Annotated in this window: 41 protein-coding genes and 1 riboswitch (2 of these 42 running past the window's edge); of the genes, 9 read left to right on the forward strand and 32 right to left on the reverse strand. The window is 36.8% G+C overall.

From position 1 onward, the window contains the following. On the forward strand, positions 1-1,791 hold the 3' end of the coding sequence (locus BHE19_RS02780; protein WP_070905852.1) for an RHS repeat domain-containing protein. It extends 2,547 nt beyond the left edge of the window; the window shows 1,791 of its 4,338 coding nt (coding positions 2,548-4,338); its start codon lies off the left edge, out of view; its stop codon occupies positions 1,789-1,791. A 1,167-nt stretch (positions 1,792-2,958) separates the two neighbouring features. Here the strand turns inward: BHE19_RS02780 and gldD are convergent. Genes gldD through mutY form a run of 4 tightly spaced genes read right to left on the reverse strand, consistent with a single transcriptional unit; the run spans position 2,959 to position 6,365 of the window. Next, entirely contained in the window at positions 2,959-3,519 is a 561-nt protein-coding gene (gldD, locus tag BHE19_RS02790; RefSeq protein ID WP_017497249.1) for a gliding motility lipoprotein GldD, read from the reverse strand. Between the two features lie 2 nt (positions 3,520-3,521). Next, a complete protein-coding gene (locus tag BHE19_RS02795; RefSeq protein WP_070905854.1) occupies positions 3,522-4,817 on the reverse strand; it encodes a gliding motility-associated protein GldE in 1,296 nt (431 codons plus the stop codon). A gap of 23 nt (positions 4,818-4,840) precedes the next feature. Next, positions 4,841-5,281: a single-stranded DNA-binding protein gene (locus tag BHE19_RS02800; RefSeq protein ID WP_017497251.1), complete on the reverse strand. Its 441-nt coding sequence runs from the start codon at positions 5,279-5,281 to the stop codon at positions 4,841-4,843. 37 nt (positions 5,282-5,318) lie between these two features. Further along, positions 5,319-6,365 (reverse strand): A/G-specific adenine glycosylase, encoded by a 1,047-nt coding sequence (gene mutY / locus BHE19_RS02805; RefSeq protein WP_070905855.1) that lies wholly within the window; start codon positions 6,363-6,365, stop codon positions 5,319-5,321. 140 nt (positions 6,366-6,505) lie between these two features. Between mutY and BHE19_RS02810 the strand changes: the two genes are divergently transcribed. Next, positions 6,506-6,796, forward strand: coding sequence for an HU family DNA-binding protein (locus BHE19_RS02810; protein ID WP_007805026.1), 291 nt, complete (start codon positions 6,506-6,508; stop codon positions 6,794-6,796). A 390-nt stretch (positions 6,797-7,186) separates the two neighbouring features. Continuing rightward, positions 7,187-8,731, forward strand: a complete 1,545-nt coding sequence (locus BHE19_RS02815) for an Rne/Rng family ribonuclease (protein ID WP_017497253.1) — start codon at positions 7,187-7,189, stop codon at positions 8,729-8,731. A 177-nt stretch (positions 8,732-8,908) separates the two neighbouring features. On the opposite strand, the gene BHE19_RS02820 is transcribed toward BHE19_RS02815, so the two are convergent. The 6 genes from BHE19_RS02820 to BHE19_RS02845 all read right to left on the reverse strand — a co-directional run bounded on the left by BHE19_RS02820 (position 8,909) and on the right by BHE19_RS02845 (position 19,579). Further along, positions 8,909-9,481 (reverse strand): Crp/Fnr family transcriptional regulator, encoded by a 573-nt coding sequence (locus tag BHE19_RS02820; protein WP_070905856.1) that lies wholly within the window; start codon positions 9,479-9,481, stop codon positions 8,909-8,911. A 43-nt stretch (positions 9,482-9,524) separates the two neighbouring features. After that, positions 9,525-9,749 (reverse strand): DUF2798 domain-containing protein, encoded by a 225-nt coding sequence (locus BHE19_RS02825; protein WP_070905857.1) that lies wholly within the window; start codon positions 9,747-9,749, stop codon positions 9,525-9,527. Positions 9,750-9,863: 114 nt separating this feature from the next. Further along, positions 9,864-12,239, reverse strand: coding sequence for a penicillin-binding protein 1C (gene pbpC / locus BHE19_RS02830; protein ID WP_070905858.1), 2,376 nt, complete (start codon positions 12,237-12,239; stop codon positions 9,864-9,866). 314 nt (positions 12,240-12,553) lie between these two features. Beyond that, complete coding sequence (locus BHE19_RS02835; protein WP_070905859.1) at positions 12,554-18,223, reverse strand: alpha-2-macroglobulin family protein; 5,670 nt, start codon at positions 18,221-18,223, stop codon at positions 12,554-12,556. Between the two features lie 267 nt (positions 18,224-18,490). After that, positions 18,491-19,123, reverse strand: a complete 633-nt coding sequence (locus BHE19_RS02840; RefSeq protein WP_070905860.1) for a hypothetical protein — start codon at positions 19,121-19,123, stop codon at positions 18,491-18,493. A gap of 12 nt (positions 19,124-19,135) precedes the next feature. Beyond that, entirely contained in the window at positions 19,136-19,579 is a 444-nt protein-coding gene (locus BHE19_RS02845; RefSeq protein ID WP_017497260.1) for a nucleoside deaminase, read from the reverse strand. Positions 19,580-19,827: 248 nt separating this feature from the next. Between BHE19_RS02845 and BHE19_RS02850 the strand changes: the two genes are divergently transcribed. Further along, the gene (locus BHE19_RS02850) at positions 19,828-21,615 is read left to right on the forward strand and encodes a 1-deoxy-D-xylulose-5-phosphate synthase (protein ID WP_070905861.1); all 1,788 of its coding nucleotides are present in this window, start codon (positions 19,828-19,830) and stop codon (positions 21,613-21,615) included. Between the two features lie 31 nt (positions 21,616-21,646). Continuing rightward, positions 21,647-22,648, forward strand: coding sequence for a DUF3078 domain-containing protein (locus tag BHE19_RS02855; RefSeq protein WP_070905862.1), 1,002 nt, complete (start codon positions 21,647-21,649; stop codon positions 22,646-22,648). 94 nt (positions 22,649-22,742) lie between these two features. Here the strand turns inward: BHE19_RS02855 and BHE19_RS02860 are convergent, their stop codons facing one another. Both BHE19_RS02860 and BHE19_RS02865 read right to left on the reverse strand, forming a co-directional pair. Next, positions 22,743-24,089, reverse strand: coding sequence for a deoxyguanosinetriphosphate triphosphohydrolase (locus tag BHE19_RS02860; RefSeq protein ID WP_070905863.1), 1,347 nt, complete (start codon positions 24,087-24,089; stop codon positions 22,743-22,745). A gap of 312 nt (positions 24,090-24,401) precedes the next feature. Further along, positions 24,402-24,863: an Lrp/AsnC family transcriptional regulator gene (locus tag BHE19_RS02865; protein WP_017497264.1), complete on the reverse strand. Its 462-nt coding sequence runs from the start codon at positions 24,861-24,863 to the stop codon at positions 24,402-24,404. Positions 24,864-25,020: 157 nt separating this feature from the next. Here BHE19_RS02865 and metE point away from each other — a divergent pair, with 157 nt between their 5' ends. Further along, entirely contained in the window at positions 25,021-27,345 is a 2,325-nt protein-coding gene (gene metE, locus BHE19_RS02870; protein ID WP_070905864.1) for a 5-methyltetrahydropteroyltriglutamate--homocysteine S-methyltransferase, read from the forward strand. A 289-nt stretch (positions 27,346-27,634) separates the two neighbouring features. On the opposite strand, the gene BHE19_RS02875 is transcribed toward metE, so the two are convergent. Next, positions 27,635-28,228 carry an outer membrane beta-barrel protein gene (locus BHE19_RS02875; RefSeq protein ID WP_070905865.1) on the reverse strand — a complete coding sequence of 198 codons (594 nt, stop codon included), beginning with the start codon at positions 28,226-28,228 and terminating at the stop codon, positions 27,635-27,637. Between the two features lie 200 nt (positions 28,229-28,428). Next, positions 28,429-29,007, reverse strand: coding sequence for an outer membrane beta-barrel protein (locus tag BHE19_RS02880; RefSeq protein ID WP_017497267.1), 579 nt, complete (start codon positions 29,005-29,007; stop codon positions 28,429-28,431). A gap of 144 nt (positions 29,008-29,151) precedes the next feature. Here BHE19_RS02880 and gldA point away from each other — a divergent pair, with 144 nt between their 5' ends. Both gldA and BHE19_RS02890 read left to right on the forward strand, forming a co-directional pair. Beyond that, on the forward strand, positions 29,152-30,048 hold the full coding sequence (gldA, locus tag BHE19_RS02885; protein ID WP_070905866.1) for a gliding motility-associated ABC transporter ATP-binding subunit GldA: 897 nt from the start codon (positions 29,152-29,154) through the stop codon (positions 30,046-30,048). Positions 30,049-30,515: 467 nt separating this feature from the next. Beyond that, positions 30,516-32,639 (forward strand): outer membrane beta-barrel family protein, encoded by a 2,124-nt coding sequence (locus BHE19_RS02890; RefSeq protein ID WP_070905867.1) that lies wholly within the window; start codon positions 30,516-30,518, stop codon positions 32,637-32,639. Positions 32,640-33,213: 574 nt separating this feature from the next. Here the strand turns inward: BHE19_RS02890 and BHE19_RS02895 are convergent. From BHE19_RS02895 to BHE19_RS02980, 18 genes are all read right to left on the reverse strand, one after another. Next, positions 33,214-34,371, reverse strand: a complete 1,158-nt coding sequence (locus tag BHE19_RS02895; protein ID WP_070905868.1) for a PepSY-associated TM helix domain-containing protein — start codon at positions 34,369-34,371, stop codon at positions 33,214-33,216. Positions 34,372-34,462: 91 nt separating this feature from the next. After that, complete coding sequence (locus BHE19_RS02900; protein ID WP_070905869.1) at positions 34,463-35,707, reverse strand: DUF4374 domain-containing protein; 1,245 nt, start codon at positions 35,705-35,707, stop codon at positions 34,463-34,465. A gap of 31 nt (positions 35,708-35,738) precedes the next feature. Continuing rightward, positions 35,739-38,084, reverse strand: coding sequence for a TonB-dependent receptor (locus BHE19_RS02905; protein ID WP_070905870.1), 2,346 nt, complete (start codon positions 38,082-38,084; stop codon positions 35,739-35,741). 293 nt (positions 38,085-38,377) lie between these two features. Then, on the reverse strand, positions 38,378-39,787 hold the full coding sequence (locus BHE19_RS02910; protein ID WP_070905871.1) for a pyridoxal phosphate-dependent decarboxylase family protein: 1,410 nt from the start codon (positions 39,785-39,787) through the stop codon (positions 38,378-38,380). A 128-nt stretch (positions 39,788-39,915) separates the two neighbouring features. After that, positions 39,916-41,139 carry a dicarboxylate/amino acid:cation symporter gene (locus tag BHE19_RS02915; protein WP_070905872.1) on the reverse strand — a complete coding sequence of 408 codons (1,224 nt, stop codon included), beginning with the start codon at positions 41,137-41,139 and terminating at the stop codon, positions 39,916-39,918. A gap of 166 nt (positions 41,140-41,305) precedes the next feature. Beyond that, positions 41,306-41,965, reverse strand: a complete 660-nt coding sequence (locus BHE19_RS02920) for a class I SAM-dependent methyltransferase (protein ID WP_233431352.1) — start codon at positions 41,963-41,965, stop codon at positions 41,306-41,308. Positions 41,966-42,068: 103 nt separating this feature from the next. Continuing rightward, positions 42,069-43,025, reverse strand: a complete 957-nt coding sequence (gene metF / locus BHE19_RS02925; protein ID WP_070905874.1) for a methylenetetrahydrofolate reductase [NAD(P)H] — start codon at positions 43,023-43,025, stop codon at positions 42,069-42,071. A 161-nt stretch (positions 43,026-43,186) separates the two neighbouring features. Further along, positions 43,187-45,862 (reverse strand): methionine synthase, encoded by a 2,676-nt coding sequence (gene metH / locus BHE19_RS02930; protein WP_083342455.1) that lies wholly within the window; start codon positions 45,860-45,862, stop codon positions 43,187-43,189. 126 nt (positions 45,863-45,988) lie between these two features. Further along, entirely contained in the window at positions 45,989-46,411 is a 423-nt protein-coding gene (locus tag BHE19_RS02935; RefSeq protein ID WP_123923387.1) for a hypothetical protein, read from the reverse strand. A gap of 35 nt (positions 46,412-46,446) precedes the next feature. Beyond that, complete coding sequence (locus BHE19_RS02940) at positions 46,447-47,451, reverse strand: homocysteine S-methyltransferase family protein (protein ID WP_070905876.1); 1,005 nt, start codon at positions 47,449-47,451, stop codon at positions 46,447-46,449. 241 nt (positions 47,452-47,692) lie between these two features. Continuing rightward, positions 47,693-47,807: riboswitch (SAM riboswitch) on the reverse strand. A gap of 376 nt (positions 47,808-48,183) precedes the next feature. Next, positions 48,184-49,236: an NAD(P)/FAD-dependent oxidoreductase gene (locus BHE19_RS02945; protein ID WP_017497280.1), complete on the reverse strand. Its 1,053-nt coding sequence runs from the start codon at positions 49,234-49,236 to the stop codon at positions 48,184-48,186. A 96-nt stretch (positions 49,237-49,332) separates the two neighbouring features. Continuing rightward, positions 49,333-49,914, reverse strand: coding sequence for a precorrin-2 dehydrogenase/sirohydrochlorin ferrochelatase family protein (locus BHE19_RS02950; protein ID WP_070905877.1), 582 nt, complete (start codon positions 49,912-49,914; stop codon positions 49,333-49,335). Positions 49,915-50,044: 130 nt separating this feature from the next. Further along, on the reverse strand, positions 50,045-50,818 hold the full coding sequence (gene cobA, locus BHE19_RS02955) for a uroporphyrinogen-III C-methyltransferase (protein WP_070905878.1): 774 nt from the start codon (positions 50,816-50,818) through the stop codon (positions 50,045-50,047). Beyond that, a complete protein-coding gene (locus BHE19_RS02960) occupies positions 50,811-52,901 on the reverse strand; it encodes a HEPN domain-containing protein (RefSeq protein ID WP_070905879.1) in 2,091 nt (696 codons plus the stop codon). Before BHE19_RS02960 ends, cobA begins: the two co-directional genes overlap by 8 nt. A gap of 127 nt (positions 52,902-53,028) precedes the next feature. Beyond that, positions 53,029-54,273 (reverse strand): sulfate adenylyltransferase subunit 1, encoded by a 1,245-nt coding sequence (locus BHE19_RS02965; protein ID WP_017497284.1) that lies wholly within the window; start codon positions 54,271-54,273, stop codon positions 53,029-53,031. Between the two features lie 129 nt (positions 54,274-54,402). After that, the gene (cysD, locus tag BHE19_RS02970; RefSeq protein WP_202700681.1) at positions 54,403-55,320 is read right to left on the reverse strand and encodes a sulfate adenylyltransferase subunit CysD; all 918 of its coding nucleotides are present in this window, start codon (positions 55,318-55,320) and stop codon (positions 54,403-54,405) included. A gap of 287 nt (positions 55,321-55,607) precedes the next feature. Next, positions 55,608-56,318 (reverse strand): phosphoadenylyl-sulfate reductase, encoded by a 711-nt coding sequence (locus BHE19_RS02975; protein ID WP_070905880.1) that lies wholly within the window; start codon positions 56,316-56,318, stop codon positions 55,608-55,610. A gap of 27 nt (positions 56,319-56,345) precedes the next feature. Further along, positions 56,346-57,248 carry a sulfite exporter TauE/SafE family protein gene (locus BHE19_RS02980; protein ID WP_070905881.1) on the reverse strand — a complete coding sequence of 301 codons (903 nt, stop codon included), beginning with the start codon at positions 57,246-57,248 and terminating at the stop codon, positions 56,346-56,348. A gap of 310 nt (positions 57,249-57,558) precedes the next feature. Between BHE19_RS02980 and BHE19_RS02985 the strand changes: the two genes are divergently transcribed. Next, positions 57,559-57,671, forward strand: partial view of a sulfite exporter TauE/SafE family protein gene (locus BHE19_RS02985; protein ID WP_070905882.1) — the 5' end (the start) only. Its footprint extends 670 nt past the window's final position; 113 of the gene's 783 nt are visible here — the first part of the coding sequence; the start codon lies at positions 57,559-57,561; its stop codon lies beyond the right edge, outside the window.

The raw sequence follows: 57,671 nt of genomic DNA on the forward strand, positions 1-57,671 counted from the left end.
GCCTCAAAAGATCCTGGAAGTGATGCAAATGATGTATTCGGATTAACACTCGACTATTACAATGGAGATTATTTACGTACTGGCCGTAACATAACTTCTTCTCCTTCTGCCGGAGCAGATTATAATGGAAATATAAAAGCTGCACGTTGGGCCAATAAAGGCATTGCAGGAGACTACTCTGGAGCTACAGCCAATCAAAAAGGATACCTATACAATTATGATCGTAACAACTGGTTAACAGGAGCTGTATTTGGGAACACAAATTCGGGTACAGCTGCTATTAGTCCTATTGCAGGTTTAGCAGAAGGCGGATTAACCTATGATGCTAATGGGAATATCAAAACCTTACAAAGAACTAATGAAGCAGGGACTGTAGTAGACAATCTAACTTATAATTATACTAATATTGGCAATAATCAATTAAATAGTATTACTGAAAATGCAGCTGCCACATCATCTGACCCTAATGATATTGAAAATCAAGGAACAGGTAATTATGTTTATGATGTTATTGGGCAACTAAAACAAAATGTTTCAGAAAATTTATTTTATTTTTACAACACACAAGGATTAGTAACCGAAGTAAAAAAAGGCTCTAATACTGTTGTGAAGTTCTTTTATAATGACAGAGGACAACGTATTAAAAAAGAAAGTTATAATACAACCTCTTTTGCTTTACAGAATACTACTTTCTACCAATTTGATCTATCAGGTAATACCTTGGCAATTTATAGTTTGCCAAGTGGTGGAAGTACAACACAAACCGAATTACCTATTTACGGGCTGAACCGTCTTGGGATTTATAAAAGAGCGAGTGGAATTGCCAGTTATGAAATCAAAGATCACTTAGGAAATGTTAGGTCTGTTATAGAAAAAGAAAGTGGCAGTCCAGTCATTAAATCATTTGCTGATTATTATCCTTTTGGAGAGCAATTGCCTTCTCGCAATGCATTAAGCAATTATCGCTTTGCTTATCAGGGTCAAGAATTAGATCAGGAAACTGGAATGGAAGCTTTCCAATTGCGACTTTGGGATGGAAGAATTGGGCGATGGTTGTCTACAGACCCTTATGGACAATATCCTTCTCCTTATTTAGGGATGGGAAACAATCCTATTTCCGGAATTGACCCTGACGGAGGCTTCTGGCAAGAATTAAAAAATTGGGTATTAGGCTCTGGTTGGATTAGCAATGCCGGCAGGGATAAATTAAATTCTGAAGGAATTACAGATTACACTTCTAAATTCTCAAAAACTCCTACAGATTCTAAAGGTTTTCATACTGTATCATACTCTAAAGATGGTGAAGTTTTTTTTAGGAGTTTTAGAAATGTTGATGATTTAAGATTTGAAGATGCAATTGGTTTTAAGGTTACTATGGGGGCACAAGCCGGATTTGATATTAGTAAAACTATTTCACTCGATGTGAAACTATTCGCAGTTAAAATGTTAGAATGGGATGTATACAAGGGATGGTATAACATTTCGACTTCAAATGAAAGTAGCATGGATTTTTTAAACTTTAAAATTGCATGGATGGGGGCAAGTGCTGAAGCTGGGTTTACTGTTGCAGGTCCTAAAAATAAAGGATTAGGTGCTCAAGATTTTTCAGGAAAAGTACAAGGAGGATATACATCCCTGCTTCAAGCCGGTTATGATTTTAACACCGACGATCCTCTAAATAATGGATTTTATACTCAACATGGGGTCGCATTAGGAGGTGGTGCAATAATAGAAGTAGAATTCTACTGTCATTCTAAAATGCATCACGGATTACAAATAGAAAAAAAATGACAACAAAATACAAATTAACATCTGATCTTGGAATTATATTTACTCATGTTTGTAATATAATCGGAGTAATTATACTTTTTTTCCTTATTTATAGCATTTTAATTGTCGAGATTGGCGCAATAATTTTTTGTTTAATTCTAGAGTCATTTCTTTATTTAAAATTTTATCGATTTTTTTCTAAATTTAAAAATGTTACTTTCGATATTAATTTCTTTTATTTTGAAAATGAAGTCATACCAATTAAAAACATCACAAATCTTAAAAAAGGAAGAATTACATACACTTACAAAAATGAGACAAAAGAATTACATTACAATTATTTTTACGGAATCAATTACAATAAATTAAAAGAATTTCATAATAATTTAATTAATAGTATTTAATAACTAAATCACTCTGCACTGTCAAGTACAGAGGTTTGTTTAAAGAGGGACTGAAAGTCCCTCTTTACTATTTATTCAAGAATGAAATTTGATTGAATCATCATCATATTTTCTTCTTTGATCCTCTAGATATTCATTTACCATCTCATCTATAAGATTTCTTGCACTCAATAACCGCTTGCCCAAAAATGTTTTTACCCAATAACATGCGTGAAGTTCTGGAATCTCCATTTATAATTTCCTTGAAATACGCCCTGTGAAACTTTAAAATTGAACTCAAATTTTGCTTTAGAGTATCTAAATATACATATGAACGTAATATGCACTCACAACTCCTTTCAACATTTTTACTCCTTCCACCTTGTATATGTGTATTAAAAGCCTAATACTATACAAAATCTACCTACTTTCTCATCGTGTGATATTCCATTTGCAATAGTTTCTTATTTTTCTTTCTGAAGTATTGAAACGAGCACGAAGTCGGAGAGCTTCGTACTGTAAATGGTTCCTGAATTGTAAATAATAAAAATCGGAATCAATATCTCGAAGGTCTGCTTTTGCCTCTTCAGGGCAATACTTACCATTAATTTATTTCATAGTGCGCTGCTCTATGCTATTGCTGAGGCTCTTTCAGAGCGATGGCCTTCAATATTTACGCTTACTACTTGTCTCCTACAGGTTCTTTCGGATTGATGCAAAATTTAATTCTTTAAAAACCTTAAAAATAAAATGCCCCCAAATAGTATTTAACTTTTTGAGGGCAGTATAAAATCAAGTCTATCGTTTATTTCCACTTTAACGTTTCCATCAGTCTTTGCATATCATTTCTGATATAACTTGCGGCCGGCATAACCGAATCGAAATTAGGCTTCGCATAAAAATAAACCGATCCTGTGATAAAGTGTTTTGTACTGTCTGTAACGTAAAATTGTGAGTTTGTAGCGGCATTTCCGTCTACGCGGTAAAACATTCCATAAACCTTTTTTTGAGGGTTTAAATAGGGCTGTTCTAAAATATCATCTGCCTTAATAACATGCTCGTAGGTTAACTTCTGAGCATCTTTGAGCAATTTCACTATATCTCCCTGTACCGGCTTATAAGTAAGGTAAATTGTAGCTTTCATTTTTGGATAGGTGATTGCAAATCCGCAATTTTTCTCTCCTTTGATTACGGCCGCTTCATTCATTTCAAAAGTAAAAGGGCAATTGTTTTCAAAACCCACATATTTGGCTTCAGGATAGTCCAAACGAAGGAAACCGGCAGGTTTTGGCACTACATCATCTTTACAACTTAAAACAGTCAATGCCAGTAAAATTGTTGCTAGTGAAATGGTCTTTTTTAGCATTCTTAATCTATTGTTACTTTTATTTGTTTTACACGTTTCTTATCAACTGTTTCTATAGTAAAAACACAGTTTTCGAACGCTATTTTTTGATCTTTTTTAGGAAAATTACCCAAAATCTCTAAAATGAATCCGGCCAATGTCTCGGCTTCACCTTTATGAGATTCAAAGATTTCTTCATTAACCGCTACGATTCTGTAAAAATCTTTGAGATTAATTTTCCCTTCAAAAAGAAAATTCTTTTCATCTATCTGAGAGAAATTCAGATTCTCGTCGTCAAACTCATCACTGATATCCCCTACAATCTCCTCAATAACGTCTTCCAGAGAAACTAATCCTGACGTTCCGCCATATTCATCCACCACTATCGCCAAATGGCTTTTGAGGCTCTGAAAATCCTTCAATAAATTATCCAGCTTCTTGTTCTCCGGAACAAAAAATGCTTTTCTGATTAAAGAGGTCCAGTCAAATTCTTCCTTATCAATATGCGGCAACAAATCCTTGACAAACAAAACGCCTTCTATCTGGTCTATATTGTCGCGATACACCGGAATTCTCGAAAAACCTTTTTCTATTATTTTAGGACAAATCCCGGAAAAAGGTTCTGACATTTCTAAAGCAAAAATATCAATTCTCGGACTCATTACCTGCTTGGTATCAGTATTACCAAAAGATACGATCCCTTCCAGTATTTTTTGCTCTTCTGTTGATGTACCTTCCGAATCTGTTAATTCCAAAGCTTGTGAAAGTTGATTTACAGAGAAATTATTCTTCTGCTTCCCTAATTTATGATGCAAATATAATGTAACACTTCGCATCGGCAAACTGATTGGTGTGAGTAATTTATCTAATACAGCCAATGGATAGGCGGTACGTTTTGCAAATTTTACATTGTTACGGCTGGCATAAACTTTAGGGAGTACTTCTCCGAACAACAAAATTAGCGAAGTAACCAGAATAATCTCGAGAATAAACTTAAGAGCCGGAGACTCTATGGCTCCAAAAATATTCTGGCCTATAAAAGAAAACAGAATAACTGTTGCGATATTAAAAAGATTATTGGCAACTAATAAGGTTGCGAGAAGTTTCTTAGGCCTGTCTAAAAGTCTGGAGATAATTTTTCCTTTTGAATGATTCTCCTGCAAGGTGTCGTCGATATCTTTTTGAGACAAAGAGAAAAGTGCCACTTCGGCACCTGACACTATCGCTGATAAAAACAGCAAAATAAATATTCCGACAAAGCCAATTATCAAATTGATGTCTACTGTCGTATTAAGAAACAAACTGGGCTCCGGGTCCAAATTAAAAAGAATTAGTTATACATTCAAAAAGGCAGATCGTTTATAGGTAAGCCTTCATTTGCTGCGTCAAAGTTAGTGTTTTTTGGCGACTCACTGTCCTGATTAGGTTTATGATTTCCGGTTTCTTTTTTGGTATTCAAGAAAGTAAACTCAGTCACCTGAATTTCTGTGGTATATTTTGTAGTACCGTCTTCAGCTTGCCATTGACGTGATTTTATACGTCCTTCAATAAATATCTTGTCTCCTTTCGACAAATATTTTTCGCAAATTTCGGCCGCTTTATTGCGCACAACTAAATTATGCCATTCAGTTGAAGTAATTTTCTCATTGGTCGTTTTATTGATATAAACTTCGTTTGTAGCCAATTGAAAACGCCCGATGCAGTTTCCTCCCTCAAAATAATGCATTTTTACATCATCGCCTAAATGGCCGATTAACATCACTTTATTTAATGTTCCGTTCATAGTTTGTTAGTGGTATTTATCCCAAAGATACATTATTTTAGCAAATTATTTCCTGCTTTTCCAGAAAATTGTGAATCACAATTGGAAAAGGAAAAACATTTAATTCGCTGGCTTTCAAGCCATTTTCTATTAAACCCTCAATTTTAACCTTCCAGAACTGTATGTGCAGATGTTGGTGCGAAAGTTTATGAATAACAGTACTTTCTGGATAATCTTCTATACCTATAATTGTATACGATGTAAAAACAGTGTCTGTGACTGCTTTCGAAACTACATCAAAGTCTACGATTTTATCTGTTTCCAAAAGCGGAAACTCATACAGATTGTGCCAGATTCCTTTTGCCGTTCTTTTCTGAAGTATGGTATTTCCTAAAGCGTCTTCTACAATGAGATAATTAAAGAAACGATTGGTTACCTTAATTTTCTTAGACTTAACCGGCAAAACGGCTACCTTTTTCTTCTGTAATGCTGCACAGCTATCATTAAAGTCACAAACCGTACAATCAGGACTTTTAGGCACACATTGCAAAGCTCCGAACTCCATTATCGCCTGATTAAAAATAGCAGGATTATCCTTTGGCATTAATTCATAAGCCAGTTCCGTAAACTCTTTTTTAGTTGCAGGCGAAGCAATATCAGATTCAATATCAAAATAACGAGAAAGTACTCTGAATACATTTCCATCCACTACAGGAACAGTCTCATTATAAGAAAAGGAGGCAATTGCTGCAGCCGTGTATTCTCCAACACCCTTTAATTTTAAAAGTTCTTTATAATTAGGAGGAAAAACACCGTTGAGCTCATTGGCAACATATTGAGCTGTTTTATGCAAATTTCGGGCACGTGAATAATAGCCTAATCCCTGCCAAAGTTTCAAAACCTGTTCTTCTGAAGCATTTGCCAAATCAAATACGGTAGGAAATTCCTTCGTAAAAGCAAAAAAGTAAGGTGTTCCTTGCGCAACTCGAGTCTGTTGCAACATAATTTCTGAGAGCCAAATATGGTATGGATTGGTCGTTTTACGCCATGGCAAATCACGTTTGTTTTGTAAATACCATTTTATCAACACGTTAGAAAAATTCATTGCAAAATACTTAGAATACAAAAGTAAATGTTTATGTAATTAAAATTTAACGATTTAGCTTGATTAATTATTTTTTTAATTCTTATATTTGCAAACTCAAAAAAATAGTACACCATTTATAAAATAAAATAGGAAAGAAAATGACGAAAGCAGATATCGTAGCGAAAATTTCGGAGAAACTAGGTCTTGAAAAAGGAGATGTTCAAGCAACAGTTGAAACTTTTATGGAAGAAGTTAAAACTTCACTAGAAACTGGAGACAATGTTTACCTAAGAGGTTTTGGAAGTTTTATTGTAAAAACAAGAGCTGAAAAAACTGGTAGAAACATTTCTAAGAACACCACTATCAAAATTCCAGCACACAATATTCCTGCGTTTAAACCTGCAAAAGTTTTTGTAGAAGGAGTAAAAACAAATAACGAAGCAAAGTAATACTATTAATTAATTATAAAATCGACACGATATGCCAAGTGGTAAAAAAAGAAAGAGACATAAGGTAGCTACTCACAAACGTAAAAAAAGAGCGAGAGCTAACCGTCACAAGAAGAAAAAGTAGTTTTAAACTACTTTTTTCTTTTTAAACGTTCATTGAAATTGAAAATTAGTATTCAGTCATCAGTATTTAGTGCTCAGTCCACTGATTACTTAAAACTGCAAACTGCCAGCTAGTTTTCCCCGGGTTCAATACCTGTTAAAAATATTGTTTAATCCATCCTTACAATTAGGCCTTAAGCTATAAGCTTTAAGCTTTAAGCAATTTATTTTGCTTACTGCCTACTGCCTACTGCCTATTGCTAGAAAGTTCGGATAAAAATTTACAGTGTGAATAAAGAATTAATCATTAGATCTAGTTCTGAAGCCGTAGATTTTGCCTTATTAAAAGATGGAAAACTAATTGAATTACACAAAGAAGAAGAGAAAAGCAACTTTCAGGTTGGTGATATTTTTATTGCTAAAATCCGAAAACCAGTTGCCGGACTTAATGCTGCTTTTGTAAATGTAGGCTTCGAAAAAGACGCTTTTTTACATTATCATGACTTAGGTCCAAACTTAGCTTCCCAACTGAAATTCATAAAACTTGTAAGCGCAGGTAAAATAAAAGATTTCTCCCTAAAAACCTTTCAGTTTGAAAAAGAGATTGACAAAGATGGCATCATTACTGATATTTTAAGTGCCAATCAATCTGTTTTAGTTCAAGTTGTAAAAGAACCTATATCGACCAAAGGCCCAAGGATAAGCGCTGAGCTTTCATTGGCAGGAAGATTTATTGTTCTCGTTCCGTTTTCTGACCGTGTTTCTATTTCTCAAAAAATAGAAGATAAAAAGGAAAAGGATCGTCTAAAAAAACTTGTTCTATCGATCAAACCTAAAGGATTTGGTGTTATTGTTCGCACAGTAGCCGAAGGCAAAAACGTAGCCGAATTAGAAAAAGATTTGCAGAACCTGCTTGGCAGATGGACTGCAATGTGTAAAAAATTACCAACTGCTCATCATCCCTCAAAAGTATTAGGAGAACTCAACAGAGCTTCTTCAATATTAAGAGACGTTTTCAACGATACCTTTAGTGGTATTCAAATAGATGATGAAGAGTTGTACCATCAAACGAAGGAATATCTGCAAGAAATTGCACCTTCAAAACAATCGATTGTTAAGTTTTATCAATCAAATGACACTCCAATTTTTGAGAAATACAATATAGAGAGACAAATCAAAACTTCTTTTGGAAGAACCGTCTCCATGAGTAAAGGTGCTTATCTTATTATCGAACATACTGAAGCTCTTCACGTTATAGACGTAAATAGCGGAAATCGTTCAAATAAAGCAACCAACCAGGAAGACACTGCCATGGAAGTGAATATGATTGCCGCCGCCGAAATTGCCAGACAACTTCGTTTGCGTGATATGGGCGGAATAATCGTAGTTGATTTTATCGATATGTCTAATCCAGAAAACAGGAAGGTTTTGTTCGACTTCTTGCGAGAAGAAATGAGCGACGATAAAGCAAAGCATAAAATCTTACCGCCTAGTAAATTTGGTTTAGTTCAGATTACCAGACAACGCGTAAGACCAGAAGTTAATATTAAAACCAGAGAAGAAGATCCAAACAATGAACATGGCGAAATTGAAGCGCCAATTTTAATCATTGATAAAATCTCATCTGATTTAGATAGAATTCTAAAAACCCACAAAAAAGTCGTGCTTAATGTACATCCGTTTGTGGCTGCATACCTCAGTAAAGGTTTTCCATCATTACGTTCAAAATGGTTTTTTGAACATAAGAAATGGGTGAAAATCATACCTCGTGACGCTTACACGTACTTAGAATACCATTTCTATGATAAAAAAGGAAATGTTATTTCAGAATAAAAAAACAAAAACCGCCTTTCGAAAGACTGGCGGTTTTTTTGTGCGCTTTTTTACGTATTCCCAAAAAAAACATTTTGGATACGACAGTCAGCCTGAGCGGAGTCGAAGGCTTTCTCATTAAAGAAGGGCTTCGACTTCGCTCAGCCGGACACGTATACGCAATAATCTTGTAAAAATTTAGTAACGCTTAGATTTTAGCCTACTTAATGTTTCTTGTGAAATATTAAGGTAAGTTGCTACTATTCGATTGGATAAACGCTGAATAATTTGAGGATTTATACTCATTAGCTGTTTGTATCTTTCTGTTGCATCAAGAGTAAGGAAAGACATAAGCCTGTTAGTATTATTTACATATGCTTTTTCTAAATAATAACGATAGAACTTCTCCCAGGCCGGAATAACTTCCAATAGATAATAAAAATCGCTACTCGAAATGTATAGCAGTTCTGTTGGCTCTAACGCCTGAATAAATTCTAAAGACGGCTCGTTTGAAATAAAGCTGCACAATGCTGTTGCAAAATTATTTTCGAACGCTAAATATCGTGTTGCTTCCTGACCGTCTTCAGTAATAAAATAGATTCGCAAACAACCGGAACCAACAAAAAAACTTCGTTGGTTAGTTTGCCCATGAACCACTAATAGTTCATTCTTTTCTGCGGTTGAAGATTTAAAGTAAGAAAGAATTACAACCAGCTCTTCCTCGGTAACCGTTATAATACTTTTGATATAATTTGCGAGCTGCTCTTTCATTTCTTAATTTCTTCTAATTGTAAACCTAAAAACACACTACAGATTAGGATCCTGTAGTTGTCTTTTCTGCTAGTTTTCTGGCATTTGGAATAATGATAAAGGCTGCAATATAGGCAACCGGCAGCATCACACTCCAAGCTTTCAGAAACTTTAAAAACCAATCTTCCCCAAATCCATAATTCCGCATTAACCCTACAAATGCCATAATCAATGTCATTGGAATTACAACAAACAATGTGTTGATGTACTTAAAATACTTTTTGTTCATTTTAAAATTTATTTAATATTAATTGAACACAAAGATGTATAAACCCAAAAGTATAAAGTTTGATATAAATCAAAAAACACTTTTCAAACCAGAATTAGATTCTTTATAAAAATCTTATTCCCTCACAATCTCAATTTTCCGTCTGATTTCATTGCCGGAAGCATCTACTACTGTGATATAATGCGTTCCCGAAGTTGGCGTAACCGGTAATTCATGAAAAGTTTTTGTGGTAGCTTTATAAACGTCATCTACGTACCAAAAAAGCTCTTTCTCTCTTTCGGAATAGGCTACTTTTAAAATCACGGGCTGAACTTTGCTATTAAAATCTTTGGTTAAATAAATTTTACCGTTGGTTTTGGGATAAATAAAATCCATTGTTGTGGTTTGTGTACCCTGACAGCCTTCTTTAAAGGGAGGCAAAGGCAAGTACTCAATATGCTGGCTCTTATAATACCATGCCATAACCGGAGGTAAAACAAACCAGTTTTTTGTCACAATATTATCAATACTCTCACAACTGCTGTTTACCTGAAATTGTCCGGTTATATCGAGATGAACCGTTTTGTGATAAGGACAAACGCTAGTCGATTTCCCTTTTTTGGGAACCCATTGCTTTATTTTCGGACAGCCGTCTTTGGCCAAATAGCCGCTTAAACGACACACCTCAACTTCTGCTAAATCTTTATAAGGCGTTTGAAACCATCTTTGTCTTGGCAGTAAATTAAAAACATCAAATAAAATCGGTGCGGCACTTGTAACTCCTGTTAAAGTAGGCCTGCCCTCACCTGTTGCATTCCCAACCCAAATTCCCACTACATATCTTGAATTTGTACCAATTGCCCAAGCATCGCGATTACCAAAACTGGTTCCGGTTTTCCACGCAATTTTAAGAGAGCTGTCGTAAAACTTCCAGGCTTCATCTCCTTCCGGCCTGTTGACCTCTTCCATGGCATTGTAAGCTGCCCAAATTGATCCGGCACCTAAGATGTTCTTCTGATCACTTTCTGAGCCAAAATCGGGTTCAAAATTGCTCTTATAATTTAATTCCGTAAATTCATTCGTTCGGTATTGTGCCTGATTCTTAACATAATAATTTAATGTGGAAGACAGATTTGCATACGTTCGGCACAAATCCCACAAATTACTTTCGGCCCCTCCTAAAATAAGTGACAATCCGTAATGATCGGGTGTTTTATTGATATCCTTCAATTTAAACTTTTGCAATTCCTCATAAAATTTATTCACGCCAAACTCCTGCAGCATCAAAACCGACGGGATATTGAGAGAGCGCGACAAAGCCCGATGTGCCGGAACCGCTCCGTCAAAGGTCAGATTGAAGTTTTGGGGAGTGTAACCTGCAATCTGCGTTGGAATATCGGCAACTAAAGTATTCGGCAGTAATTCCCCATCGTCCAGCATTCCGGCATATAAAAGAGGTTTCAGAATACTACCCGTACTTCTGGGTGCATCGATAATGTCAACATCTTTTTGATGGTCTTTATCGGTTGGGGCATTCCCCACATAACTGATTACATTTCGATTGGAAACATCAATGACCAAAATCGCCAGATTGTGTACTTCATTCTGCTTGTATTGATTGTAATAGTATCTGGCAATTTGATTGACCCTGTTTTGCAGCGCATAATCAATCGTAGTTTTTACCCTTGTTCCTTCCTGATCTTTAGCAGCTCTTTGCAATAAATGAGGGGCTATCTGAGGCAAATCGTACGGTTTTTGAGGCAACGGTTCTTCAATGGCAAGTTCATACGTTTGCTGATCAATTACACCTTCTTTATGCAATTTAAGGAGAAGTCGGTTTCGCTTGTTTAATAATTTGATTTGATTTTTTCCAGGATAAATCAGACTCGGTGCATTGGGTAAAACTGCCAGTGTAGCATTTTCTGCCCATGACAATTGATTGGACTGCACGCCAAAATAACGCCACGAAGCCATTTCGAGCCCGACAACATTTCCTCCAAATGGAGCATGGGCCGCATATAACTCGAGAATTTCATCTTTAGAATATCCCAATTCCAATCGCGTGGCGAGAATCATTTCGATCAATTTTTCAAAATAGGTTCTTCCTTTTCCTTTTCGGGACAATCGGATGACTTGTTGCGTCAGTGTACTTCCGCCTCGAACTACTTTTCCAGCTTTTTGGTTTTGTTTGATGGCATTTACCATCGCAACCGGATTAAAACCGGGGTGTTTATAGAAATACTCGTCTTCAAAATAAACAATACATTTCTTGAATTTATCCGGTACACTGTCCTGTGCCGGAAAACGCCATTGTCCGTCAGGAGCGATTTTAGCTCCCAGCAGTTCTCCTTCTTTACTTTCGATAACCGTTGAGTACGGCTCTTTAAACAATGTTCGGGGAATGGAGAAATAATAAATCAGCAAGAGCACAAATGCAATTGCTGATTTTATTTTATTCTTTTTAATCCAATTTATAATGCGTTGTGAAAACGCGATAAGTTTATTTTTCAACGTAATATTTATTTAACCGCGAAGTCGCTACGTTATTCGCTAAGTCCGCAATGTTTTTTTGCTCGCAGATTCCGCAGATTTTGCAGATTTTATTTTATTTGCCTGATCTGCAAAATCTGCGTGAAACTATATTTTACTACAAATTACGTAAAGTTTATTAGCCACAGATTATACAGATTAAAAAGATTATTTTCTTTCGCTACGACTCAAGCGATAGCGAACAGGCGAAGCAATTCACGAACTGAATCAATTTAAATTCTTGAATTCGTGGCAAACAAATCTGTATTAATCTTCATAATCTGTGTCCCATATTTTTATTTCACAACCTCAACCCAGAATCCTTTTGTTCTGGCCAGGAAGGTGTTGTCGTACATCGCTTCGCACTGCAATCCCGGTAAATAATAATTCCCTAAATACGATGCATTTAACAGGATTCGGAATACTTTGGTCTCTCTGGATTTCATTCCAAAATAGAAGTTGGTTCTGTCGTCGCGAATATCAATATAGTCTGCAATATTATTTACTGCATCACCGTAGTCTGTAAAACGGGTATTAACGATTTCAAATCCTGAAGGCAAGATTTGTGACAGTGCCACATTCTGAACGCTTTCATTTCTTTGATTTCTAACCGTAACTTCTGCAACAAATTCAGTTCCCTGACTGATTTTCGAAACATTAATAACACCACCTTTTCTGTTTTTGAAAACAATATTAGCAGAAACATCACTCTGAATCGCATTTTCCTGTCCGATTGGTAATATTCCGGTATTTAAAACTCTAACGTAAACCGTGTTGTTTTTAAGATTCTTCAGGACAACACTATTGGCACCAGTCTGAACGGTTAAACTTCTGTCGGCAATTGTTTTTTGCGTATTTATAGTTTCTCCTTTTCCATTTTTACTGAATTGAAGATTAATTCCTTTAGGTCCGTTGCTCGCAGCAAATTTAGACATGGCATACAGGCAATAAGCAGTTGTTTGCGTACTCATCCATTGGTTCGTCGACATTTCTTTAGCTAGTTTAGAAGCCATAGTGAATGCTTTTTGGTTTTGTCCTAAAAGCAGCATTGTTTCTAAAGCCATCGCTCTGTTTCTCTCGCTTGATCCATAATAGTAATAATTGTACTCGCTGGACTCGTTGTCAATACTGGTGCGCAATAATAAATTTTGCCCTGCCGATTTTTGTCCGGCTAAAACATAAGCAGCAGCCAGACGAAGCCTACTTTCGTTTGAAATGCCTTTTGTTTCTCGCAATCTGTTCATCGAAGACAAATCGGCATTGCCTGCCAGCGCCAACGTATACAATCGGTAAGCCTGAGCAAGATCATTACCGTATTTAGGTTCAAAACGCCATTGTTTGGCTTCTCTTTGCTGATAAGAAATCCATTTTGATTTGAAGTTAATCGGTAAAACATACCCTTTTTTCTCTGCTTCAATCAGGAAATGCCCGGCATAAGAAGAGCCCCAATCATCGGCAGTGGTACTTCCCTGCCAATACGTTAAGCCGCCTGATGGCAATTGAAAACTTCCTAACTTGCTAATTCCGGCCGTTATATTCTTTTGAATGATTCCTTTTCGGGTATTGTCCAAATCAACAATATCGCTTAAAAATAACTGTGGAAAAACAGACGAAGTGGTTTGCTCAACACAGCCATGCGGATACTGAATGAGGTATTGCAGTCTTCCATTGAGATTGATGGTTGGCATTGAGGAAACTTCCAGTCTGGCTTTATTGCTTCCGGAAACTCCAAAAGTTTTCCAGCTAATGGTTTTGGTACTATTTGGAGGTAAAACAACATCCGTATATGTATTTGTAACCGGATTAGGATTGGTCATATCGATCTCTACATCATATACTGACTTCTCTTTTCCTGATGTCGCAATTACCTGCACTTTTCCAATTCCGGTAGCAGAACCTACTACCAAATTGAAATAGGCCATTTTTTCGTCAGGTTGGGCAAAACTCAGACTTTGTGCAGCACTTCCCATTACTTTTAATCCGCCGCTTGTTCTAAGCTGAATCGTTACCTTCTTAATATTCTTTTCGGTAGCAAAAACGGTTACCGGAATAGTTACTTTTTCTGAAGGCGATATTTTTCGAGGTAATGAAGCCAATACCATCAACGGACTTTTAACCGGTGTTGCTTTTTCGACACTTCCGTAGGCACTTGTATTGGCGTCACCAGCAACGACCATGGTACGAACCGAACCTATGTATTTAGGCAATTTCAGCTGATGTGCTTGCGTTTGACCTTTTTCTAATTTGAATGGTCCGTAGTACAACACTACTGGTTTAAATCGGTTGGCTTTTTTAGCTTTACCGCCACCTAAGTCCTGATCTCCACCAATACTGAAAATTTGATTTATTTTTCCTCCGTATGCCCCAATTACATCATCATAAATATCCCAGGTTTTAACTCCTAAGGCTTCACGAACATAAAAACTGTCCCAGGCATTTGGTGTTTTAAAACGGGTTAAGTCTAAAAGTCCTTCATCTACAACTGCAATAGTGTACGTCATTTCTTTTCCGGTTTTCTCTCCCACTTTTACGGTAAAAGTCTGCTCCGGTTTTAAAACATCCGGCATGGAGAGTGTTGGCGCCAGAATGGTATTTTTATCCACCACTTCTATCGGAACGATTCCATACATACGAATAGGTGAATCGTTTTTAGTTGAAGCATGCGGCTGCAAGAGTGTGATGTTAAAATACACGTTTGGTGCCATTGCTGCCGTAATCGGAATTTCGACTTTAGTTTCTCCCTGTTTTGTTTTGGCCCAGATGGTCTGCACCACTTTTGAACCGTTTTCGATCGAAATCAAAGCGCGGCCTCCTTCACTGGAAGGAAAAGATATCTGTGCTTTTTCGCCTACAGCATAATTTTTCTTATCGGTAGAGAATACCAGCATATTGGCTGTAGATGCATCTCTGTTGCGGGTTTTTCCAGACCAGATTGGCCAGTCAATATTTACGGTTAAAGCAGTGGCGTGTCCGTCTGTGTGATCGGCAACACGTATCAAATAGCGTCCCCATTCTTCATCGGTTAAAGAAAACTGAATACTTCCTTTTCCGTTGGAATCTGTATTGATCACAAAAGATTTATAAGAAGTGGTCGCATCCGATGAGTTGTAATTTGAAAGATTATCACTGGAAGCGTCCCACCACCAGCGCCAATCTACTTTATACACTTTTACCTCGAGATTTTTCACAGATTTTGGTCTTCCATTTTCATCGACAGTAACAATATCAAAACGGTTGTTTGTTCTGGTTTCCAGCATTCCATATTTATTAGGTTCCGGTGCTTTTATCCCAACATAAGTTTTGTAGGGTGAATAAGTCGTCGAAATAACATCCGTACTAAAATCACCTCCTTCTTCATATACTTTTGTAATGAAGGCGGCACGCAACATACCGGGAGCCTGCCCTTGTAGTTTTGGGTGGATATCCACCGATGCTTTTCCGTTCTCATTTAATTTTCCGGAGAAAACATTAATTTCCTCTGAACTGAACTGACGCACCAAATCGTCAAAATTAAATTTCTCATATCCTTTAAATGTAGTAGTCTGCTGTGAAAATTTTGCCTGCATTTCTACATTCAGATTTTTTGCAATGGCACCATGAAGCCAGGTCACTTCAAGTGTACTGGTGTTTGGATAAGAGGATGATAGTGTTTTTCTGGAGAAATTATTTTTAATTTTTAAACGATTCGGTTTAATCGTTTCGATTTTAATGCTTTTGTAAAACTTAGCACCACCCACACTTATCATTGCTTCCCAATTTCCTGTTGGCGCGTCGGCACTAGTTGGAACGATAAAACTGTAATGATTCAGGTCGTTTGTTTTCTGAATCGTCTGATAAGTTGTTTTACCATTCGGATCGTTTAATCTAAATTTAATCGGGTGTGATTTTGGAAGTTTATTCGACGCATCGTTTAAGATAAAGGACAAATACACGTTATCTCCCGGACGCCAAACACCACGCTCACCGTAGATAAATCCTTTTAAGCCTTTTTGCAAAGTTTCACCTGCAACATCAAAATTACTTACCGATAACGAATAACCGTCATCCAACTTCACATAAGTAGACTGATCTCCTAAAGTAACAATAGCAAAGTAAGCAAACTTGTTGAGCTGAAACGAAGCAATTCCTTCACTGCTTGTTGCAGCAGTTGCGATTTTTTGCTGTTGAAAGGTGTACAGATCCACTCTCGCATTTGAAACCGGCTCTGTGGTTACGATATTATTGACTGCAAAGAGATACGATTTATTTTCACCTCTTTTGGCTATAACCCCTAAATCGGTTGCTAAGATATTTGTCGCAATTCTGGCATTATAGTAGTACGATCCTGTACAAGGATCCTGACTTTCTCTCCAGTCGTAATCGTCATAATAGTAATCATCATACGAATTGCCACTGTAGTTAACATCATTTTCATCTACTTCCTCCTCCTCTTCCTCCGAACTCTCTTCGGAGGTTTCACATTTATAAAGGGAATATTTCTTTTTGTAAACAAATTCCACACGGTAAATTGCCCCTGGTTCCGGCGTAATGATTTTAGATAAATCGAGAGCAAAGGTGTTCCACTTAGCCGGATTTATCAGTTTGCTTTCGACTAAATTCAGTGTGGTTTTGGCTATGGGTTGTGCCACTTTCTTGAGATTCTGACTTCCGTTCAGTTCATTATACTGCAAAAACTGAAGAATATTGTTCTTGTAAATCTTATACACCTTTACATCAACCGCACTTAGATTGACTGCTTCAAAATTCAACTTCAGATTGTTTGAACTTGGCAGAATCGTTCCGTTTTTAACCAATCGAACGTTAGGTTTTATTTGGTCAAAATTGATTTTCTCGGTATAATTGGCGTCCATCTTTTTGCCGTACTGACTTTCAATTCCCTGAAAAACTTCGAGCAATAATTCTCCCGATAAAACTGGTTCCGGTTCCTGAGTCTCTTCCTCGTTCTGAACCACTACCACAGCACTGCTATCCGTAACAACTGCCGCAGAATCAACTACAACTGCTGACGAATCAACTGCCAACTCTGCACTTTCTTCTGCCACTGCCGGAACTTCTTTTTTCTCCGGAGCTGTATTGCTAAAATATACTTTCAGGACATTCCCCTGAGTCGAAAATTTTAAATTGTTTGTATTCTGAATAGAAACCAATCCTTTAAAATCCTGCCCTTTTTCCAAAGGTTCCGAGAAATTAATTAAAAGGGACTGATTGTTCCCTTCCGGAATATCGACTTTTACAATTTTAAATTCATTCACCCCTGTAATTGGATAATCCAATTGCCCTTTCTGCTCAATATCAAAATCACTTCCGTCGTATGCGATTTCCAGATTCGAAGCTTCTAAAAACCGCTGAATACTATCAATTTTGAAACGGAATTCTTTAGCTGTTCCCGTTTGTTTTTCAAATTTAATTTTAACCTCTTTCCCGTTCTGATTGGCTGTAACTAACTTTTTAGCTGTTTCAACATCCATATTATCAGCCGTTTTTAAAACGCAGTTCAGATACTGGTAATCTTTACTATACGATTGAATATCCTCAGTATTAATAGTAAAATCCTGTTTGATGGTTTTAACGGTAAAGTTGAACTTTGAAAGTTCCTTCTCTTTTTCCTTTGGAATGGTGATCAGCTTATCTAAGTTTAAAGTCACCTGATATTCTGTTCCTGCTTCCAGTTTTTTCTCCGGGATAAAAGCAATCGTATTGGTGGAGAGTGCTACTACTTTTCCGTGTACATTTGGCGAGATATCAAACAAATCGTCGTCTAATTCCTGATTCACTTTCCATTCTTTTTTATCAAAAGCCAAAACAACTCTAATATCAGATTCCGAAGAGACGATACCTCCCGTAAAACTAACAATGTATTCTTTGAATAATGAAAAATCGGAATTGAAATCGGCTGCTGATTTGCGGCCACAGGATTGAAAAATAAAAAACGTACAAAACACGAGAAATAGTCCTTTTACTTTCACTTTTATTTAGAATTACAGGTTTACGAATTTGGAAATTGACAGTGTACTTTAGCTTCTACCGCTATATAAATAAACTAGTGGTGTGTCAATTATATTGCATAAATATAATGTATTTTTCTAAATCTTTTAAGAGGAAAATTCTCCAAAGCAAAATATTTAAATGCTCTTAGGGGTAAAAATGATTTACAGCATTTTCAGAGACTATTTCAGATAAGTTCTTCTATTTTTCATTACTTCAGAAAGTCCTCTTTTTAAACAGTCTCCTTTTTACAATTCTGTCCCAAGTCCGGACAATACTTTGTTCAATGCAACAAAATGTTCTTTTGTGTCAGCGGCATAAAACAATTGATTCCCTGCCTGCACTATGACTACATCATCATCATAATTACCATAAAAATTTATTCCTCCAAGCCATTGTTTAAAAGAGAATCCTTTATTTCTGAAGTTTGCGCGAACAAAATTCAATTCATCTTCTTCCAATTCATAAAATGTATTACCCGGGAACTTTAAAGCAAAACCTGCCTGAAGAAAAGCCATTGCAGTAAAAAAATCACTTAACGTTTCCGTTTCCAGATTCCAGTCTTTCTCGTCTTCGCTCATGTATACTGGTGGATCAGATTTTGACAAATCCTCTTTATGAATCCCCCAAACACAAGCCTTTTGATTTTCAGAATAAAATATCAAATAATCATTGTGTTTATAATATTGAAAACGCTCCGGTACGATTAATAAATCCTGTGTATGGTTTAGATTTTGAATTTTACCCAATTCCGCATAATAGTCAACAAATACCTGCGGAAGTGTTCCGAAGATATTTTTAACTACCTCCATTTCACTATCAGCAAAACCATTAGATTCAGTGATGTGATATAGTTTTTTTATGGTTGAGAAATTGGTCATGATTTACAGCAATTATTTCCTTCTCTCTACAAAAAAGCGTTTCATTAAATCCGCAGCTTCATTGGCCATCACTCCGGAAACCACTGTTGTTTTTGGGTGTAACTGGGTTCCCATGGTCATGAAACCCCGATGTTCATCGCGAGCACCAAAAACAATTTTTGAAATCTGACTCCAATACAAAGCCCCTGCACACATTTGGCAAGGTTCAAGGGTAACATATAACGTACAGTCTTTGAGGTATTTTCCACCTAAGAAATTGGCTGCAGCGGTTATCGCCTGCATTTCTGCATGAGCCGTAACGTCATTTAATAATTCGGTTAGATTATGGCTTCTTGCAATAATTTTATCGGCAACTACAATGATTGCTCCAACAGGAATTTCGCCTTTTTCAAAAGCCATTTCAGCTTCCTGCAAAGCTTTTTTCATAAAATACTCGTCGGTGAAAGGATTTATCATAAGTGCAAAAATAGTTTTTTTTGAAATAATTTCCCCTGAGTTAACGTCAGGAAATCGCTAATCAAAACTTAGCTTTTTCTGTAGAAGTTAGTTCAATAAAATTAATCGCCTCATAAATAGCAGTTTTTTGAGGCAATTAACGTTATTAATTGCCTCGTTTCTATGAAACTCCCCTATTAAAAGTTCGTGCTAAACATTCAAAAAACAATAATTAAATTTAAAACCGTAAATTTGCTTTTTACCTTACAATGAAAAGTAACTTACTCTCCAACATATACAATCCCGCTGATTTACGCTTATTAACTGAAGCGCAGCTTTCTCAGGTTGCACAGGAATTACGCGATTTTATTATTGATGTTGTTTCGGTTAAAGAAGGGCATTTAGGCTCCAGTCTGGGTGTAATCGAATTGACCATTGCACTTCATTATGTGTTTAATACTCCTGACGATTTATTGGTTTGGGATGTTGGACATCAGGCTTACGGACATAAAATCCTAACCGAAAGAAGGGAAATTTTTCATACCAACAGACAGCTTGAAGGTATTTCCGGTTTTCCAAAAAGAAGCGAAAGTATTTACGACACCTTTGGCGTGGGACACTCGTCGACTTCTATTTCGGCGGCACTTGGAATGGCCATTGCTTCAAAACTAAAAGGCGATTTCGACAAACAGCATATAGCCGTAATTGGTGATGCGTCGATTGCTTCAGGAATGGCTTTTGAAGGTTTAAATCATGCCGGGGTTACAGATGCCAATCTTTTGGTCATTCTAAACGATAATGCTATCGGGATTGACCCAAGCGTAGGGGCTTTGAAAAAATATTTAACAGCTGTTAAAAACGGGAAAAATCCGAAACAGAATAACATCATCAAGTCGTTAAACTTCGATTATTCGGGACCAATTGACGGTCACGATCTTCCTGTCTTAATCAAAGAACTCAATCGTTTAAAGAAGATAAAAGGTCCTAAATTTCTACATATTGTAACCACAAAAGGAAAAGGTTTACAGCAGGCAGAAGAAAATCAGGTAAAATATCATGCTCCGGGAAAATTTGATGCTTCAACCGGAGAACTTTATTCTAAATCAGAAGAAAATTTACCTCCTAAATATCAGGATGTTTTTGGTCTGACGATCTTAGATTTAGCCAAAAAGAACGAAAAAATCATCGGAATCACTCCGGCAATGCCATCCGGAAGTTCTCTTAAATTTATGATGGATGAGATTCCCGAACGCGCTTTTGACGTGGGAATAGCCGAACAGCATGCGGTAACACTTGCTGCAGGAATGGTTACGCAGGGAATGACGGTCTACTGCAATATTTATTCGACTTTTTTACAGCGTGCTTACGATCAGGTCATTCACGATGTTGCACTGCAAAACTTACCCGTTATCTTTTGTCTGGATCGTGCAGGCTTGGTAGGCGAAGACGGTGCGACACATCATGGTGTTTTTGACATTGCTTATTTGCGTGCGATTCCGAACCTAATTATTTACGCTCCCCTCAACGAAATTGCCTTACAGAACATTTTATATACGGCACAATTGGGATTAAATCATCCCATCGCCATTCGATATCCAAGAGGCCGCGGCGTTATATCAAATTGGGAAGTAGAAAATTTCGGACATTATAAAAAAATTGAAATTGGCCCCGCAACCTGCTTAAAAAAGGGAACAAAAACAGCCGTTTTGTCTACCGGAACAATTGGAAATAATGTGATCGAAGCAATAAATGAATCTTACAATTCCGCAACCATTGCCCACTACGATTTTCCTTTCATTAAACCGCTAGACACCAATACCTTAATCGATATTTTTACAAGTTTTGAGAGAATAATTACGGTCGAAGACGGTACTGTAAACGGTGGTTTTGGAAGTGCTATTTTAGAGTTTGCAGCCTCACATAATTTCAAAAATACCATCGAAGTTTTGGGTATTCCGGACACGTTTATAGAGCATGGAACGGTTAACCAGTTACAACAATTGTGTAAAATTGACGTTAAAAGTTTAATAAATCTTTTTTCAAACGATACAAAATAATTATTTTGCGCTGTCAAAAAATAAAATCACAATGAAATTATTGCGTTCTACCCTTTTGCTTTTGCTGCTTTTGTGTACTTCAAATAACTTTGCTCAAATTATACAAACGACTTTGGATCCTGGCGAGTTACCTGCACCTCCATCAAACTGGACCAAAAAAAATCAACTGGGCTTTGACATTTCCGAAATTGCTTTTGTGAACTGGAGTGCGGGGGGAACAAGCTCGATCTCCGGACTTTTTAAAGGTGAATTTAACCGAACTTATATTAGAGGAAATCACAAATGGGCCAATGAGCTTATTATAAAATACGGTTTAAACCAGCAAGACGGTACTGAACTCCGAAAAACTGATGATGCTTTTCTATTCAATTCGACTTACGGCTTTAGAAAAGATACAATCTCAAATTGGTACTACTCGGCCAAATTCAATTTTAATACTCAATTTACTGACGGATACAATTATCCTAACAAAGATGTTGCGATCTCCAGACCTTTTGCACCAGCTTATGTCTTCCTTGGAGCCGGAGCTGAAAATTCAGATAAAAAGAAAAACCGAACCCTATATTTCTCTCCAATAACCTTAAAAACTACCTTGGTTCTGGATCAGGCTTTAGCCAATCAGGGAGCTTTTGGTGTGCGAAAAGCGACTTACATAGTAGATCCGATGGACCCGAATTCTAAAATTTTGCTTGAAAATGGGCAGAAAGTAAAAGCCGAATTTGGTATTCTGCTTACCGGATACATGAAAAGCGAAATTTACAAAAACATCTTCTACGAAAACCGATTGAGTTTGTATACCGATTATCTAAACAAATTCGGAAATGTCGATATCGATTATGATACCCGTCTGGATCTTGTGGTAAATGCTTATGTAAAAGCAAATATTGGTGTACATCTGGTGTATGATGATGATATCAAAACCAAAAAAGACTTTTTTGATCCTGCTACCGGAACAACTTCACAAGTCAATAACGGACCAAGAGCCCAGCTAAGACAAGTCTTAGGCGTGGGTCTCGTATATGCTTTTCAATAAAATATTAAAGATTGGAGTAATTCATTTTAACACATAGAATCCATGTATCTATGTGTTACATTTTCTTGTCAATTACACTTTACGACTTAGCGTGTTATTTGTTTTTTCTGCCATTTATAGTTTCAAACAACTCTAGTGCATTCCCGTCTGTTAGCAAAGAAACGTAATGACAGATATGCAGCAAACGTTCGTATAAATTGGTTTTCTCTAAGTGATGTTTTTCAGGCAGCATTTTCAAAAGCAATTTATCGTAGTTTGAAGCAGTTCCTTCGTATTTGTTGTTGAAAGCAGTTATAAATTTATCCAACAGGGTTTGAATAATCTGATACCCTACAATTTCTTTTTCAACTACCTCGCGGCTTTGGTAGATTTTATCGATACTTAGTTTGATAATATCATCCATCTGCGCTTTGTATTTACTCTTATCTGTTAAAGCAAAAGGAAATTTCCCGGCCAAAATAGCTTCTTCATTTTCAACAAAAACATTTACAGCATCATTTATCAATGTTCCGATAGCCAAAGCACGTAAATAACTAATTCGGTCTTCTTTTGTTGTTAAAGTCTTGTATTTGGCTACTCCGATGTTATCTTTCACCAGTTTGATTAAATATTCTAAGGCATAATCTTCTGAAACCAATCCCAGATTTATACCGTCTTCAAAGTCAATAATGGTATAGCAGATATCATCGGCTGCTTCCACCAAATAGGCCAAGGGATGTCTTTCAAAACCAATATCGTCTCCTGTTTTATTGACAATCATGCCCATATCATTAGCAACTTCTTCAAAAAAAGATTTGTCGGTCTGAAAGAAACCGTATTTTTTGTCAGCGATATTTTGGGTAGGCTTTTTAGGCAAACTTTCTTTCGGATATTTCATAAAAGCGCCAAGGGTAGCATAGGAAATTCGAAGTCCTCCCTCAATTCCCGGACGACTTGCCGTAAGCACCGAAAATCCATTGGCATTTCCTTCAAAATCAATCAGATCCTGCCACTGTTTTGGGGTTAACTGATCTTTGTATTTTAAACCGTTTCCTATCGAAAAATACTCTCCAATTGCTTTCTCTCCTGAGTGTCCAAAGGGAGGATTTCCTATATCATGCGCCAGAGAAGCTGCAGCTACTATAGCGCCAAAATCGTTCATATGATACCCGTGAACTTCTTTTAGATGAGGATATTTTTCGATGATTTTTTTTCCAACCAAACGCCCTAGTGAACGTCCGACTACCGAAACTTCTAAACTGTGTGTCAATCTGGTATGCACAAAATCGGTTTTCGAAAGCGGAATAACTTGTGTTTTATCCTGTAAAGAGCGAAATGCCGCCGAAAAGATTATTCTGTCATAATCAACTTCAAAACCCAAGCGGGTATCGTCCTGTTCTACACGTAATCTTTTGCTGGTATCGCCTTGGCGTTTGAGTGATAAAAGTTGTTCCCAGTTCATTTTCAAATTTAGATTTCTGATTTTAGATTTTAGATTTTCCGATCTAAACGTCAAAAATACGTTTTATTTTAGGATTTAATAGAATAAAAGAGGCCACAGATTAATTTGATTTAAAAGATTAAATTCTTTATTCGCCACGAATTCACGAATTAATCTAAACGAAATAATTAATGGAATCTGTGGTAAAAAATCTAACCGCAATGATTTGCGATAATTCGTAAAATTCGTGGCAAAAAGTCTAAAAATCGATTATAAAAAATCATTATAATCTGTGTAATCTGTGTAATCTGTGGCAAAACCAAACCACCAGTATCAAAACTCCAGCGCAGTACTGTGTTTGATTTCTCCCATTACAAAAATACTGTTGGTATTACCGATGTTTTCAATCGTTGACAATTTGTTCATCACAAAATCCTGGTAACTGGCCATATCCTGAACCAGAATCTTGAGCATAAAATCATAATCACCGGCGATATTATAACATTCTATAATTTCGGGAAGAGCTACAATATCTTTTACAAAATTGCTCCCTACATTTCTGGCATGTTCTTTTAAACGCACATTACAAAAAACCGTCATTCCGCGATTCATCTTTTTCTTGTCCAGCAACGCTACATATTTAGTGATATATCCGTCACGTTCCAGTCTTTTTATACGCTCATAAACGGGAGTTACGGTTAAAAATAATTTACTGGCGAGGTCTTTTGTATTGATGTTAGAATTTTCCTGAAGGTATTTCAGGATCAATAAATCGGTTTTATCTAAGTCTTCCATAGTTTTTTTTACGGCTAAAGTTATTCTTACAATAAATAATCAGTAATATAATCTTTAAAACATCCTTTTTAAAATACATTTTACTGAAATAATCTTCAAATATAAGTTATAAAAACCAATACAATACATTTGTACCGTAAAAAATACTGAATCAAAAATGAAAACAAACAATTTAGGATACCCAAGAATTGGTAGCAACAGAGAACTAAAAAAAGCCAGTGAGTTGTACTGGGCAGGGAAAATTTCTGCAGATGAATTAATCGAAACCGGAAAAGACATTCGTCGAAAAAACTGGCAGTTACAAGCTGAAGCCGGAGTAGATTTGATTCCGTCTAATGATTTTTCGTTTTATGATCAGGTTTTGGATCTAACGCTTACAGTTGGTGCAATTCCGGAACGTTACCACGAACTGGCAAAAACAAATACTTCAATCGATTTGTATTTTGCTATGGCAAGAGGTGCACAAAAAGACGGTCAGGATGTTGTAGCTATGGAAATGACCAAATGGTTCGATACCAACTACCATTATATTGTTCCTGAGTTCACAAAAAATCAAAAATTTGAATTGTTTTCGGAGAAGATTATCAATGAATTTAAGGAAGCAAATGCCTTGCAGATTGCTACAAAACCTGTACTAATCGGACCTGTTTCTTATTTGCTTTTAGGAAAAGAAAAAGAAGAAGGTTTTCACCGCATTGATCTTATCGACAAACTGCTTCCTGTATATTTTGAGATTTTCGAAAAACTACAAGAAGAAGGTGCTGAGTATATTCAGCTCGACGAACCTTTCCTGGCGTTAAACTTAACAGATAAGGAAAGAAGCACCTTCACAAAAGTATACCACGAAATCCACCAAAATTTCCCTAAAATTAAAATCGTTCTGGCGAACTATTTTGATTGTTTTGGAGAAAATCTGGCCACAGCACTAGCTCTTCCGGTGGATACTTTTCATTTGGATTTAGTGCGCTGCCCTTCTCAATTAGATGATATTTTAGAATCAGGTCAATTAGCTCCTACCGCGAATCTTTCCTTAGGTGTGATTGACGGAAGAAACATCTGGAAAAATGATTTCAGAAATTCTCTGGAACTGATCAAAAAAGCTACTGCTGCTTTGGGAGAAAACAGAATTCTGGTTGCCCCATCCTGCTCATTAATTCACAGTCCGTGTGATTTAGATTTAGAAACCAATGATGCTACACTGACTCCTGAAATCAAACAATGGCTTGCTTTTGCCAAACAAAAAATCAATGAAGTCGTTTTATTGAAACAATTCGCTTCTAATGAAATTGACATTAAAAACTCTATTGATTATGAACAAAATGTGATTGCCAACAACAACCGTAAAACATCAGCATTAATTCATAATGACGAAGTGAAAACGCGTGTTGCCGGAATTACAGCTTCGGATGACCAACGTAAAAGCACTTTTGCTGTTCGAAGAAAAAGTCAGATTGAAGCTTTAAACCTGCCTTTATTCCCGACCACCACCATTGGATCTTTTCCTCAAACTGCTGAAGTGAGAAGCTGGAGAGCGAAATTTAAAAAAGGAGAATTAACAACAGAACAATACAACGATTTAATCGAAAAAGAAACTGAAGCTACGATTCGTTTTCAGGAAGAAACAGGAATTGACGTTCTGGTTCACGGAGAATTCGAGCGTAATGACATGGTGGAATACTTTGGAGAACAATTGTCTGGTTTTACTTTTACAAAAAATGGCTGGGTACAGAGTTACGGAAGCCGTTGCGTGAAACCTCCCGTTATTTACGGCGATGTTTCAAGACCAAACCCTATGACGGTAAAATGGTCGCAATACGCACAATCTCTGACTCCAAAATGGGTAAAAGGAATGCTTACCGGACCGGTTACTATTTTGCAATGGTCTTTTGTACGTAACGATCAGCCTCGTTCCGTGACCTGTACGCAGATTGCTTTAGCCATTCGTGATGAAGTTGTTGATCTGGAAAAAGCCGGAATCAAAATCATTCAGATTGACGAGCCTGCCATTCGCGAAGGTCTTCCTTTACGAAAAGAGGAATGGGCCAATTACCTGGACTGGGCTGTAAAAGCATTCCGTATTTCTGCAAGTGGTGTTAACGACGATACGCAAATTCACACCCACATGTGTTACAGCGAATTCAACGATATTATCCAAAATATTGCCGATATGGATGCCGACGTGATCACGATTGAATGCTCGCGCTCGCAAATGGAACTTTTAGATGCTTTTGCCAACTTTAAATATCCAAACGAAATTGGACCGGGAGTTTACGACATTCACTCTCCACGTGTCCCTTCAAGTACCGAAATGGTTCATTTGTTAGAAAAAGCAGCTGCGGTTATTCCTGCGGATCAATTGTGGGTAAATCCTGATTGCGGCTTAAAAACCCGTCATTGGGACGAAACCAAAAAGGCTTTGATCGAGATGGTTAACGCAGCCCAGGAAATGAGAGCAGCAGTTGAAAACACCGCTACTTTTTAATTTTATTTGAATATATTTTGTTTTTTTAGTGCCAACCGGCGAAGCCGAAACTCTTGTAGTTATGATTTTTTTCGACTTCGCTATTGTTGGCATTTTTTTTAGCAGCAGAAGATTTTTTCTCAAAAGACCTTCAGTCCCGCTATCCGTTATATCTTTTATGGCGAACCCCGCCACAAAAGAATACCACTTCTATCGGGGCTAAACGATAAAATTTTACTTTTCATAAGCTACTAGTACAAAAAAAAGCGCTCCAATTGGAGCGCTTTCCTATTTAGATCAAGATCTAAAACTAGAAGTTTTTAGAAATTCCCATAGAAAATGCATTTCCAAAAGTAAAATTGAATCTTTTTCTACTATCACCAGCGCCGTTATTTTCATCATAATTTAAAGTGTCATACTTTAAACCTCCTATATTGAAATTCAGACCAAATCCTTTACCAATATTTATTAGCAGTGCTGGTGTTACACCAATATAAAACCCATCTCCTTTATTAACTGTAACTGTATTCGTAAAATTATTTTCATACGTTTCTTTTCGCTTTTGAAAACCTGCTCCTAAATCTGCATAAACAGAAAAAATTTCACTTAATGGTTTAGAATATCTCAAAAAACCTCCTGTAGACAGGGTTTGATCTTTGTATTCAGAATTATTATTCCCTTGTTTAGTTGCTGAAATTCCAACCTCAATACCTGCTGTCCAGTTTTCATGAAATTGATACCCTACTTTTGGCGCAAAACCAAAATAATGGTTTTTGTTATCAGACCCTAATTCTGATACAGTTTCTGAATTGTAATAGACACTTCCCATAACCAAAACAGAACCTTTTTGAGCATTTGCAAAACTAAATATCGTTAGTGCAAGAATAAGTAACATTTTTTTCATAGTTGTTATTATTTAAAATTTAATCCTATTTCACAACAACAATGCCGTTATTTTTAATCATTCTAAAATAGAAACATAAACAACTAACGTTCAATCTTTTAAATCGCTAAAAAACACACACTTTAGAATCTGCTTTTCATTAAAACAAAAAAAGCACCCGCCATGGCGGATGCTTTTCTGAAATTGAATACTATTTAAGATTAGAAGTTTTTAGAAACTCCAATGTTAAATGTTCTACCAAAATTAAAATTGAAGTTTTTAACTTCTGGTCCATTGTTATCATAGTTTAAAGTGTTGTACCCTAAACCACCAATGTTAAAGTTTAAACCAAAACCTTTTTTCATGTCGATGAAAAGAGCTGGTGTAATACCAATGTACATACCGTCAGCTTTAGCAGTTGAAGTCATTGGTCCAGTGTACGTTTTGTCTTTTGCACTTTGAAAACCTGTTCCTAATTCAGCGAAGAAAGCGAAAGTTTGGTTTAATGGCATAGTGTAACGTAAAAATGCACCTAATTTAGTAGTGTTGTTTTTCACTTCATTTACTCCTTGCTCAGTTTTGCTAGAACCAAAAGAAGCCTCACCCCCTACAGTCCAGTTGTCGTGAAATTGGTAACCTACTTTTGGAGAAAAATCAAATTCATTCGTTTTAACCTCATTGTTTCCTAAAGTTCTGGTTTGAGAAGTGTAACCAATACCACCACCAACTAAGATTGTTCCTTTTTGTGCGTTTGCAAAGCTAACCATAGCTAATGCAAGAACCACCAACATTTTTTTCATTATAAATTATTTTAAATTTGATATCCCTTTAACAAGAACGATGCCGTAACGACTGGCTTTTATATTTTTTTTATGATTTCTTTAAAAGATAAAAATGTAGTAATCGAGCGTATTTCTGTTTACTTTTGTAGCAAATAAAAAGTCATGTCGATAGCAGTAAACAACATATCAAAAAGTTACGGAACCCAAAAAGCGCTAAATGAAATTTCATTCTCTATTGAAAAAGGAGAAATCGTCGGATTTTTGGGTCCAAACGGAGCAGGAAAATCTACATTAATGAAAATTTTGACGACCTATTTACTGGCAGATAATGGCTCAGCCCTTGTAAACGGTCATGATGTCATGACGAACGCAAAGGCAGTTCAACGTTCTATTGGCTATTTACCGGAACATAATCCGTTGTATCTGGATTTGTATGTTCGTGAATATTTGGCTTTTAATGCCGATGTTTATCAGGTTCCGAAATCAAGAATTGAAGAAGTCATACAACTGACAGGACTGTCAGGTGAAAGTCATAAAAAAATAGGACAGCTCTCTAAAGGATACCGCCAGCGTGTGGGACTTGCCAATGCTTTATTGCACAATCCGGAGGTTTTAATTCTGGACGAACCCACTACCGGACTGGACCCTAATCAGTTAATGGAAATTCGAAATGTGATCAAAAATGTAGGGAAAGATAAAACCGTTTTTCTGTCTACTCATATCATGCAGGAAGTCGAAGCCATCTGCGATCGTGTCATTATTATTGACAAAGGACAAATTGTTGCCGACAAAAAATTAGACCATCTGGTATCTGAAAATGCGGAGCAAGTGATCGAAGTAGAATTTGATTATCAGGTAGAAGAACAGCTTCTGGCTAAACTTGAAAATATTACGGCCTACAAGAACACACACGATATGACCTGGGAACTAACTTTTGTTTCTGAAAAAGACATGCGTCCGGCTATTTTTGATTTTGCCAATGAAAATGGTTTAAAAACATTACAACTGAACCAGAAAAATAAAAATCTCGAAGCAGTTTTCAGAGAAATTACAAAGTAGGGATTCCAGCCTTACTTCATTTTAAAATAAAAACCAATTTGTTCTGTTATAGAATAAGTTGGTTTTTCTGCTTTTATTCCTCGCCTGTTTTTCCATTTTCTCAAACTCTGTGAAGTCTTGTTTTCACAGGCATTTTCCTCAAATTTTTAATATTTTACCAGATTTTATACTTTTCATTCAAAACAGGAACCCTTCAATATCAAGGCCTTACATTATTTGTCGTAAATTTTAACTATATTTATTTAGACTTATTATAAATAGTGTTATATTTGACAACTGAAACTTCAAATAATCACTCATGTTTTCAATACTCCTTCCTATAAAAGCCTCGATATATAAGCTCTCAAACCGATTGACACTTCTTCATAATACACTTTCTGATAAACTCGAACAACTCGTTCTACAGTAGCATACAGCTTCCGTACCCAAAATCAAAAATTACTTTACCCCCATCATTCCAAAATACCATGAAGAATATTATAACATCTATTGTACTTGCCTTTTCAGTCTACGGATATTCGCAGACGGAAAAAGGAAGAGACAGCATTGTCGAAACTTCGATTAATGCTTTAGATGAAATTGTAATCACAAAAAAGAAGGTTTTATATACGCAGAAATCAGATCGACTGGTTTTTAATGTAGAAAACAGCATTGTTTCTGAAGGCGGCACTGCTTTAGATGTTTTATCACGTGCTCCGGGCGTTGTCGTTTCTCAGGACGGCGAATTATCGATCCGCGGACAACAAGGTGTCGGAGTGATGATTAATGGCAAGTTAACACAGCTTTCGCAAAAAGAACTCGCGAATTATTTAAAGTCAACTACCTCATCCAATATCAAACAAATTGAAGTGATTACGAATCCTTCTTCTAAATATGATGCGACCGGCAAAGCCGGAATTATTAATATTATTTTAAAGAAACCTAATGCAGGCGGACTTAAAGGAACGGTGTTCACCAATTACGGAAGAGCCCGTAAGAACAGAACCAATTCAGGTGTTAACTTAAGTTACAACAAAGATAAATTTGGCGTTTACGGAAACTACAGTTACACCTTTAGAGGTGAGGAAGAACGTAAAGAATTCGATCAGATTCAATATACTGACAACACACGTCAAACTATTTCAACAAAAAACCATCAGACCTCGGTTACAGACGAACCGCTGACTTCTAATAATTTTAAAATTGGAACTACCTATGAAGTTTCTCCTAAAACGAATTTAGAAGTTTATGTTGATGCCAAACTGGGGCGTTACGAGAACATCGCTAATGGTAGAAACACATTGCTAAATACTTCAAATCAGGTACAATTTGATGCTTTGACCTTCAACGACAGTAAAGAAAAGTGGAATGATTATACGTATGGCTTTTCTGGAGTTCATAAATTTAATACCGAGGGCAAAAACATGTCTTTTGATTTGGAGTATGAAACGTCAAAATTCAGATCGAATCAGTTCCAGAGTGCAAAAAATACAGATCCTGCTATTGCTGCTAACATTAATGACCGCAGGGGTTTTATTCCGTCGCAATTGAGTGTTTTTACAGGAAAAATTGATTTCGTCAATCCGTTAAAGGAAAAGCAGTCTATCGAATGGGGCGCTAAAGCCAGCGTTAAAAACAATGACAATCCATCGGTTTACGAGTATTACGACAATAATCAGTGGATCGTTGATCCTAACTCAACCAATCATTTTGAGTACAAAGAACAAATTTATGCTGCCTATGCTAATTACAAATACCAACTGGAAAATTTAAATATTCAGGGAGGGTTAAGAACGGAATATACTGCGATTGAGATACTACAAAAAACCTTAAATGAAACCCATAAAGACGATTATTTAAAATGGTTTCCAAGTGTTTCTTTGAAATATGAGCTAAGCAACGACCATTCTTTGCACGCCTCCTACAGTAAAAGAATCAACAGACCGAGTCAGTTTGATTTGAATCCGTTTCGTTTTTACGATGATTCTTTTAATTATTCACAGGGGAATCCGAATTTGGTTCCGGAGATTACACATTCGTCAGAAATTGGATACGCCTGGAAAAGTGCTTTTATGGCTTCGTTGTATTTCAGTAAAACCAAAGATGTTTTCACAGAGGTTTACGATTACAATCCCGCCAACAACACTACTGTAACTTCCCAAATTAACGTGAGCAAATCCTTTAATTATGGTGCAAATATTACCAACACAGCCGAAATTTACAAATGGTGGTCGGTGAATACGCTATTCAACATTTTCGAAAATAAGTTCATGGGAAATGTAGTGAATACGGATAAAATTGATCCTATTGTTACTTTAAATCTAAGTGTACAGAACTCCTTTACGATCAGCGAGAGCCTAAAGGCTGAAGTTAACGCACAATATCAATCCAAATCGAATCTTGGTATTTATGAAAGAGATGCTTTTTTTGATTTTAGTATTGGAATCTCGAAACAGGTACTGGCTAAGAAAGGAAGTATCAAATTTAATATTACAGACATTTTTAATACCAATAATTTTCACATCAATTCAGTCATAGCTCAAACGAGCATCAATAAAAGATATGATCTGGACAACCGTATTGCTACTATAGCGTTTACGTACAGAATTTAATATTTGGATCTTTAGTTTCCTTGTTTTTGTTTTTTTTTTGAATGAAAGAGCCTGTTTGTAGTTAGCAGGCTCTTTTTGTTTGTGGGGTTAACCGCAAAACAAGTATAGAATTTTTGCTCGCAAAGACGCAGAGGCGCAAAGTTTAATTTTCTGGCACTTATCATCTTGTTGAGATTTTTTATCCTGCAGCACACTGCCACAACTAAAAAAATCTTGAGGTTGCGAAGTTAACCGCAAAGCAAGTATAGTATTTTTGCTCGCAAAGACGCAGAGACGCAAAGTTTAATTTTCTGGCACTTATCATCTTGTTAAGATTATTTATCCTGTAACACACCGCCACAAATAAAAAGACCTTGAAAATGATATTAAGAGCTTTGTCAGACTGAGCGAAGTCGAAGTCCCCCCAAAAAAAAGTGATCCTGCATACAAAAAATCGACTTCGCTTTGCCTGACGTGTCAGACTGAGCGAAGTCGAAGTCCCACAAAGCCAAAAAAAGTCTTTTGAGGAATTTTACTTCGCACAAAAGACTTTAAGGAAACTAACTAATACAAAACTGCTAAAATCAAATCAACACTAAGCTTTTGATTTTTGCTTTTTCTTTCTGCCCCACCAGATGTAAAATCCGGTAATTGGCAAACTGGCGCAGATTAAACTGCCGATGAAATAAATTATTTTGGTCGACAATCCTCCTATTGCCCCAATATGAAGGCTGTAATTGGATCGCATCAACCAATCTGAAAAACGTTCATTACCAATATATTTTTCTGATTTTGGAAGTAATTCAAGCGTTTTGGAGTCAAAATACAGATCTCTCCAAATGCCTTTGTACATGTCCGTACAGGCGTAAAAATCTTCTTTCGGATCATCGGGAAAATGAATGATAACTGCTTCTTTGTTTTCTTTGGCAATTTCCGTTCGAACCTTTTTCCAAATAAAATCGACAGCAGTCAGTTTGTCTAATTGCTCTTTGGACAAGGGCTCTTTTTTAACCGAAACTGTCTGCTCTTTTACCTCTGCCCATCCTCCACTAATCCAATAGGTGCTTTCCCTTAGCCAATGAAAACTCATTAACAATCCGGTAAAAGAAATCAATACTGCCAAAATGAGTACATAAAACCCCATTACATTGTGCAAATCATAATTGAGGCGTTTGAACTTAGCCTCCCACTTTATTTTAAAACTGCTGTTAATGGTTGTTTTGTTCCACTTTTTCGGAAACCACAATAGTAGTCCGCTAATCAATAAAAAGAAGAAAATAAAGGTTGCCCAGGCGGTTATCTGTGCTCCAATATCCCGCTCCAGCCAAAGATTCCGATGTCCTTCATCTATTATGTGAAAGAAATCTTCATGATCAACCATCCCGGTAATTTTACCGTTATAGGGGTTTACATAAATCAACGAATCCGATTCGATATCGACTTTAACTGATTTGTCTAAACCATTATACCAGAAACCATGAATTTCTTTGTTGGGCAGTACTTTTTGAACTGCTGCATAAATTTGAGAAGGGGGCAATAAGTGCTCAGGACTTTGAGCCTCGACATTGAGCCAGGGAGAGGTAAACTCTTTGATTTCTTGTTCAAAAACCAAAATACAACCTGTAATTGCCATGATGAATACAATTATTCCGGAAGCGAGTCCCAGCCATAAGTGCAGCCAGGCATTGATTTTACTAAAACGTGATTTTCCTTTATTGGGCGGTTTACCTGTGCGGTTTTTAATAATATTCATTAAAATAGTAATTTTAAACTAAGACAAAATTTATAAATAAAACGGCTTGAGGATTACTAAAAATCCTCAAGCCGCTTAAAAATGTGGTAATTTAGTAGGTAAGTTTACCAATTGAAGGCAAATAAAGACCTTCTTTAATAAGTGCACCCGCTTTTGCAGTACCGGTTGCAATATCAATTTGGTACACACGAGCCTGATCGCCTGTTACAAAACTTTTGTATGCTTTTCCGTTCTCTACAAACATACTTCCCAATCCGAAGAATTCATCTCCGCCATGATCCGGTAATCCTGTAACTGCTAAAATTGTTTTGGCAGATAAATCCAATATTGCCGATTTGAAAATTGTTTTTGTATTAAGGAAGCTGTACACAGAATTGGCAGCATCAACTTCAGTAGGGATATAGGAGATGAAAACTTTCTCTCCTCCTAAAGGATAAGCGGCAAGAACTTTACCTTTTAACGTACTTGACTGAAGATCGAAAAAGTACCCCGGGTCAAACTTGGCATCGCCTTTTCTAACACGTAAAACTCCTGATGAAACACCCGTAACCGGATAACCTCCTGCACGTGCATTAGACGAGAACGTATAAATATCCCCTGATTCTGTCTGAACAATTCCGGTATTGGTATAATAAAGACCAATTGCAGTTGTTCTGGCATCTTTTATGGTGCTTACATATTCTAAAGAAGGATATTTGTACACTCTCATAGTAGCATCAGATGACAATACTTTATTGGTCCCGTCGCTTACATCTTTGATATACACCGGAACAAAAAGTTTATCTCCTGAAACTGCCGCTCCTGTTGGCCAGTATAATATTTTTTTATTGGCCGGATTCACACTAAAATCATTGAACTTACGGGCATCGATAGAAACGGTAGCAGGGTTGTAAATCATCAATTCGTAATCAGATGAACTACCGTCCCAGGTAGCACCAATATTGATCAGTTTTTTATCATCTGTATAACCTACAGCATAAGATGACTCGAAAGAAATCTTATCTCCCGCTCCCAGCTTTCCGGAATTGTTCAGACGAAACGATACTGACCCTTCGTCTTCTGTACTTAAGGCAAAAAATGTATTGTTCACAGGAAAACAACTTCCTCCCTGCTCAATTCCAACTCCTTTTGCACTAATTTCTCCGGTCATTAACTGATCAGTAGAATTAAAGTCTAATATATACTGCGTATAATCGGCCAGCCAATAAGATGCTACATATTTAGTTCCGTTTACAGTTGGTGTTTCATCTTTAGAGGAATCATCACTGCTACATGAAAAGATAGAGCATGACAGAAAAGCCAATGCAAAGCATTTTGCGAATTTGTTTACAAACATGATTAATTATTATTTAGGATTATTATTTAAATTACTGTAGAAAGTATCTGAACTTCACTGAAAAAGCGCGTCCCGGTTTTTGAACCTTAAAGTAGTCGTACACCTTTATGTCGGTAATATTTCTACACTCGAAAGCCAAATTGTATTTGCCGTTTAAAAAAGAATAGGCAACCATAGCATTCTGAGTAAATTGTTCCGGAATAGCTTTTTTGGTTTCCAGACTTCCCAGTACCGGCCAGGTCAGATAAAAAGCATCTATATAATTGGCACTTACATTTAAAGAAAGTCTATCGTCCTGATGTCTGATGTTTTTAAAGTTAAAAGTCAGATCAGCGTTTCCGTAGAAGATTGGAACATTAGGCAATTGTGCATCATACAAGGCATCAGGACTGGTTGTTCCTGCTTTATATTTGTTTTTGTTAAGGCTCTTTTGATACGTTCCGTTTACTTCAAAATTTATTAAGTCTTTGTACCCGTATCTAAAAACACCGTCAATACCTGTTATTTGCACGTTTTGAAGATTTTCAAAAACCGTTTTGTCTCCCTCCTGCTTTTCTCTGATAAAATCTTTTGCTTCTCTGTAAATGATACTCGTCTCAACATTAAAATGATTTTTGCTGTTCTGAGTATTAAAAGCCAGTCCCAGATTTGCGTTATCACTACTCTCAGGTCTTAATCCGATATTGCTGTTTATCGTAAGTCCGTCACCCAGCATTTCTGTAGCAGAAGGCAAACGATACGCATGTTCATAAGAACCTTTAATTTGAAATTTATCGGTCAAATGGTATGCTGAAGTAGCGCCATAACCATAATTTGTTGATGAAGAAGATTGCGTTATGTTATGGGCGATCATTTGAGTTGCTAAATCAAACATTTTACCAAAACCTGAAACAGCCAGTCGATTATCGAGACCGCTAAAATTATAACTTAGACCCAGAATATTCTTGTCAATAGTAGGTTCTCCCAGTTGTACAACTTTTAAATACTCGTTTGTTTCTTTACGTTTGTAGCCCAAATAAGAGTAATTTACCGCTAGCGAATGCTGCTCATTGAACTGGTATTTTAAGTTTGTTGTCACCTGTGCATTAGCCTCATCGTAAACGTATATGGTTTTGTTTCCTAATTCGCCTTTATCATTTGCTCCCGCAAATTGTCTGTATATATAATTCCCTGTCCAGTCGTACACTCGCGAAGAAGTATCTATCGAACGGTTGTTTACTAAAGCATAAGTGGAGTTAATACTGAGGGACAATCCTTTAGTAAAAAGATCACTTTTTTTGAATTTCAAAGAGGTAATAAAACTTTGGCTATCTGTAAAAGCCTGCCCTACTACTTTTTGCATTGTTCTTCCCTGCTGAATTTCTTTTTTATTGCCTGCAACGGCAAAACCAACAAGCAGATAATCAGCAAAACTCTTGTTTTTAAATCCTGCTTCTGCCATTATGGTTCCTGATTTATAGGCATCATGGAAATGCTTGTATTTTTGTTCCGGTAAAAACTTCGAGGTATTTTTATCCACAACACTTACGTCTACCTTATAATCATTGTCGGCATAATTTGCAAAAGCGTTAATGTTGGCAATAAAACCATCCCGACCGGAGAATCTCGTATTTATTGCTGCTCTGTGCGTGTTAAACGATCCGTAACTATAGGAAGCATCGATGTAACGGTTTACATTTTTATTGGTTACGATATTAACAGCTCCCCCAAGTGCATCTGCTCCTAACTCAATAGGAACAACTCCTTTGTACACATCAATACGTTCAGCCATGTTTACCGGAATATTATTCAGCGTAAGAGCTGAACCATAACTGTCCATAGGTACACCGTCCAAAAAGAATTTAACCTGATTTCCGGAGAATCCATTCAGTGAAAAATTAAAAGCCGATCCCAATCCTCCATATTCCCGAATGCGGACTCCGGTTGTTTTATTCAACACCTGATTTAAATCGGCTGACGTATTGTAGGTTTTCTTTAAATCTATGGCTGTAATATTATACGCCTGTTCTCGTACTCTTTGAACTTTGGACTTTCCCGTTACTGCAACTTCGTTTAAAGCTGCCATATCTTCTTCCATCGTAATATTCTGAGTAGGCTTTCCTCCCAGCTTCAGAAAAATTGCCGTTTCTGTGGTTTTATAACCCACATGTGTAACCAGCAAAACATAATTTCCCGGCTTGGCACTAATTTTATACTCCCCTTTATTATTCGTCAGTGTACTGTATTCTGTTCCTTTTAAAGCTACCGAAACTCCTTCGGCAGTTTTCCCAAGATGATTAACAATAACTCCTGTTAAATTTACTTTGTCCTTTTGTGAATACCCTTGAAGTGAAATAAAAAAAATGGCGATCAAGAGCATTAATCTACTTATTTGCATCTAATAAATTTTGGTTTGAAAATTAAATTAGCAACAAAATTAGGCTCTCAAAAGGTTTTTTCCAAGTTATTTTTAATTATTCTAAATAAGAATAGTAATTAACTTTTAAATAAAAGAAAACATAATAAACAGATCAATCCTTAAAGAATAATTAAATTTTACTTAAGCTTTCCTTAAGAAATCATGAGATAAAAATTAAAAAATCCAGACTGACCGCTCTTCAAATTTTCAAAAAAGGGCAAAAAAAAGCCCGATTAGATGCTAATCGGGCTTTAAAATTTTAGACTATCGAATTAAAAATCCAATTCAGAAAGGGTCTCTTTTATCTCTTCGATAATTATTTTGATATCATTTTCAGTAGTGCGCCAATTGACAAAAGACGCTCTGATTCCTTTTCGGTTTTGATAAACCGTTGGCGTCATAAACACCTTTCCCGTATCATTTAAATGCGTCAAAAACGTACTTACATGCTCCTGATTATGGTCTCCTTTTAATGTAAAACAAACGTTATTCAGTCGGATTGGAGCCAACAGTTCGAAGTTCTCGTCTTCGATAAGGGCGTTTGCAAAATGCAGTGCCAATGCCGTACTTTTCTCTATGATGTCTTTAAATCCTTCTTTTCCGTAGGCCAGTAAAGAAAACCAAACCGGTAAGGCTCTTAATCGGCGTGAATTTTCAGGCAATACGTTCAGGTAGTTAAAATTCTCCAGAGGATTCCCTAAATAAGGCGCATTAGAATTTTGGAACGTCTCGATTTGCAGTCCAACATGCTCTTTTTTAATTAAATAAAAAGCACTTTCATAAGGCACGTTTAACCATTTGTGACAATCAATTGTAATACTGTCTGCACCTTCCCAGCCTTCTGTAAGGTGTTTGAATTTTTCAGAAACCGCAGCAAAACCACCAAAAGCGGCATCAATATGCCACCAGAAATTGTATTTTTCTCTAAGTTTTGCAATAGCCGCAAAATCATCAAAATCGGCTGTATTAACAGTTCCTGCACTCGAAATCAGGATAAATGGCTCTCCGTTTAAACTTTCTATATTCTTCTGAAGATCGTCGATATCAATAGCTTCTCTATTGCCTTCTGCGGTTTTAAGCACCGTATAATTGTTACTTCCAATCCCCAGCATCGATAATGTTTTTATGGATGACGAATGAGGTGTTGCAGTTAAGATAGGTATGGCCCCGGAAACTCCGTTTTTAGCAAAATCTTTTCCTGACTGAGCACCAATCCATTGTCTTGCCACCCCTAAACAGGTAAAATTTGACATGGTTGCTCCAGTCACAAATCCCCCTAAAAAAGATTCGGGAAGCCCCAATAACTGTCGCAATAAATGAATAGTCTCAAACTCGATTAGGGCCGAAGTTCCTCCCTGCGCTTTTACCGCCTGAGTATTCTGATCGTATACGGTAGACAACCAGTCGCCCACAATAGAAGCTGGCGTTGATCCTCCGGTTACAAAACCTAAATATCTTGGCCCCGGAGAAGCTACCATCAATGGTGCCAGTCTCTCCTTAAATTCTTCCAAAGCCCCCAATGATCCTAAGCCTGTCTCGTCTAGTTTTCGGGTTGGATCAATTGTGTTTTTACTGGAAGTTGGAACGTTTTCAAGATTGTCCAAAAACGCTATTCCGTGCTGTTTTGCTTTTTCCAGAATGTTTTCAAGATCGTTCAGATCATTTTGAAGTATTGAATTCATTGTAAACTACTTTTTTATGCCTCGCTATAAGATTTCCTTGCTGCTAAAAAATTAGCACACGGATTTTACAGGTTAAGCAGATTAACGCTGATTTTAATATTAGATTTATTTGCTTTGGAAGACTAAAGCTACCACTTCGTTTTTTCGGAAAACCTCGAGACCACCATCGAACAAATGAGATCGCCATTGACATTTAGCAAAGTCGCTATCGGGTCGACCAGAGTTCCTAAAATCATAGCGACCGGTAGGGCTTGTTCCATTGGCAGGCCGTAAACTGTAATGGCCAGAACTTCTCCGATATAACCTCCATTTGGAATTCCTCCTTCTACAATTGAAACGATTACAGTAATTCCGAGCGCTAAAAGTATGGTCGAAGGTGCCGTGAAATCTTTTCCAAACATGGCAAAAAGAACGGTTATTTTAAGGATAGAAGACATACTCGAACCGTCTTTATGCAAGGGCGCTCCAAGCGGAATGACCAAATTGCGAACGTGCTTAGGAATGTTCATCTTCTCAGCGGCTTCCAGATTCGCAGGGATGGTGGCAATACTGCTGCAGGTTCCAACCGCAGTTAAAGCCGGCGTAATGTTATTACTCCAAAATACCACAAAAGCTCTTTTCCCTCCGGCCACTAAGGCGTACAAACTGAAAAACACAAAGAAATAGAATATACAGGCCGCATAATAAACCCCTAAAGGCTTGGCATAAACGCCAAACAATTGCGGACCAAAAACTCCAACCTGATACGCAAAATAAGCCCCCAAACCAATTGGAGCCAATTTCATAATGAGGTTCAAAAGCTGCTTCATGACTTCGTTACCTGAATCCAGAAAACTTCTGAAAGCGCTTCCTTTTTCTCCGGATTGCAGACTCGCAAAACCAATTAAAAAAGAAAAAATAATAAGCGCCAGCATGCTTTTTCGGGACAGTAATTCAAAGAAATCATTTACGGTAACCAACTGTGCTATCTGCTCGCCAATACTTCCTGATTGGATGTTTTCTATCGGGACTTTAGATAATATAATATTCTGATGAATTGGAAAAAGATATACTGCCAAAATCATTACAATTGCCGAAATTAAAATGGTGCTTAAAAAAACCAAAACCATGATTACAAACAGTTTTCCTAATTTCTCTGTTCTTTCCAGACTGGCAATTGAAGACGCAATGGTAAAGAAAATCAAAGGGATAATAGCCGTAAAGAGCAGGTTGAGAAAAACATCTCCCAATGGTTTTATGACCTCAACTTTTTCTTTGAAAACTAATCCTAAAATACTTCCAAGCAGGATTCCACCTAAAAGCAATAGAATACTGCTGTAACTTTTTAGAAAATCGATCTTTTTAATCTCCATAATTTTAAAGGATTACATTCAGAAATAGCAACATAAAATAAAGTCAATTAAATTACTCAAAAAATAAGTACTAAAATTAACTGTACAATTTTTTAATCCCAAAGAGTCAAATTACTCCGGAATCTATGAAAATATGCAAAAAAATACTGTGAAGATGATCAGGGGATCAACGTTTTCCTAATACCAAAGTGGTAAAATCTCTGTCTACCAACTCCCCCATTTTACTTTTTACTTTTTCAGTCAGCGTTTCTTTATGCACGACTTGGAAAGCTGTTTTTTCAATCAACCTTTCCGCTTTTTCAGTACTGTAAAGATTGAATTCGAACTGAGTAAAAGGAAGCTGTTTCATAAAACTTTCTTCGGAAAAGGTGATGCAAAAAGTCCCCTCCGGTTTTAAAACTCTGTAAATTTCCGAGAGTAACTTCTCCGGTTCCTGCCAAAAGTAAATGGTGTTTACCGTGAATATTTTATCAAAAGAAGCTTCTTCAAATGGAATATCGGTTCCGTTATAAAGAGAAAAGTGGGCTTGTTTTTTAGCTACAAAAGCGGCATTAATTTGCTGTGCTTCCTGACACATTAACTCGGACATTTCAAGTCCATAGTAAGTCAGATCCTCCACTTGCTCTAGTACATACTCTAAATGTCCGGCATTTCCGTGGCCTAATTCTAAAATTGTATTTCCCGATATTACGTGGAGATTTTGAACGGAATGGCGCGTCATATTGATGTTGGTTTCATGCATCATATTCGCCATTTCAATTCCTTTTTCTCCTGTAGGATGCTTTAGCTGAGAGGCTATTGCCTGTAATTCTTCTTTTTTCATCATCTTTAAAATAAATTCAAAATTAGTCCTAAAAAGTAATTATCGGTAAAATTTTGTCATTTCGACTCTCCCTTCGGTCGAAATGACAAACTATATGCTTAAACTCTTAAAAAATCTGCCTTGCAATCTGGCGGATATTCTCTGATTTCCCCATTGAATAATAATGCAAAACAGGGACTCCGGCAGCTTTTAATTCTAATGATTGCTGAATGGCCCACTCGATTCCGACTTGCTTGATTTCGGCATTGTTTTTACATTTATCTACAGCATCAATTAAATCCTCCGGCAAATCGATTCTGAAAATCTGTGGTAAAATCTGTAAATGTCGTTGAACCGCAATTGGCTTGATTCCCGGAATAATCGGAATTGTGATACCAATTTCTCTTGCTTTTTCTACAAAGGCAAAATATTTAGCATTATCAAAAAACATTTGAGTCACCACATAATCGGCTCCCGCATCTACTTTTTCTTTTAGTCTTTTTAAGTCAGATTGTAAAGAAGGAGATTCCAAATGTTTTTCCGGATAACCCGCAACACCTATACAAAAATCGGCTTTATTATCAGCATCCATTAATTCATGAAGGTATTTTCCGCTGTTTAAGTCGTTGATCTGGCGTACCAAATCAATAGCGTAACTATTCCCACCGGCTTTTGGCACAAAAGATTGTTCGTCTTTCATAGCGTCACCGCGAAGTGCCATTACATTATTGATTCCTAAATACTGACAATCTACCAGCATGTATTCGGTTTCTTCCTGCGTAAATCCTCCGCAAAGCAAATGTGGCACCGTATCAACATTGTATTTATGTTTTATAGAAGCACAAATTCCAAGCGTTCCCGGACGCATACGCGTTAGCTTTTTATCTAACAGTCCGTTTCCTTTATCAATATAGATATATTCTTCACGCGAAGTGGTTACATCAATAAATGGCGGTTTAAATTCCATCAACGGATCAATATTATCATACAACTCCTGAATGCTCTTCCCTTTTTGAGGCGGAATAAGTTCAAACGAGAATAATGTATTTCCTTTCGCGTTTTCTATATGTTCTGTTACTTTCATTTTTTAATTATGAGTTATGAATTATGAGTTTTGAAAAAATGGTGTAAAAAATCTGAATCAAAAAACATAAATCAAATATTCTTTTAGTCTAAAGTCTTAATGTCCAAAGTCGAAAGTCACTTTCTTGGAGACTTTAAGACTTTTGACTTTACGACTCTATTTTAATCTGCTATATTAGGGTTCAACCATTTCATGGCATAGTCGGTTGAAACATTGCGTCGTTTGGCATAGTCGACTACCTGATCCTCTTTTATTTTCCCAAGTCCGAAATATTTACTTTCCGGATTTCCAAAATAGTATCCTGAAACGGATGAAGCCGGCCACATCGCCATGCTTTCAGTTAATGTTACGCCTATTTCTTTTTCTACATTTAAAAGTTTCCAGATTGTTGGTTTCTCCAAATGGTCAGGACATGCCGGATAACCCGGAGCAGGACGGATTCCTTTGTACTCTTCAGAAATCATTTCTTCGTTAGTTAAGTTCTCCTCTGATGAATATCCCCAGATTTCTTTACGTATTTTTTCATGAAGATATTCAGCGAAAGCCTCGGCAAAACGATCCGCTAATGCTTTCACCATAATCGAATTGTAATCGTCCAGATCTTTTTCAAATTCAGCTGCCCATTCATCAACACCAAAACCGGTTGTTACACAAAATGCTCCCATATAATCCACTTTCCCGCTTTCTTTCGGAGCGATAAAATCGGCTAATGCAATATTGGGTGCACCTTTTGTTTTTTGCGATTGCTGGCGTAAAGTCAAAAATGTCTGTAACGGTTTTCCGTTTTCATCTGTCAATTCGATATCATCATCATTGATCTGATTGGCCGGAAATATTCCGTAGATCCCTTTTGCAGATAGTTTTTTCTCTGCTAAAATTACTTTCAGCATCGCCTGCGCATCTGCAAAAACAGAAGTCGCCTCTTTCCCCACAACCTCATCTGTTAAAATTGCCGGATATTTACCAAACAATTCCCAGGTTCTGAAAAACGGTGTCCAGTCAATATACGGAACCAAAACATCCAGCTCCACTTCAACAATTTGTTCACCAATGATATTTGGCTTCACCGGATTGAAATTTTCCCAATCCAATTGTAATTTGTTTTTACGCGCGTCTTCAATACTTAAGAAATTCTTATCTCTCGAACGATTCAAAAATGTTTCTCTAAAAGAATCGTACTCTGCACGAATATCGCTTGCATATATTTTACGGTTATGATCTAACAGATTTCCCGCAACGGTAACGGCTCTCGAAGCATCGTTTACGTGAATAACCGTTTCTCTGTATTGTGGTGCAATTTTCACGGCTGTATGTGCGCGTGAAGTGGTTGCTCCACCAATCATAATCGGAATTTTAATTCCTTGTTTGTCTAATTCTTTAGCCAAATACACCATTTCGTCAAGCGAAGGCGTAATCAATCCGCTTAGACCAATGATATCTACATTGTGTTCTATCGCAGCAGCAATAATTTTCTCCGGAGGCACCATAACACCAAGATCTACAATCTCGTAATTGTTACAGGCCAAAACTACCGAAACAATGTTTTTACCAATGTCGTGAACGTCTCCTTTTACAGTAGCCATCAGGATTTTTCCGTTCCCTTGCTTGTCTCCGGCCTGTTTACTGGCTTCAATATAAGGCAATAAATAGGCTACGGCTTTTTTCATTACACGTGCCGATTTTACGACCTGTGGAAGGAACATTTTTCCGCTTCCGAACAAATCTCCTACGACATTCATTCCGGTCATCAAATTGATTTCGATAACTTCAATTGGTTTTGTAGCAGCCAAACGTGCTTCTTCTACATCTTCTTCAATAAAAGCATCCACTCCTTTAACCAGTGAGTGCGTAATACGTTCCTGAACGGTTCCCAAACGCCATTCCTGAACCGCTTTTTCATCAGATTTTACTTCTCCTTTTACGTTCTCGGCAAAATCTAAAAGTCGTTCCGTTGCATCGTCACGTCTGTCCAGAATTACGTCCTCAACGTGCTCCAGTAAATCTTTTGGAATGTCATCATAAATCGAAAGCATTTCCGGATTCACGATTCCCATCGTCATTCCGTTCTTGATCGCATGGTACAAAAATACCGAGTGCATCGCTTCACGAACGGTGTCATTTCCTCTGAAAGAAAACGAAACGTTACTTACTCCCCCACTAATATGTGCATGTGGTAAGTTATCACGAACCCATTTTGTTCCTCTAAAGAAATCCAGAGCATTCAAACGATGTTCTTCCATTCCGGTCGCAACCGGAAAAATATTCAAATCAAAAATGATATCCTGAGGCGGAAAATCAACTTTGTTGACTAATATATCATAGGAACGCTGACAAATTTCCACTCTTCGGTCGTAGTTATCAGCCTGACCTACTTCATCAAAAGCCATAATAATGGCTGCCGCTCCGTAGCGCTTAATTAATTTGGCGTGATGGATAAAGGCTTCCTCACCCTCTTTTAACGAGATCGAGTTTACAACGCTTTTTCCCTGTACTACTTTAAGACCCGCTTCAATGATTTCCCATTTCGAGCTGTCGATCATAATAGGCACTCTCGAAATGTCCGGTTCTGATGCAATTAAATTCAAAAATTTAGTCATTGCCTGAACGCCATCAAGCATTCCTTCATCCATATTAATATCGATGATTTGCGCCCCTCCTTCTACCTGTTGTCTTGCAATATCAAGTGCCTCGTCATATTTCTCTTCCTTGATTAAACGCAGGAATTTTCTTGAACCGGTAACGTTTGTACGTTCTCCAACGTTAACAAAAACACTGGTAGGTGTAATAATTAACGGTTCTAATCCTGATAATACAAGGTCTCTTCTATTTTCTGTCATTTTCTTTAAGTTACTGAGAATCTAAGATGCTTAGATTCTAAGTTTTTTATTCTATTTTCTTTTCTGCAAGGTTTTTAAAAACTTGTAGGTATATTCGTTACCGATATGTTGTTCCTAACGGAATATTTACTTCCATTTTGATTTTTCTATGTATTTGCAGGTTACACCTGCATCATATATGTAATATTTTATTTTGGTAAAACCCGCTTTGACTAGTGTAATCGAATCAGGCCGTAATTCTTCTTTTAAATCTATATAGTTTTCCTCAGGTTTATCAATATCATATTTCACTTTAAAGAATTTATTAAAATCTTTTCTGTCATACGATTTAACAAAAACTACCGCTCGGTTTTTTTTGTCGGTATAAAAGTAATATTGCAAAGTATATCCGTGTTCATCATTACTTTTTAACCTGGTTAATAACCCTATTGTTTCTCCTTTAAAAGATTTTCCATAATCATCCTGCTGTTCGTTTTGATACACTAAGTACATTAGTAAACCAATAATTGCAAGAAATAAAATATTTTTCCACTGATCAGTTGTGTTCACCAACGTAATATCTTTGTTTTTTTTAAGACAACTTTCTACACAAAAACCGGTGCCACTCTCGGTTTATAATCCTTAGCCACCTCAGCAATTAATCGAATATGATCCGGAGTAGTTCCGCAACAGCCTCCAATAATATTGATTAAGTTATCGTCTAAGTATTCTTTAATTAAGGCTTGAGTCTGTTCCGGAGTTTCATCGTATTGTCCGAAAGCGTTTGGCAAACCTGCATTTGGATGTGCCGAAACATTAAACTGCGTATGTTGTGATAATGTTTTCAGGTATGGTTTTAGCAAATCGGCTCCTAAAGCACAATTGAATCCTACACTCAATAACGGAATATGTGATACTGAAATCAGGAATGCTTCAACCGTCTGTCCTGAAAGTGTTCTTCCTGAAGCGTCTGTAATAGTTCCTGAAACCATGATTGGGATATCCAGATTGCGCTCTTCTTTTACTTCTTCGATGGCAAAAAGTGCTGCTTTTGCATTTAAGGTGTCGAAAATCGTTTCTACTAATAATAAATCACATCCACCATCCATTAAGGCTTCAGCTTGTTGTTTGTAGGCAATTCGCAAATCATCAAACGTTACAGCTCTGTACCCCGGGTCGTTTACGTCCGGTGACATACTTGCCGTACGGTTTGTTGGTCCGATAGAACCCGCTACGAAACGTGGTTTATTCGGATTTTTAGCGGTGAATTCATCTGCTACTTCACGGGCAATTTTCGCCGATTCATAGTTCAGTTCATAAACCAAATCTTCCAGGAAATAGTCGGCCATCCCGATCGTAGTTCCTGAAAAAGTATTGGTTTCTACGATGTCTGCACCAGCTTCAAAATAAGCAGCGTGAACATCGCGGATTGCTTGTGGTTGTGTTATGGATAGTAAATCGTTGTTTCCTTTTAACGGATGCGGAAAATCTTTGAAACGCTCTCCTCTAAAGTCTTCTTCCGAGAAATTATAGCGCTGCAACATCGTTCCCATTGCTCCGTCAAGGATTAGGATATTTTTTTTTATTGCTTCCTGAATTGTTATTGACATATCTTTATTCTTTTAGCCACTAAGACACTGAGGTTCTATGGTGCTAAGTTTTTTATTAATTCTATTTTCACTTTAAATCCAACAGTTTAAAAAAAGCTGTCAGATCTAAAAAGTTTGTAACAAAAAGCGAGAAAAATTAAGCACAAAAAAATGCGTTAATGATTCGCTCATGATACTGAATTCAGTAAAATAATATTGTAAGGTTGTCAGGAAAAGTTTGAGAAATACGTGTAATGTATTTGTGTTATCTATCTTGAATACAAAGATGTTGTATTAAGTAGAATGTAGCACCTTCTTTATGATAAAGGGTTGCTAAGGTTTCATTGGGTCTTTCCCTCCGCCTTTCGTGATAACTTTCAATAATTTTAAGAACAGTGCAAAGTAAAGACATAGTCTCAACAATTGCAAGTGTTTTTTAAAGTTTCTGAGGTGCTAAGGTTCTGAGGTTCTAAGTTTCTTTTTTAAGAGGCTAAGAAGCTGAGATGCTAAGTTTGAAATTACTTTGTGCTTTTCTACTATTTTACCAAATGTCTTTAAACTCCAACGGAACAACATTGCCATTCTGGTTTTTAATTATATGCCGCCCCGCTGGGGCTTTTTTACAAACACCGTTAATTCTATAAATATGTCATCCCTACGGGATTTAACAAAAAAAGCCCAAACTAAAAGTTTGAGCTTTCTCTATATAAAAATCTTAGAACCTTAGCACCTCAGTACCTCAGCCCCTTAGAATTAAACTATCGCCTTAACAACTGCTTTTGGAGCTTCTTTACGAGTTCCGTCGAAACCATCTACACCTGAAACAGTAGTATATTTTAAAACGTATTTTTTACCCGGATTGATGATTTGATAAGCTGCCTGACACATTAAAGTAGCTTCATGGAATCCACAAAGAATCAGTTTTAATTTTCCTGGGTAAGTGTTTACGTCTCCAATAGCGAAGATTCCCGGAATATTAGTTTGGTAATCTAATGCATTATTTACTTTAATGGCATTTTTCTCGATTTCTAATCCCCAGTCTCCGATTGGTCCTAATTTAGGTGTTAATCCGAAAAGCGGAATAAAATAGTCTGTTTCGATTTTACGGTGTGCTCCGTTTTCTTCGATATCTAATGATTCAACGTGCTCAGCACCATTGATTCCGATCACTTCTGCCGGTGTGATTAATTTAATTTTTCCGGCTGTCTTCAATTCCTGTACTTTTTCTACAGAATCTAAAGCTCCTCTAAATTCATTTCTACGGTGAATTAAAGTAACTTCTGAAGCTACATTCGCTAAAAAGATACTCCAGTCTAAAGCTGAATCTCCTCCTCCGGCGATTACAACCTTTTTGTTTCTGAATTTCTCCGGATTTTTAATGAAATATTTAACTCCTTTATCCTCATAAAACTCGATATCTTCAATAAGTGGTTTACGTGGCTCAAAACTTCCCAAACCTCCTGCAATAGCGATAACCGGTGCGTGAAATTTAGTCCCCTTATTTGAAGTTACAATAAAACTTCCGTCTTCTTGTTTCTCAATCGTTTCTGCACGCTCTCCTAACGTAAAACCAGGCTCAAATTGTTTGATTTGCTCCATCAGTCCGTCGATTAAATCTCCTGCCAATACTTCAGGGAATCCAGGAATATCATAAATAGGTTTTTTTGGATACAATTCTGAAAGTTGTCCTCCCGCTTGTGGTAAAGCATCTAAAATATGACATTTTAATTTTAATAATCCTGCCTCGAAAACGGCAAATAATCCTGTTGGGCCTGCTCCAATTATAAGTATATCTGTTTTAATCATTATGTTGTTGTTTATAATCATTCTTAATAATGCAAAGGAACGAATAATTTATTCTAATTTCAATGATTTTTGTCATTGATTTCCTTGCGGAATTTTTTACTCTTTATTTTTTAATGAAGCTGTGATCTCGTTCATTCTTTTCACTTTCTCTTCAAAATTACCTTTCAATGTCTTTCGATATTCATTGAGGTTTTCTACCATTTTATTTATATCCTCCGGAATTACCTCTTCAAAAAACTCACGAAGTCTTTTGGCTGTTGTTGGCGATTTTCCGTTGGTCGAAATGGCAATTTTCACATTGCCTTTGGTCACGATTCCCCCTAAATAATAATCACATAAATCCGGTGTGTCTGCAATATTGCAAATCAGATAACGCTTTCGGGATAATTCGTATACCTTTTTATTGACTTTTAAATCATCGGTACAGGCAATTACCATGTGGCGTTTTTTGAGCATTTTCTTTTTGAACTTCGATTTTGTCAATGTAATCGAAGGATGTTTCTCGGCCAAAACCTTTATTTCTAAATGAAAATTTGGCGCTACCACCTCAACATTTGCATTAGGGCTCGACTTTAATAAAAAAGAGAGCTTTTCCAATCCTACATTTCCTCCGCCAACAATAAGAACATTTAGATTGTGAAGCTTCAGGAATACGGGATATAATTCGTTTTGTTCCATTTTAATTCAATTTCATCCAATCAAAATTAGATGATTTTTTGCTTTCATCAGGTTAAAAACCCAATTTTATACCCAAGACATTTTACGGACTGAAAATCAAGATTATCTAAAGAATCATTTTTACTGCACTTTATCTCACCATTTCTTTGGACAGAAATTCTTCGTAAAATCCTTTTAGTTTATTGCTTTCGCGAACAACTTCTCCAAGTACAATAATTGCCGGCGAACTCAGTTTCTTTTCTTTTACAATATCCAGAATCGAATTTACGGTTCCTACACCAACTTTTTCATCGGGCATTGTTCCATTTTGAATGATCGCAACGGGCAAATTTCCTTTGTTTTCTTTTTGAAACAAATCAATAATCTGAGGCAATTTGTGCATTCCCATCAAAATTACGACTGTTGCAGATGACTGTGCAGCCAAAGCAACGTCTGAAGATAATTTCCTGTCAGAAGTTGTACCTGTAATGGCCCAAAAACTTTCGGAGACACCTCTTTTGGTGATTGATATGCCTTGGCTTGCCGGAACTGCCACTACCGAAGATATACCGGGAACCACGAACGTCTCGATTCCAAAACTTTCGATGAATTCAATTTCTTCACTTCCGCGTCCAAAAATAAACGGATCACCACCTTTTAAACGGACTACATTTCCGTAGGTCAAAGCATTATCCACAATCAATTGATTGATCTGATCCTGTGTGTAAGCATGATTGCCTATTTTTTTTCCAACAAAAATCCGAATCGCATTTTTAGGAGCATGTGCTAATATCTCTTCATTGGCCAATGCATCGTACAAAACCACATTCGCTCCAGCAAGTGCTTTTACAGCTTTCAGCGTAAGCAAATCCGGATCACCGGGACCCGCACCAACTAAAGTTACTTTTGGTTTGATATTAAGCATTTTCTAATTGTTGAGCTCTATATTTTTCGATCGTATCAAAAAATGCAATTCCTTCCTGAATGTATTGTTTTGCAAATGCTTCTGAAGGTTGTATTGCATTGATTTGATACACTAATTCTCTGAATGATGTTGCCAGTTCAATTTTACCGGCTGCAATGAAAACAGTATCGAACAAATCAACGATTCCTGCATGATTGTTTGTTTTTTCGTTTTCAGAAAGCAATAAAGCTTTTGCACCATTTACAAATCCGGCGTAAGCATGGTAAATAGCATCCGACCATTTATTTTCGTCGAAAGATTCCTGTGCGAATGTTAATTTGTCTTTGGCTTCTAACAATAACGTCGCCACCAAATCAATTACCACTCCGGCACATTCTCCAACTCCTACTGCTTTTACGTAATTGTCTGCATTACCCCAGTCTACAAAATCAGCTTCGGTTAAATTGGTTACATCAGCGTAAGGCTTTAAGATTTCATAGAAATACTTCTCTCCTTTTGAATCATAATAATCCAGAAACTTTTGTCCGCTTCCATTGGCATCAAAATCATTTAAGATCGTACGCAACGCATCCGGTCCTCTACGGCTAGGTACTTTAATTACTTTATCGGCAAAACGACCTGCTCCGTTTCCTAATCTTCCTCCGCCTAACAGAACCTGTAAAGCCGGAGCTACCAATTTTCCGGAATTGATTGACATTCCCTGAAATCCAATTGCCGACATATTGTGCTGTCCGCAAGCATTCATACAACCACTGATTTTGATTTCAATTTCGCGATTGTTCAAATATTGAGGATATTCGGCACTTAATACTTTCTCTAATTCTTCTGCAATTCCGGTACTACTTGCAATCCCCAAATTGCAAGTATCTGTACCCGGACAAGCTGTAATATCTGCCGTTGAATTATATCCTAAGTGAACAAAGTTCAGTTTAGCCAATTCCTGATAGAAGAAAGGTAAATTCGCTTCTTTCACATGACGTATTACAATATTCTGACGCAATGAAAAACGAAGTTCATTTGCGGCGTAATTTTTAATTAAATCGGCTAATAATCGGGCTTTATCGGTGTAAAAATCTCCCAATAAAACTTTGATTCCAATAGCATAATAACCTTCCTGCTTTTGAGCAATTACATTTGATTTTTTCCAGGCTTCGTATGCTGCCTGATCTTCAATGGTAACTTGTGGCACTTCTAATAACGGTTCCGGAATTGGTCCGTCAAAAGCTGTGGTGTCAATTTCGTACGTTTCAAAAGCGATTGCTTTTTTCTCTTTTTCAACCAAATCAAGAAAAACATCTCTTCCCATTTCTTTGATCAGGAATTTCATACGAGCTTTCATTCTCTTAGCACGTTCACCGTATCGATCAAAAATACGAACGATTCCTTCTGCTGTTGGAATGATCTGATTTGCCGGAACGAATTCGGAAAGTAATTCGGCATGAGCAGGTTGAGAACCTAAACCTCCACCAAACATAATTTTGAAACCACGCTCACCATTTACAATTTTTGGAATAAATCCTAAGTCATGTAAATAACTCAAAGCAGTATCTTCATCAGAGGACGAGAACGAAATTTTAAATTTACGTCCCATTTCCTGACAGATAGGATTTCTTAAAAGATATTGAAAAAGGGCGTGTGCATAAGGCGAAACGTCAAACGGTTCGTTTACATCCACACCTGCCAATTCGCTTCCTGTAATGTTTCGAACAGTGTTACCACAAGCTTCACGCAAAGTAACATCGTCTTTGGCCAGATTTGCCCAAAGTTCCGGAGTTCTGTCCAGACTTACATAGTGAATCTGAATGTCCTGACGTGTTGTAATGTGCAAACGCCCCGTAGAATATTCATCAGAAACTTTTGTAATACGGATCAATTGTTCGCTGGTTACTTTACCATAAGGCAGTTTAATACGAATCATTTGAACACCTTCCTGGCGTTGTCCATAGATTCCACGTGCTAAACGAAGACTACGAAAACGCTCATCATCAATTTTTCCTCCACGGAACAAATGAATCTTTTTTTCTAACTCGATAATCTCTTTCTGAACTACCGGATTTTCTATTTCTGTTCTAAAACTTTCCATTTTTATTTCGCTTTAGGCTTTTTTTTAGCTTTAAGCTTTAGGCTATATGCCATAAGCTTTTTAAAATACCTTGTTATACATTTTTCGCTTAAAGCTTACAGCATATGGCTTAAAGCTTATAGCAGGTTTACCTAATGAATCCTACTCCTGCTGTTGTATTCGTTGCAGTATCAATTAAGATGAATGCACCGTTTGATTTATTGTCATTATAGGCATCAAAATATAACGGCTTGCTTAATTTAATGCTTACTTCTCCTATCTCGTTAATTGCTAACTGTGATGCCGGTGTTGTTCCTGAATAATCTGTTGCAATTGTATTTTTAATACTTTCTACTTTTGCCAAAACCGAATTGGTGTTGTGCTGAACGATATATTTTGTACCCGGAACCAGTTTTTTACTGTCCATCCAGCATACTGTTGTGTGTATTTCTTTTTCAATTTTTGGAAGTTCTGACGATTTTACAATCATATCACCTCTTGTCACATTGATATCATTTTCTAATTCGATGGTGATCGAAGAACCTGCAACGGCTTCATCAAATTGTTTGTCGAAAAAGTGAATTTTTGAAACTTTTGATTCTGTCAATGAAGGAAGTACTGTTACAGCATCTCCCACTTTTATTGAGTTTCCGTATAATTTTCCGGCATAACCTCTAAAATCATGGTACTCTTCTGTTTTTGGACGAATTACGGTCTGAACCGGAAAACGTGCTTTTCCTGCTTCAAAAACATCTGAAGAATGCAATCCTTCTAAGTGCTCCAACACCGTTTGCCCATCGTACCACTTCATGTTCTCCGATTTATCCACAACATTTCCTCCATTGATCGCACTAAGCGGAATGTAACTTACGTTTTGTTCTTTGAAAGTGCTTTTAGCATTTAAAGCTTGGAAATCGGCTTTAATTTTATTGAAAACTTCTTCTGAATAATCCACTAAATCCATTTTATTGATCGCCACAATCACCTCTTTTACTCTCAATAAATTATTGATAAAAAAGTGACGGTACGTTTGTTCGATTACGCCTTTTCTCGCATCAATTAAGATGATCGATACCTGAGAAGTCGAAGCTCCCGTTACCATGTTTCTGGTATATTCAACGTGACCCGGAGTATCGGCAATAATGTAACTTTTCTTTGCAGTCGAGAAATAAATATGAGCCACATCAATTGTGATTCCTTGTTCTCTCTCCGCCACTAATCCGTCAGTTGCCAGTGAAAAATCAAGATAATCGTATCCTTTTTGCTTACTGCTTTTCTCGATTGCTTCAATCTTATCTGTCGTCAATGATTTTGTATCGTACAGTAATCTTCCGATCAAAGTACTTTTTCCGTCATCTACACTTCCTGCTGTTGCTATTTTTAAAACGTCCATTCTATGTTATTTTGTTTCAGGTTTAAAAATTTAGTTTCAGGTTTCAAGTTGATTTCCTTTGAACTAAAGTTTCAAGCTGTATGTTTTTTTTTGTTTTCTTGATTCTACTTTTTAATTATCAATTATCAATTAAAAATACCCTTGTTGTTTCCTCTTTTCCATTGCGGCTTCAGAACGTTTATCGTCAATTCTGGCTCCTCTTTCAGAAATCGTAGAGCTTCTGATTTCTCCTACTACTTCTTCGATGGTTGCTGCATAAGATTCAACAGCTGCTGTACAGCTCATATCTCCAACGGTTCTAAAACGAACAATTCTTTCTTCGATTTGTTCGTCTTCTTCCTGGTACACAAAAGGAGAATGTGACCAGATCAAACCGTCTCTCAAAAAAACTTTTCTTTTATGTGAGAAGTAAATAGATGGAATTTCGATATGTTCTTTCTCGATATAACTCCATACATCTAATTCTGTCCAGTTTGAAATTGGGAAAACACGAACGTTTTGGCCATTCTCTATTTTTCCGTTCAAAATGTCAAATAATTCCGGACGTTGGTTTTTTTCATCCCATTGACCAAAATCGTCACGAACTGAAAAAATACGCTCTTTCGCTCTTGCCTTCTCCTCATCACGACGTGCTCCTCCGATACAGGCATCAAACTTAAATTCTTCAATTGCATCTAAAAGTGTGGTCGTCTGTAAACTGTTTCTACTGGAATATTTACCGGTTTCTTCTACCACTTTTCCTTCGTCGATAGCATCCTGAACATTACGTACGATTAATTCTAACCCTAACTCTTCTACCAATTTGTCTCTGAAAGCAATAGTTTCCGGAAAATTATGTCCGGTATCAACATGCAAAAGAGGAAACGGGATTTTGGCAGGGAAGAATGCTTTTTGTGCCAAACGCACTAATGTTATCGAATCTTTTCCTCCGGAGAAAAGTAAAACCGGTTTATCAAACTGTGAAATTACTTCTCTGAAAATATATATTGCTTCGCTCTCTAAAGCGTTTGTTTTTAATACTGAACTCATTTTGTTTTTTTGTTTCAAGTTTAAAGTTTCAGGTTGTTGTTTATTGTGAGTTTCCTAAAACTTTCTACTATTATTCTTTACTTTCTTTACTCTCCATCGGGTTAAACTCCGACGATATATTATAAATTTTCTTCTTTCATTCCCATCGGATTAAAATCCGACGCTACAATATGGGTCGTTCCTTCGTCTTCATCGGGTTGAAACCCGACACTACAATATCGGTCGTTCCTTCGGAACTCAAAAATCTATATTCTTTATTCTTTATTCTTTAATCTATTCTCTTGCCTCTAGCTTCTTTCTTCTACCTACTCTTTCTTAGCGCTATGCAATCCACATTCTTTATGACTGGATTCCCACCACCATCTTCCGGCTCTGATGTCTTCGCCCGGAAAAATTGCTCTCGTACAGGGTGCACAACCGATGCTTACAAAACCTTGTTTGTGCAAAGCATTTTGAGGAACATTGTTTTCAGACAAATAAGTTTCAACCTCTTCTAATGTCCATTTCAGTAAGGGATTGAACTTTATAATTTCAAAACCTCCGTCGTATTCAAACAATTGTAAGTCGTTTCTGTTCTCGGATTGTTCTGCTCTTAAACCTGTAATCCAGACCGAATTTCCTGCTAAAGCTTTTCGTAGCGGAACTACTTTTCGAATAAAACAGCATTCTTTTCTGTTCTCAACCGAATCATAAAAACTATTCGGCCCTTTTGACTGAAGTAAGCTCTCTATAGCTGCCGCTTCCGGGAAATAAACCTCAATTGGCTTTTTGTATTTTTTTAATGTTTTATGAAAAACATCATACGTTTCCTGAAATAATCTTCCGGTATCTAGTGTAAAAATGGCTATATCCTGATTGCTTTTTGCAATAAAATCAGTGATAACCTGATCTTCCTGTCCAAAAGATGTCGAAAAAATTACTTTCCCCGGGTATTCATTTGCTAAGAAAGCTAAGGTTTCATCCAGTGAAAAATCTTTCGTTTTATCTAATAATGATTGTATAATAGTCGCACTCATATTCTCTTTCTTTCCTTCTAAAAAATATTACAATAATTTAGATAATGTTTTAAAACTCAATAGTATTATTAAAATTCCAACTGCAATCATCATTGGCTTTCTTCTGATTTTATTTAAAAGATAAGCTCCTAATGGTGCTGCAATTACACCTCCTAAAATCAAACCGATGATAACCTGCCAGCCGTGGATTCCACCAAAAAGCATAAAGGTTATACCGCTTGCGAATGAAATTGCAAACTCGGCTGCATTTACAGAACCTATAGTGTATCTCGGGTTTCTTCCTCTTCCTAATAAGGTTGAAGTCACAATCGGCCCCCAGCCTCCACCTCCAACAGAATCCATAAAACCTCCAAAGATGGCCAGAAATCCTAATTTTTTAGTTTTCTTTTTGATGATCTTTTTAACTAAAGCTTTTCGAATAATTATAATCGCCAGAACAATCATATAAACTGCAATAAAAGGCTTTATAATATCTCCGTTAATCACATCCGATAGTAAATAAGCTCCCATTATTGAACCTAAAACCCCTGGAATTAATAAATGTTTGACCAATTTTTTATTGATATTTCCAAATCGGTGGTGAGAAAGTGCCGATGCTCCCGTGGTGAACATTTCAGAAACGTGAACCGCTGTACTGCTAATAACCGGCGGAACTCCGTATGCTAATAAAAATGATGTAGAAGTTGCTCCATATCCCATTCCTAAAGTTCCGTCTACCAATTGTGCAAAAACTCCAATAGCAAAAAATACTAAAAATTCCTGATTAAAACCGTCAACAAATGCATTCCATGAAAATTCCGCATGATGATTGTAAATCAAAGTCGCCAACAAACCTATCAGTAAAACTGCCGGTACCAAAACCCACAATCTTTCTTTAATTGTGACATCAGCCTTAATTGCTGCGGTATTTATTTTAAGCTCCTTTTCCATTCCTGTGATTTGTTTTAGCTTTAAAGCCTATTACCCTATCGGGTTAGTAGATTGAATGGCAAAATTACTACTTATTTCTAAATATCAAAACAATATTTGATTTTTTTACATCCTCTTTATTTTAATAGTAACAAAAAGGAATCCATAACAATTTCCATCAATCGTTAAACGGCTCAGAAAAACATATTAAACTGTGCTACAGAACTATAACAATGAAAATTTCATTCTTTTTTAAATAGCACTTTTAAAGTCTACCACATCCATAGGATAATTATAAAAATGTTGTTATTTTTACGGCAAATATTTATCCATGGATTTCCAAATAGGTCTTATAATTGCAGGTTTAGCAGTAGGTTTTATAGTGGGGTTAACAGGTGTTGGAGGCGGTTCTTTGATGACTCCCATTTTGTTGTGGTTTGGTAT

Source organism: Flavobacterium tructae, from assembly GCF_001853485.1.
Lineage (GTDB): Bacteria > Bacteroidota > Bacteroidia > Flavobacteriales > Flavobacteriaceae > Flavobacterium > Flavobacterium tructae.

Bases quoted from the DNA above. Each gene is read 5' to 3' on its own strand.
- BHE19_RS02920 (WP_233431352.1), bottom strand. From the start codon at position 41,965: ATGATGAAAAAAGAAGAATTACAGGCAATAGCCTCTCAGCTAAAGCAT.
- BHE19_RS02965 (WP_017497284.1), bottom strand. From the start codon at position 54,273: ATGGACGTTTTAAAAATAGCAACAGCAGGAAGTGTAGATGACGGAAAA.
- BHE19_RS02895 (WP_070905868.1), bottom strand. From the start codon at position 34,371: ATGAATATTATTAAAAACCGCACAGGTAAACCGCCCAATAAAGGAAAA.
- BHE19_RS02860 (WP_070905863.1), bottom strand. From the start codon at position 24,089: ATGAACTGGGAACAACTTTTATCACTCAAACGCCAAGGCGATACCAGC.
- BHE19_RS02975 (WP_070905880.1), bottom strand. From the start codon at position 56,318: ATGAGTGCGACTATTATACAATCATTATTAGATAAAACGAAAGATTTT.
- metH (WP_083342455.1), bottom strand. From the start codon at position 45,862: ATGACAGAAAATAGAAGAGACCTTGTATTATCAGGATTAGAACCGTTA.
- gldA (WP_070905866.1), top strand. From the start codon at position 29,152: ATGTCGATAGCAGTAAACAACATATCAAAAAGTTACGGAACCCAAAAA.
- gldD (WP_017497249.1), bottom strand. From the start codon at position 3,519: ATGCTAAAAAAGACCATTTCACTAGCAACAATTTTACTGGCATTGACT.
- BHE19_RS02875 (WP_070905865.1), bottom strand. From the start codon at position 28,228: ATGAAAAAAATGTTACTTATTCTTGCACTAACGATATTTAGTTTTGCA.
- BHE19_RS02820 (WP_070905856.1), bottom strand. From the start codon at position 9,481: ATGAAAGAGCAGCTCGCAAATTATATCAAAAGTATTATAACGGTTACC.
- BHE19_RS02810 (WP_007805026.1), top strand. From the start codon at position 6,506: ATGACGAAAGCAGATATCGTAGCGAAAATTTCGGAGAAACTAGGTCTT.
- BHE19_RS02915 (WP_070905872.1), bottom strand. From the start codon at position 41,139: ATGGAGATTAAAAAGATCGATTTTCTAAAAAGTTACAGCAGTATTCTA.
- BHE19_RS02900 (WP_070905869.1), bottom strand. From the start codon at position 35,707: ATGTTTGTAAACAAATTCGCAAAATGCTTTGCATTGGCTTTTCTGTCA.
- BHE19_RS02840 (WP_070905860.1), bottom strand. From the start codon at position 19,123: ATGACCAATTTCTCAACCATAAAAAAACTATATCACATCACTGAATCT.
- BHE19_RS02910 (WP_070905871.1), bottom strand. From the start codon at position 39,787: ATGAATTCAATACTTCAAAATGATCTGAACGATCTTGAAAACATTCTG.
- metF (WP_070905874.1), bottom strand. From the start codon at position 43,025: ATGAAAGTAACAGAACATATAGAAAACGCGAAAGGAAATACATTATTC.
- mutY (WP_070905855.1), bottom strand. From the start codon at position 6,365: ATGAATTTTTCTAACGTGTTGATAAAATGGTATTTACAAAACAAACGT.
- BHE19_RS02855 (WP_070905862.1), top strand. From the start codon at position 21,647: ATGAAATTATTGCGTTCTACCCTTTTGCTTTTGCTGCTTTTGTGTACT.
- BHE19_RS02890 (WP_070905867.1), top strand. From the start codon at position 30,516: ATGAAGAATATTATAACATCTATTGTACTTGCCTTTTCAGTCTACGGA.
- cobA (WP_070905878.1), bottom strand. From the start codon at position 50,818: ATGCTTAATATCAAACCAAAAGTAACTTTAGTTGGTGCGGGTCCCGGT.
- BHE19_RS02960 (WP_070905879.1), bottom strand. From the start codon at position 52,901: ATGGAAAGTTTTAGAACAGAAATAGAAAATCCGGTAGTTCAGAAAGAG.
- BHE19_RS02880 (WP_017497267.1), bottom strand. From the start codon at position 29,007: ATGAAAAAAATGTTGGTGGTTCTTGCATTAGCTATGGTTAGCTTTGCA.
- BHE19_RS02945 (WP_017497280.1), bottom strand. From the start codon at position 49,236: ATGATTAAAACAGATATACTTATAATTGGAGCAGGCCCAACAGGATTA.
- BHE19_RS02940 (WP_070905876.1), bottom strand. From the start codon at position 47,451: ATGTCAATAACAATTCAGGAAGCAATAAAAAAAAATATCCTAATCCTT.
- BHE19_RS02905 (WP_070905870.1), bottom strand. From the start codon at position 38,084: ATGCAAATAAGTAGATTAATGCTCTTGATCGCCATTTTTTTTATTTCA.
- metE (WP_070905864.1), top strand. From the start codon at position 25,021: ATGAAAACAAACAATTTAGGATACCCAAGAATTGGTAGCAACAGAGAA.
- BHE19_RS02845 (WP_017497260.1), bottom strand. From the start codon at position 19,579: ATGATAAATCCTTTCACCGACGAGTATTTTATGAAAAAAGCTTTGCAG.
- BHE19_RS02825 (WP_070905857.1), bottom strand. From the start codon at position 9,749: ATGAACAAAAAGTATTTTAAGTACATCAACACATTGTTTGTTGTAATT.
- BHE19_RS02950 (WP_070905877.1), bottom strand. From the start codon at position 49,914: ATGGAACAAAACGAATTATATCCCGTATTCCTGAAGCTTCACAATCTA.
- BHE19_RS02980 (WP_070905881.1), bottom strand. From the start codon at position 57,248: ATGGAAAAGGAGCTTAAAATAAATACCGCAGCAATTAAGGCTGATGTC.
- BHE19_RS02850 (WP_070905861.1), top strand. From the start codon at position 19,828: ATGAAAAGTAACTTACTCTCCAACATATACAATCCCGCTGATTTACGC.
- BHE19_RS02800 (WP_017497251.1), bottom strand. From the start codon at position 5,281: ATGAACGGAACATTAAATAAAGTGATGTTAATCGGCCATTTAGGCGAT.
- BHE19_RS02865 (WP_017497264.1), bottom strand. From the start codon at position 24,863: ATGGAAGACTTAGATAAAACCGATTTATTGATCCTGAAATACCTTCAG.